The following is a 57,671-nucleotide window of genomic DNA, read 5'->3' as shown; positions in this document are numbered from 1 at the left end:
CGGCATCTATTACAGATTGTCCTTTTGCAAGCTCTGCCGTTATCGCTGAAGAATAGGTACAGCCCGCTCCATGAATATATGTTGAATCGATTAGTTCAGCTTCAAGGAATGTAAACTCTTTTCCATCATAAAGGAGGTCAATCGCCTTTTCGTGCTTCAGCTTGCTGCCGCCTTTAATTAAGACATATTTTGGACCAAGGGCATGAATTTTAACTGCAGCTTCCTTCATATCCTCAATCGTTTTAATGGGCTTTGTCTGTGCTAATTGTGATGCTTCAAATAGATTGGGTGTCACAACAGTTGCAAGTGGTACGAGCACTTCTCTTAATGCATCAGCTGTTTCAGGGTGAAGCACTTCATCTTCACCTTTGCAAACCATAACAGGATCGATAACTGCTTGTTTGATCTGGCTTTCTTTAATTGTCCTAGCAGCTGTTTCGATGATTTCTACAGAACCAAGCATGCCCGTTTTCATTGCATCTACTCCAACAGAAAGGATGGTCTCGATCTGTGCCTCGAGGGTATTAATTGCAATTGGGAAAACATTATGGTGCCAATTATTTTTTGGATCCATGGTTACAATCGTAGTTAAAGCTGACATCCCATATACACCAAGCTCTTGAAATGTTTTAAGATCAGCTTGAATTCCTGCTCCGCCGCTCGTATCTGATCCGGCGATTGTTAAGACTTTTTTCATAGTCATCTGTCGTTTCCTCCCTGGAGTGATAGATTGAAGATAGGCTTATCTTCATCATTATAACAATAATCTTTCAAATGTATATGGTTGAGTATAAAGGTACAAAAAGCCATTTCCTATTAATATAAAAGGCAACCTTAAATTTTATTAATAATCGGGTTATTTTTATCTATGCGCTCGTAAAACATGATACCGTTTAAATGATCGATCTCATGCTGCATCAATATCGATCCATATCCTTTAAAAGAGAGAATGATCTGTTCTCCTTCTTCATTATAAGCCTTCACTTTTATTTTTTCATATCGCGGCACTTGACCAAATATCTCTCGATTGACAGACAAGCAGCCTTCTCCTTCAGGCAGACAAATAATATTTGTTGAATGACTGTAGATTTTAGGGTTAATGAGCTTATATTCATATACTTCCCCCTTTTCATCTTCATACCGTGCGGCAAACATTCGTTTTGCTATGCCAATTTGGTTGGCTGACAGTCCTGTACCTGCTCGAAGTTTATATTTTCGGGCAATCTCTGGATCCTGGCTATTGCGCAAATACGCCATCATGCATTCTAAATCAATTTGATCCTGCTCAGTAAAAGGCAATGTCATATCGTCTAACTTAGTATGCAAAATCTCATGGTTTTCTGGAACGAAATCTTTCATCGTTACAATATAGTCTTTCTGAAAATTATTCATAGATAAAAACCTCTTCTATATTTTTATTTAAAACTTTTGAAATTTTAAATGCAAGCGCCAATGTTGGGTCATACTTATCGTTTTCAATACAGTTGATTGTTTGACGGGCAACACCACAAAGTTCTGCAAGTTTATTTTGAGTTAAATTTAGCTGTTTTCGTATCTGCTTTATATGATTTTGCAAAGGAATGTCCTCCTATGTCAAAAATATTGGACATGATTAATCTAGCAAAAACAGTTCCATATGTCCAATTATTTGGACATGCTAATCGCTGGAAATAGTTGATAAACAATAGAAAAAACGATTTAATAGAAGAATATCAGTCAAGAAACAGGTGAAATGGAGTTATGAAAGCAACAAGCATTATCCTTGCTGGCGGAAAGTCAAGCAGAATGGGTACGAATAAAGCATTGTTGACCATTGACGGTGAAACAGTCATTGAAAAAATTGCAAAAGCATTAAAATCAATCACCACGGAAATGATCGTTGTGACTAATTCTCCTGCGCAATTTCGGTTTTTAGAAGAAGAGTTAGTTACAGACCGTTTTAAAGAAAGCGGGCCACTCGCAGGCATTGAAGCGGGTTTAAATGCATCATCAACAGAAAAGAATTTAATCGTAGCCTGTGATATGCCATTTATTTCTCCGCGTTTAGGAGAATGCTTACTTAAACAGCTGGATTCATACGATGCCGCTGTACCAAAAATCGATGATCATTTGCATCCATTGTTTGCTGCTTATCGAAGAGAAATACGGGAAGAGGCAGAGTTGGCACTCCGAGCAAATGAGCTGAAAATAAAATGGTTTCTTGAGAAAATAAATACGAGAATCTTAAACGAAAATGAACTGCAGCAATTAGGCTTCTCTAATGAAGACTTCGCTTTATACAATATGAATCATCCTCATGAGTTTGCAAAGGCGCGAGAATTATCCTCACAAAAAGACGATGGAAGAGGATAGGATGATAAAATAGAACAACAATTTCGGGGTGATGGAATGAAATTTGAAATCGCAAAAGAACCAATTAATATACAAAGTGTCATAGATCAAGTCATTCAACGTGAAGCGGGAGCGATTACAACGTTTATTGGAACGGTTCGTGAATTAACACATGGCAAGAAAACTTTATATCTTGTTTACGAAGCGTATGAAAGCATGGCAGTAAAGAAACTTGAACAAATCGGAACAGAGATTCAGGAGCGCTGGAGCGGTGCGGATGTGGCAATTACCCACCGGGTAGGGAAACTAGATATAACAGATGTTGCTGTTGTGATTGCTGTATCCACACCACATCGTGCGGATGCGTATGAGGCGAATCGATATGCAATTGAAAGAATTAAAGAAATCGTTCCCATTTGGAAAAAGGAACAATGGGAAGATGGTCAGGAATGGATTGGCAACCAGCTCGAAACGGTAGCTTATCCAAAGGGAGAACCGGAGGCGAAGGATCTAGATGAATAAACTATTATTTTTTGCACATTTGAAGGATGAAGCAGGTAAAGAATCGATCACAATCGATGCGGCAGGAAAAAACGTCGCTGAGTTAAAAGCATTCGTAGCTGAACAGCATGGCATGACAAAGCTCGACAGCGCGATGACGGCCATTAATGAAGAATTTGCTGAAGACAGTGACATCATTCAAGAGGGAGACACCATTGCCTTTATTCCACCAGTAAGCGGAGGATGAATGATTACTAGGTGAACGGAGGTGTGATGATGACAGAAAGATATTCCAGACAAACTTTATTTCCTCCTATTGGTCAAGCAGGCCAGGAAAAAATCGGCATGAAGCATGTGCTGATGATTGGTGCCGGCGCATTAGGATCTGGGAACGCAGAGGTGATGGTAAGAGCAGGAGTGGGCAAGCTAACCATCGTGGATCGTGATTATATAGAGGAAAGCAATCTGCAAAGACAGCAGCTTTATACCGAAGAAGATGTATATGAAAAGCTTCCAAAGGCAGCTGCGGCTGAAAAAAGATTGCGGGCTATTAATTCTAATGTAACCATTAGAGCGGTCATTGCTGATGCCACACCGGATCTATTAGATGAACTTGTTCAAGATGTGGATTTAATCCTCGATTCGACCGACAATTTTGAAACTAGAATGGCAATTAATGATATATCACAAAAGCATCATATCCCTTGGATCTATGGCGCCTGTGTCGGTAGCTTTGGAATGAGCTTAACCATTATTCCAGGCAAAACACCCTGTCTTCACTGCTTGTTAAAAAAGATACCGATTCAGGGTATGACCTGTGATACTGGTGGAATCATTGCACCCGCTGTTCAAATGGTAATCGCGCATCAAGCAGCGGAAGCTTTGAAAATATTAGTCGAGGATTGGGATGCAGTCCGCACCACATTTACTAGTTTTGATTTATGGAGAAATCAATATACTAATATAAAGATAACTAAGGCGAAGGATGAGGGCTGCTTATCTTGTGGCGAGGCACGCACGTACCCATTCCTCCAAAATGAAAATTTAATGAAAACAACTGTTTTATGTGGAAGGGATACCGTTCAGGTTAGACCGCCAACCAAGCAAAACTTGGATTTATCTCATTTATCTAAGCAGATGCAGTTGTTAGGGTATCCAATGAAAGGAAATCCATATTTATTATCTGTCGATATGGAGTCCCAGCGCATTGTTATTTTCAATGACGGCAGAGCGCTTATTCATGGCACAAAGGACTTGGCACAGGCAAAAGCAATCTATAATCGGTTGCTGGGATAAACCAATAAGTAGGCAGTCACCGCGATATGAGCAGTGGCTGTCTATTTTTTTAGGAAAGTAAAGCACTTTTTTAGTTGATTGGTCAAAATAAAAGAACAAATCTACAGAATGATTGTTTTTGTCTACGAATACGACCATAGTGGAAAAATTTCAGATTATTTTATATCATTCTGAAATGAATTCCCATATAATACACTTAATTGTTGTAAGGAAAGGTGAATACCTATGGATGTAGTGGACAAAAAGATTTTGGACCTATTGACGACTAATGGAAGGCTCTCTTATGTTGATATTGGCAAGGAACTGGGCTTATCCCGTGTAGCTGTGCGAGAGAGGGTTGCTAGATTAGTTGAAGATGGTGTGATTGAACAGTTTACTGTTGTCATCAATAGCAGTAAAGCAGGCAAGGAAGTATCGGCATTCTTTGAAATTGACTGTGAACCAAGCTCATTAGTAAAGGTTGCAGAGGGATTGGCGGAAAATCCAAGTGTAGCCAGTTGTTATCAAATGACAGGCCCCTCTACACTCCATACGCATGTGCTAGTAGATAACTTTGAAGCATTGGAAAGGTTTATCAATGAGGAGCTGCATGCTTTTGATGGGATTACTCGTGTCGAAAGCCATATCCTTCTGCGTCGATTTAAAAGCAGACGCGGACTGAAATTATAAGTAGAAAAAGGTTGATCTAAGACTGACGCCAAGACAGTAGAAATATTTTACTGTCTCGACGTCAGTCTTTTTATTTTTGGAAAAAGTGGGATTTTTACCTAATTATTCGTATTTCGAATTGGTATGAAAGCGTTTTAAACACGAATAAACAAAAAATAACAATTACTCCTTAAAAGATTTACAAATTGATATGATTTTACTGATTTAGTAAACAAAAGGAAACTTAAAATAAATAATCTTTAAAAAAGTGAAAATAAATGTAGTATTTTGTTTTTTTATGTTCTATAATCATTTTTAAACAATTTGAAACATTTTGTAATCAAAACAACATAATTGATTAACAAATGATTAAGAGGGAGGTAGTTAGAATGATAGGTATGATTGTCAGAAGATTTTTTCAGTTGATATTCCTTCTATTTGGAATTTCCTTTCTTGTCTTTTCATCGATGTATATGGCGCCTGGTGATCCTGCATCCATGATTGGCGGACCAACTGCATCTGAATCAGATATAGAAGCAATCAAAGAGAATCTAGGACTTAATGATCCATTTTTGACACAGTATGCTAGATATGTGGGCGGTGTCGTATAAGGTGATTTAGGATACTCCTATCAAACGCGTCAATCTGTGTCTGAAGCGATTGCCGTTCGGCTCCCCAATACAATGAAGCTTGCGATTGCGAGTATGATTATCGCCATCGTGATTGGGATACTGGCAGGACTCATTTCAGCACTTAAGCACAATACTTGGCTGGACGTTGGTTCAACGACCATTGCATTAGCTGGTATATCCATTCCGAACTTTTGGCTTGGCGCAGTGCTCATCTTAGTTTTTGCTGTTAATCTCCAATGGCTGCCGGTAAGTGGTCTTGACGCCCCATGGTATACAATCGATGGCATGAAAGAATTGGTTCTGCCAGCGATAACATTAGGAACTGGATCAGCTGCAATGATAGCCAGGATGACAAGGTCATCCATGTTAGAGGTTGTAAGAGCAGATTATGTTCGGACAGCGAGAGCGAAGGGTGTAAAGGAAAGCAGCGTCATTTGGATTCACACATTAAAAAATGCCATGATTCCGGTTTTAACAGTTATCGGAGTGAACTTCGGGGCTTTACTGGGCGGAACCATCATTACTGAAAAGGTATTTGCGATTAATGGTGTAGGCAGATTAATGATCGATGCGATTGCGGCACGTGATTTTCCAATGGTACAAGGATCAGTTTTACTTGTAGCCACACTGTTTGTGCTCGTCAATTTAATTGTTGATATTGTTTATACCTATGTAGATCCAAGGATTAAATACCAATAGGAGAGGAGGAATATGGATGGCGGAGACAGTGCCTTTAGTAAGCAGTCAAATGCCGAAAAAGAAGAAGAAACAGCATGAATTTATCATAACGGCGAAAAAGCTTCTTAAGAATAAGTTAGCGGTCATCGGGTTAATAATTATCATCATTCAAATTGGAATGGCCCTGTTTGCACCGATGATTACTGTTCATGATCCGGTGAAGCAAAATTTAGCTTCAAGCGAACTCCCAGTATTGAGTGAAGGCCACTGGCTGGGAACAGATAATTATGGCAGAGATGTTTGGAGCAGAATCGTACATGGTTCACGAATTTCACTCATTGTAGGTATAGTCGCTGTCAGCTTAGGATTAATAGGAGGCGTTACACTGGGGCTCCTTGGCGGATATTATAAGAAACTTGATGGCATCATCATGAGGATAGTAGATCTATTGTTCTCTTTCCCAGGAATATTACTAGCTATGCTGATTATCGCAGTACTTGGAACAAGCTTGATCAATGTAGCTATAGCAATCAGTATATGGTCGATTCCGTCTTGTGCCAGGATTGTTCGAGGCTCCGTTCTTTCTATTAAAGAAAAGGAGTACATCATGGCGATGAAATCGCTTGGCGCATCTGATTTTAGGATTATGGTCAAGCATATCTTGCCAAACTGCTTTGCACCCATCATCGTGTTTGCAACGATGAGAATGGCAACAGCCATCCTTTCTACTGCTTCATTAAGCTATCTCGGGCTAGGCGCACAGCCGCCAACACCTGAATGGGGCGCAATGATTTCTCAAGGACAAGCGTTTATGTGGAGCTCTCCGCATTTAACTATTATTCCAGGAATTGCGATTATGCTAACTGTATTTGCCTTTAATGTGGTTGGTGATGGGCTAAGAGACGCCATTGATCCAAATATGGATATCTAATAATCAAGGGGCAAACTTTTATAAAAAAATTTAGGGGGAACAAACATGAAAAAGAAATTACTTGTATTCATATCGATTATTGCCTTTTTATTTCTGGCTGCCTGTTCCAATGATTCTGCTTCAGGCGGGGAAAGTACAGACAATAAGGAAGGGATCGATAGCTTCACATATGCATCCCTTACAGATGCAGTTGGTCTATCACCAATCTTGACTAATGATAGTGCTTCAGCGAATGTAACAGACCATGTGTATGAAAAATTATTTGAAAGAAATGCAGAAACAATGGAAATTGAACCTAAATTAGCCGAGTCATATGAGAACCCGGAGGAAAACACTTGGGTAATTAAACTAAAAGAAGGCATCAAGTTCCATGATGGTACAGATTTTAATGCAGAAGCAGTAAAATACACATTTGATAAATTGCGTGATCCAGCTACAGCTGCCCCACGTGCGTCTTTAATGGAACCCGTTGATACAATTACTGTCATCGACGATTACACAGTCGAAATTAAGACGAAATATCCGTATGGACCATTCCTTGCTTCTTTATCTCACTCAAACGCGGCAATTGTTAGCCCTGAGGCTGATAAAGCTGGTGATATCAACAAAGAACCTGTTGGTACAGGTCCATTTAAATTTGTCAGTTGGGTACCTGGTGACCAAGTCGTATTAGAATCCAACTCTGACTATCATGATGGTGAGCCTGAGATTAAAAAGATGATTTTTAAAGTAGTACCAGAAATTTCAACTGCGATCTCGATGCTCCAAGCAGGAGAAGTACAATTTATCGATAAGCTGCCAACAGAACAATTAAGCAGGGTGGAAAGCTTGAAAAATGTGGCGGTAGAGAAAGTGGATGGCACACCGCAATACTACTTCACAGTCAACCACAGCAAAGAAGAATTGCAAGATCCTGAATTAAAAGAAGCGCTTGCCAGCGCAATTGATAGAGATGCATTTATTTCAAAAATGAACGGTTTAGGTATTAGAAGCGATAGTGTTATTGGACCAAAGGTATTTGGTTATGATGAGTCTGCGGACAAGGCAGGAACACCGTTTGATGTAGAAAGAGCCAAAGAATTAGTGAAGAAAAATGGGTATGATAAACAACCGCTTACGCTATTAACACCAAATAGAAACAACTATATATTGATGGCTGAGGTTGTTCAAGCCCAGTTAACAGATGCTGGATTTAACGTGAAAATTGAATCAATGGAATGGGCGTCATTCTTAGATACAGCCAGAGATGGAAACTATGATATTACCTTCTTAAGCTGGTCCAATCTGACTGCAGATGGCTCTGAGCTATTCTATCCCAACTTCCACAGCGATAATGTTGGATCATCTAACCGTGCACAATACAGCAATCCTGAGTTTGATAAATTAGTAGAAGAATCCAGAACAACAACAGACCAAGAGAAACGCTTGGAAATTCTTGACCAAGCTAACAAATTAATGATGGATGATAACGCGGTTGTTGTGATGTACCATGATGTCGTAACGGCTGCACTTGAAAGCTCATATGAAGGGTTAATATTAGAGCCGACAGGCAAATGGAATGTATCAAAAGTAACAAGAAAGTAGGGTGAATTATGGGAGAGACATTACTGGAGGTCAAAAACATAGTGACTGAATTTCGGACAGCAGACGGGCAATTGCCTGCTGTCCGTGATGTCTCCTTTTCATTAAAGAAAGGGGAAACATTATGTATCGTTGGTGAATCAGGCTGTGGTAAAAGTATTACTTCTCTCTCAGTTATTGGCCTATTACCTAGCAACGGGAAAATTGCGAGCGGAGAAGTACGCTATCAAGGTGAACCTATTCATCAATACTCACCAGAACAAATGAGGAAAATCAGAGGGAATAAAATATCAATGATTTTTCAAGAGCCCATGACTGCCTTGAACCCGGTGCTAACCATTGGATTCCAGTTGCGGGAACCCCTTATGCTTCATCTAAAGCTTTCGAAGAATGAAGCAACGAAAAAGGGAATTGAACTTTTGAAACAAGTAGGTATACCATATCCTGAGAAAAGAATGAATCAATACCCTCATGAATTAAGCGGAGGGATGAGACAGCGGGTAATGATTGCTATTGCACTCTCATGCAACCCTGGTTTACTTATTGCTGACGAACCAACAACCGCACTCGATGTAACCATTCAAGCACAAATACTGGATTTGATTAATGATCTAAAGCATGATTTTCATATGGGTGTTATAATGGTCACTCATGATATGGGCGTTGTTGCAGAGGTAGCGGACAGGGTAATGGTTATGTACGCTGGTAAAAAGGTGGAAGAAGGAACGGTGGAGGAGATTTTTAATCATCCCAAGCACCCTTATACGATTGGTCTCTTGAACTCAGTGCCAAATGTAGATGATCCAGACTTTGTACTAGAAGCGATACCGGGCTCATTACCAAGCTTACACGCAAAAATAATCGGTTGTAGATTCCAAGATAGATGTCAGTTTGCTAGCGAAAAGTGCAGAAGTCAAGAACCACCTGAGTTTCACATATCTAATACCCATACAGCGAGCTGTTGGTTAGAAAGTGAGGGGGATTCCAATGGCAGCAGCCTTAACTTCTAAAAAGATAAATCAAGGGAAGATCCTTCTCGAACTTAATGGTATAAAAAAATATTATCCTATAAGAGGCGGCGTTCTTCAAAGAGTGCAGGGGAATGTCAAAGCCGTGGAGAATGTTTCCTTACAGTTATATGAGGGAGAAAGTTTAGGTGTCGTTGGTGAATCTGGCTGTGGCAAATCAACATTAGGAAAAGCCATATTAGGCTTGGAAGAATTAACTGATGGTAAAATCACCTTTAAAGATACAGAAATCCAAAGCTTAAAAAGAAGAGAAAAACTTAAATTTGTGAAAGAAATGCAAATGATTTTCCAAGATCCATTTGCTTCACTTAATCCAAGGCAACGAATTGGACATGCGTTGGAAGAAGTGTTCACCATGCACACTAATATGTCTTCGAGTGAGAAAAAGAAGGCAGTTATTGATTTATTGGAAGAGGTTGGATTGAAGGAAGAACACTTTGAGCGCTATCCCCATGAATTCAGTGGAGGGCAAAGGCAGAGGATTGGAATTGCCCGAGCAATTGCGCTAAACCCTTCATTTATCATCTGTGATGAAGCAGTATCGGCTTTAGATGTGTCTGTTCAGGCACAAGTATTAAAACTTTTAAAAACCATCCAGGAGAAATATCAATTATCTTACCTTTTTATTTCTCATGATTTAGGTGTGGTTCGTTATTTCTGCGATCGCGTGTTAGTTATGTATTTAGGACATACAGTGGAGCTTGGAAGCGTTGAAGATTTATTCAATCAGCCATTGCATCCTTATACGCAAGCGTTATTATCTGCTATTCCGCGTCCAACCGTCCAAAAGAACCGGAAGCGAATTCGTTTGCAAGGAGACTTACCAAACCCTGCAGATCCTCCAAGTGGATGTCCTTTTCATACTAGATGTCCCATTGCCCAAGATATTTGCAAACAAGATAAGCCAGCTTGGAAAGAGCATGAATCCAATCATTTTGCTGCTTGTCACTTTGCGGGCCAATCAATTATATGATTTCCTGGAACCCTCCTACAATGTAGGGGGAGTCTTGTTTTTTTAAAATGTGAACGCGTTCTTTTCTATTAATCTAGTTTTTGGAGCCTGCTTGTTTGAGAGCATTTAAAGCGTTTTATACATGTCGCTCTTGACCAAGCCACCTTCACATTTTATTTAGTCTAGTTGCGGTGGTTAGGAGCTCGAGGTCTTATGCTTGTCGCTCCTGAGCAAGCCACCTTCACATTTCAATTAATCTAGTTCCAGAGCCTAGCCCCTCGAGGTCATAAGCCACAATGGAATTGAAGGAAAAACCACCTTCATTTCCATTGCGTCTAATGCTTGTCGGGGCTGACCAAGGCTCTTCCACTTTTTAATTAAATCTAGTTGCGGTGGCTAGGAGCTCGAGGTCTTAAGCCAAGGCCTCCCAAAAAGGTAAAAATCGACCTTTCTGTGAGCCTCGTCTTAAGCTTGTCGCTCCTGAGCAAGCCACCTTCACATTTCAATTAATCTAGTTCCAGAGCCTAGCCCCTCGAGGTCATAAGGCACAATGGAATTGAAGGAAAAACCACCTTCATTTCCATTGCGTCTTATGCTTGTCGGGGCTGACCAAGGCTCTTCCACTTTTTAATTAGGAGGAATTTTTTTGGATTTTTTAAATCACCCTTTTCAATCAAAGAGACATACGGTATTTGCTAAGAAAGGTATGGTAGCGACGTCACAGCCGCTTGCTGCACAGGCTGGGCTTGAAATTTTGCAAAAAGGCGGAAACGCTATTGATGCGGCGATTGCGACTGCAGCCGCTTTGACGGTAGTTGAACCAACTTCTAATGGAATTGGCGGCGATGCCTTTGCACTAGTGTGGGTGAAGGATCAGCTTCATGGTCTAAATGCCTCAGGACCAGCACCGGAATCCATTTCTGCACAGGCAGTCAAGGACTTAGGATTTGAGAAAATGCCTGTACACGGCACGATTCCAGTTACCGTCCCAGGTGTCCCATCTGCATGGGCAGCACTATCTGAAAGATTCGGACGTTTATCCCTAGCTGAAGCATTAAAGCCTGCCATTCGTTATGCGGAGGAAGGATATCCACTTACACCAATTCTGGGCAAGTTCTGGAAGAAGGCGTATGAAAAATTTAAACAGGACTTTACCACTGAAGAGTATCAGGCATGGTTTGATACCTTTGCTCCAGATGGGAGAGCCCCTGAAATCGGAGAGGTATGGAAGTCCCCGGGCCACGCCAGCACGCTAAAATCGATCGGGGAAACGAATGCTCGTTCTTTCTATGAAGGTGAGTTAGCAGATCAGATTGATAGCTTTATGAAGAAACATAAAGGTTATTTAACGAAGAATGATTTAAGTAAATATCAGCCGGAATGGGTGACGCCGATTTCCACTAATTATAAAGGGTATGATGTATGGGAAATCCCGCCTAATGGTCAAGGTATGGTAGCGCTTATGGCATTGAATGTTTTTGAAAAAATGTCTAAGCCAGCATGGCAATCAGCAGAAACGCTCCATGAACAAATCGAATCTATGAAACTAGCATTTACAGATGGCCAAGCGTTTATCACAGAGCCGGATGAGATGCCAATTTCAGCTGAAGAATTGCTTTCTGAAGCATATGCGGCTAAGCGAAGCGGGGTCATCACTGATATGGCATCAGATCCGCAGCCATATGAATTGCCTAAAGGCGGAACCGTGTATTTAGCTGCAGCAGATGAGGAAGGAAATATGATTTCCTATATTCAAAGTAATTATATGGGCTTTGGTTCTGGTATCGTTATTCCTGGGACAGGCATTGGTCTACAAAACAGGGGTCATGATTTTTCGCTGGATGAGTCACATCCCAATGTCCTTAAACCAGGAAAAAGAACATACCATACGATTATCCCAGGCTTTTTAACAAAGGATGGTCAAGCGGTAGGACCATTTGGAGTAATGGGCGGCTATATGCAGCCGCAAGGTCATTTTCAAGTGGTTACGAATACAGTCGATTATTTACTGAATCCTCAAGCCGCACTAGATATGCCAAGGTGGCAGTGGATGAAGGGGAAATCCGTTCATGTGGAACCTGAATTCCCGAATTATTTAGTGCAGGCACTCGTACGCAAAGGACATGATATTCATGTAACAGCGGATGGAGGAAGCTTCGGGCGTGGGCAAATTATATGGAGGAATCCAGACAGCGGTGTATTAATCGGCGGAACTGAATCCCGTACTGATGGAGCGATTGCTGCTTGGTAGATTCATCGGCAAAGGAAAAGCAAAAAGAATCTTCGAGCCCAAGTCCACGCCCGGGCTTACGAATACAGATAGATCTTATGTTTGCTTTTTTCAGAGTGGGCATGCTTGGGTTTGGCGGAGGACCATCTGCCATCCCCCTTTTCCAACAAGAAGCAGTGAAAAAGTATAAATGGATGACCGAGGAAGAATTTGCTGATACGTTAGCTTTAGCCAATACAATGCCAGGTCCAATCGCGACAAAGATGGCAGGGTATATCGGTTATCGCGTAGGTGGTATCATGGGTTGCTTGAATGCGTTAATTTCTTCTGTGGTACCCACTGCGTTATTAATGATTTTCTTATTGCAGATTCTTCAAGCATATAAAGATATTCCATGGGTTCAGCATATGTCAGCTTCAGTTGTACCTGTTGTTGCGGTCATGCTTGCAACAATGACATGGGAGTTTTTCAAAAAGTCCGGAGATACACTCGGATGGAAAAAAGCAATCTACCTCATTCTGGCATTATACTTATTAACCGAATGGGTAAATGTACATCCAGGTATTCTGATATTTGTTCTCATTGTTTTTGTTTTCCTTCCATTTAAGAAAAAGAAGGAGGCAAAGCAATGATTTATTGGCAGATATTTCTAGCGTTCTTTATCCCTGGAATTCTCGGATATGGCGGGGGGCCGTCATCTATTCCGCTAATTGAAAATGAAGTGGTAGGCACTTATGGCTGGATGACTACGCAGGAATTCAGTGAAGTGCTCGCAGCCGGAAATTCATTGCCTGGTCCGATTGCAACGAAGTTGGCTGCTTATATTGGCTTTGTAGAAGGTGGGGTTCTAGGCGGTTTTATCGCTTTATTTGCTACAATAGCTCCATCTATTATATTAATGCTATTGTTAATGGCCATTTTGCTTAAGCATAAGGATAAGCCACAAGTAAAGAATATTTCAAAAATTGTTAGACCGGTTATTGCCGTACTATTAGCCGTTATGACATATCAATTTGCCAAAGACTCTATTATTTCACTAGGAACAATATACACGATTCTCATGATTATTGGCAGTTATATCTTATTAGAGAAGGTGAAGCTTCACCCTGCTTTTGTTATTGTCATTGCTTTAGCGGTCGGAGCGATTACGGGTCTTTATATTTATTGAAAAAAAGCAGGTAGCCGCTAAGCTACCTGCTTCAGAGTGTCGACAAAAGTAAAAATAAGCACACTTCAGTGGATTTGGAGAAGCGTCCGCTCGACGATCGCCCTGTGGAAAGCTTCGGAATATCCCCTACCACTCTTTATTGAACATTTAAATCAGCTTGTCTACAAGCAAAAAGCAGGTAGCCGTTAAGCTACCTGCTTTTTAATATAAATGGAGAAGCAATTGTCCTCCTATTATGGATTAGACCAATTATCTTGCGCTAGATCCCACGATGACTAATTTACCTAGGTCAAGCACTTCTTCGTATTTCTCAGCTTCCAAGTCAGTCAATCCGAGAGATGCCATTTTTGTACGGAGTTCATCTCCGCGAGATTTGAACACATTGCCAATACTATCAAAAATACCTTGTTCTTTTACACCTACATCATTTGTATCTGTTGCGTCAGTTAAGTTTTCAGAGCGATCTTTATCATGAGCGAATAAATAGATATCATTTTTAGCAAATCCTTGATTTTCGAGAGAGTTGATTGTGCTGATAGCTTGTACTCCATTTTCAACGACTTCTATTTTATACATAATTAACATCCTCCTCTTTTATGAAGATGACAACGTTTGATGTTGTCTTCTTGCTTGCTTAATATATATCCTCCTCACAATTTTTTAAACATAGGCTGAAAAAAATAGATTGATTCATAGAGTCCTTGCTTTATGAAACGGGATTACTTATCATTAAGTAAATATTTAGAATTTTCATTAGGAAAAGGAGGGGAAGTCATTTTAAAGTACTTCACTCTTATCTGGATGGTTTATGCTTGTTCTTTTCTATTTGTTTCTACTACTTTTGCCGAAGTGAATGTATATAAAGTTGCTGGGGAATTGGCCTTTCCTCCATTTTCTTATATGAATCAAGAAGAAGAATTAACAGGTATCAGCATTGAATTAATGGAACGGATTGCCGAGGAGACAGGTATGGAGTTCGAATTTATCCCAATGGACCTTCGTGATGCAGAAGAGGCATTAAAACGAGGAGAGATTGATGCGATAGCGGGTATGACTTATAGCGTGGATAAGGACCGGGACTTTGACTTTTCTACCCCCTATTTTACTATGTCAGACTCGTTAGTTATTCCAAAGGACCAAGCCAGGAAAATCGGCGGTATAGAAGATTTAAGGGGTTCACATATCGTCTTGCAGGATCAGACGACTGGATTGAATACATTAATGAATTTAAGAAATACGAATTTTACGTTAGTAGCGAACCAATATAACGGACTTTTAATGCTTTTAAATAAGCGAGCAGATGTATTTGTTGGGAATAAATGGACATCTGCTTTTTTCTTGAATAAATATCATCTTGAAAATCAGTATGTCATTCATGATATTGTATTGGACCCTGCAGATTATGCCATTGCTGTGAAGGAAGGTAATGAATCTTTAAGAAGTATTCTAGATAAAACGATAACAGATTTGAAAGCGAAAGGTGAAATCACTCATTTAATTGAAAAAAGAGTGAAGCCGGGAAATGAAGCAGAAATTGCTCGGCTCGAACATTTCATTACGCTGCTCTTTATTTTTTTATGCATAGGAGCCTTCGTCTTAATCATTATTTATTTGTGGAATAAACGATTAAAGGCAGCAGTTGATGAACAAACAAAGGATCTGATTCTGTTAAATGCGGATCTGAGACAGCAGCGGCAAAGAACAGCAGATAGTAATGCATTTAAAGATCAAATCTTAAATAATATAGATACTGGCATTGTGACTTTTGATTTGCACTTCTCAATTACAAGCTGTAATAGCCGGGCATTAAATATTCTCGAATTATCTTCCGTTTCTGCCTACAATCTTCAGCAATCACCAATATTTATGAAGATCGTTCAAGATGACAACTTTAAATCGGACGAAGAGGATATCTTTCGTTTCTTAGATATTACTCATCAAGGAAAACGAAAGATTATCTATTATTCTCTTAATAAAATGTATAATTCTCTGGAAAACCAAGCTGGTTATCTGCTAACGATGAATGACGAAACAGAAAAAAAGAAATTGGAGCAAAAGCTGATTACGCAAGAAAAGCTCCGTGCGCTAGGTCAGCTAGTTGCTGGAGTCGCACATGAAATTAGGAACCCGTTAACATCCATTAAGACTTTTGTTGATCTCATTCCAAGAAAGTATAATCAGCCGGCATTCCAAGAAATGCTTATGAAGCATTTACCAGCTGAAGTGGACAGGCTAGGTGGGATTGTCACGGATTTGATCGATTATGCACGTCCAGGTCAACCTAATATACAGCCTTGCAGCGCAGAAGAATTAACATCCTTGCTTACCTTTCTTCAAGTAACCATGAATGAGAATAATATTAATTTTGAAGAAGAATTGGGAGAGAATCTCGTTTTTTACATCGACCCTCAGCAGTTAAGACAAGTATTACTAAATCTCTTATTCAATGCCATTCATGCAGTGGAACAAGAGGAAGATAAAAAGATTAGAATGGTGATGGAAAAGGAAAGTGATTGCTCCGCAAAAATTCAGATCATAGATAACGGGCAAGGCATGAATCAAGAGGAGCTAAACCATATTTTTGATCCATTTTATACAACGAAGGATAAAGGTGTCGGATTAGGATTAACGCTTTCATATAATCTAGTCAAAGAAAATGGCGGGGATATATTTGTAAGCAGCATACCTCTAAAGGGAACGACATTTACAATTGTGCTGCCTATCTATCAAGAGGAGGAAACGCGGAATGAAATCCAAAATTCTAGTCATTGATGATGAAGAAGCGATTTGCGCATCGATCAGCTTTGCCTTTGAAGACGAGTATAAGATGTTTACAACAACGGATCCAAATAGGGGTCTAGAGATCATCAAGGAAAAGAAAATTGATATTATTCTCCTTGACCTTAGGATTGGACGGAAGAATGGACTAGACGTGTTACAGGCGATAAAGGAGAGGGATCCATCGATAACGGTCATCATTATGACAGCTTATGCCTCGATAGAAACATCCATTGAAGCGATTAAGAAGGGAGCTTACTATTATATAGAAAAACCAATTAATATCGAGAAGCTTTCACTGCTTTTATTAAGGGCCACTCAATTTAAGCAGATGTCAAGCAAGCTTGAAAAGCTAGAGAATAACCAGCAGCATAATCGTAATTTTTTAGGTAATAGCAAAGCAATGATGACAGTATTTACGATGATTGATCGGATTAAAAACATTGATTCCAGCATCCTTATTACGGGTGAAAGTGGGACAGGCAAAGAGCTTGTAGCAAAACAAATTCATTTTACAGGCAAGCGAAAGGACGGACCATTAGAAATCGTAAATTGTGCGGCTATCCCTGAGACGTTGCTTGAGTCCGAATTATTTGGTTATGAAAAAGGTGCTTTCACAGGAGCCACTCAAGCAAAGGAGGGCAAATGTGTAGCTGCAAATGGAGGAACCTTATTTCTTGATGAAATCAGCGAGATGCCTCTTCCCCTTCAGGCGAAGTTATTGCGCGTAATTCAGGAGCGCGAAGTGACGCCTCTAGGATCTAATAAGAAAAAAACACTAGATATTCGCATCATCAGTGCCGCTAATAAAAATATCGAAAAAATGGTTCAGCAAGGGAAATTTCGTGAAGATTTATATTTTCGGTTAAACGTCATCCCCATAAAAATGCCGCCCTTACGAGATCGGAAAGAAGATTTACCTCTGCTAATCGATTATTTCATGAAAAAATATTGCAAAGAAATGGATAGAAAGAAGAAATCAATATCTTCAAGTGCAAGGAATATTTTACTAGACTATGATTATCCGGGAAATGTTCGGGAATTAGGTAATATGATTGAATATGCAGTAGCCCTTTCCATTGACGAAGTAATAGATGATAAAGACTTACCGCAATTTGTCCAAGATCCTATTCGCAGTAAAGCTAGGGGAGAAGATGAGGAAACCATTCATTTGCCAGTTGGTCTATCTATGAAGGAAGTCGAAAAAAGAGTGATCGCTGAAACTTTAAAATATTGTAATGAGCATCGGCAAAAAACAGCGCAAACGTTAAAAATATCAGAGAGAAGTCTTCGAGATAAGATAAAAATGTATGAGATTTAGATTGAAAAACCGGCAAATTTTGCTGATAGATTCGGCAAAAATTTCCGGTTTTTAATTTATATTAATACAAATAAAATGAAAGCGTATACAAGATTAAATAATCTGAATAATTGGCACGGAAATTGCAAGTTTAATAGATAGGAAGGGAGGTCTGTATTTGAAAGCGGGAACAGTTTTTAGTATTTGGTTCCTTTTCATCCTGTTATTGGCCGGCTGTGAGAACGACAATGTGAAACTAGGCTCCTCTAATGAGGCTAATACTGCACCTTCATTAGCGATGTCGATTGAGAAGCCTACATTGATGGTTGCAACAGGGGATATGTCAGGAGTTTATTTCCCACTTGGTCAGGCACTCGCGGGGATTTTAGAAAAATATAACGGTATAGCGACAGGCACCCGCGTAACAAATGCGTCCATTCAAAATGCCCATTTAGTAAGTGCAAAACAGGCTGAATTAGGCATATGTACGGTAGATGTTCTCTCATTACCCGAAATAAAAAAGGACAACTTAAGGGCATTAACCGGACTTTATTCTAATTATATTCAAATCGTAACAACTGACAGTAGCATTCAATCGATAGAAGACCTGAGCGGGAAGCGAGTGAGCCTTGGAACAGAGGGAAGCGGTACAAAGCTAACTGCTGAAAGAATCGTGCAAGCGGCAAACCTGACGAAAGATGAAATGGATATTTCTTATTTGTCCTTTACACAGTCAGCCGCTGGTTTACGAAATGGCACCATTGATGCGGCCTTCTTTTCATCGGGGTTACCAAATCCTGTGATCGAGGACATGATGAAAGACATGAATGTGACGCTCGTTGCGATACCGGAAAAAATTGTCGGCCAAATGCAGACTGAATATGGAGTCTATCAGTCAGAGGAAATAAGCGCAGAGACATATGACACTTTGGAAGAAAGGATTCCGACATTATCAGTAAAGAATGTTCTGCTTACACATGCAGATATACCTGACAGTGAAGCATACAATATGCTTCAAACGATTTATCAACATTTAGGAGAATGGCAAGAGGTGCATCCAGCTGCACGTTTCATTTCTCAAGGTGAAGCGATGGAAGGTGTCCCAATTGAATTTCATTCCGGTGCAAAAAAATACTTTAAAGAGGTTGGGGGAAAGTAAAATGAAAAAAGCAATAACAGTTATTTCTATTATGTTGTTATTAATGTTAACCGCATGTGGTGCGCCTACACCGCAAAAGGCGGGGGAAACTGCAAGTACAGATAAAAAGGAAGATGTAAAAACACTTACGGTTGCAGGAAATGGCGGGGTAATTGAGAGAACCATTCGCGACGTGATTGCGCCAAAATATAAAGAAAAAACAGGAGTAACCATCAACTATGTACCAGGGCTATCTGGTGAAATACTCTCTAAAGTGGAGTTGCAGAAAAGTGCACCGCAAATTGATGTTGCTTTCTTTGTACCCACAGATGTATTTAGAGCAGCAGATAAGGAATTAACAGAAACAGTTGATGAATCCAATGTACCTAACATGAAAAGTGTAAAAACTGATTTTATCGCTGTTGAAGGTGCTGGAGCTCCTGTATTTGGGCTTGCAATTGCGCCTGCTTATAATACAGAAGCATTTGAAAAGAATGGCTGGGCGATCAAATCATGGAATGACCTTGTCTCTGAAAAGTATAACGGCAGAACAGCTTTCGTTGATATCACAAATGATTGGGGCTTTAATACTTTAAATGCACTTGCAATGGCTAATGGCGGCGGAACAGATAATGTTGACCCAGGTATGGAAAAGGCGAAGGAACTCGCTGGTTATTCCACTACGTTTTATAAAAACTCAACTCAAGTCATGCCAGCTATCCAACAAGGTGCGGCAGATATAACGGTTATGGGAAGCTATGTTATTGGAGAGCTTGCACTTTCAGGCATTCCGATTAAAATGGCTGTACCAGAAGAAGGGATTCCATTGCAGTCGTTCAGTGCCACTCTTGTGAAAAATACACCTAAGGAAGAAGCAGCATTGGAGTTTATTGATTATTTAATCAGTGATGAAGCACAGGAATTAGTAGCAGAGCAAGGATTTTATCCGGTTGCTGAAGGGCTTGAACTGCCTGAGAAATATCAGGAGTCAATTGGATTAAAAGAATCTGATGCGACATTCAAGCCAGATGTTCCAAAATTTGCAGAAGTTCGTGCAGAATGGTCTGATCGCTGGAATAAAGAGGTTGTACCTGAAATCGGAAAATTACTTAAATAAAGGGAGGACATACAGCTATGAATACAATGGTCAGTGATGTTGAGATTAAAGGTGCAACGAAGCAATTCGGCGGGAACATTGTCCTCGATGGCATAGATTTAGAAGTAAGACAAGGTGAGCTATTAACATTGCTTGGACCTTCAGGCTGCGGTAAATCCACTACTCTAAATTTAATTGCCGGCTTTCTTGAAGCGGATCAAGGAGATGTGTTTATTAAAGGGAAAAAGGTAACAAAGGTACCGCCATATAAACGAGATTTAGGAATGGTTTTTCAAACGTATTCTTTATTTCCCCATATGACAGTCTATGAAAATCTCAATTTTGGACTGAAGTTAAGAAAAATACCGAAAGCTGAACAAAAAAAGAAAATTGACCGTGTGTTAGCACTTGTAAAATTGTCTGGTCTTGAGCATCGTTATCCGCGGGAATTATCAGGAGGCCAGCGTCAGCGTGTTGCGATTGCACGTGCGCTGGTTGTGGAACCGGAATTACTGCTTTTAGATGAACCGCTTTCCAATCTAGATGCGAAGCTGCGTCATGAACTAAGATTGGAAATTAAGAGGCTGCAAAAGGAAATTGGCGTTACGACCATTTTTGTGACACATGATCAGGAAGAGGCGCTTTCACTCTCAGATCGTGTCGTTGTTATGAATGCAGGTAAAATTGAACAAATCAGTACACCAACCTCCATTTATAAGCACCCTAACACAGAATTTGTTTTTCAGTTTATTGGAAAATCCAATTCTTTTGAAGGGGTAGTAGCTGATATTGGTCAACAAAAGGTTTCTGTACAAGCTGGAGAAGAAATGATTGCGGTTGATGTTGCTAATATCATTGGTGAAGATAAGAACCTAGCCATTGGGGATGAAGTAAAGCTCTATATTCGTCCAGAGAACATCCATATTTCTTCTACAAAGGAGACGTCAACTTCGTTAGAGCTTCACCCGGCGAAGATTACACAAATGAATTACCTTGGTACTTCATGGGAAATTGATGTGTCAATCATTGGGAAGTCGGTGCAAGTGCTAACGAATGCATATGACTCATCATGGCAATATGGAAGTGAGGTGTTTGTAGGATGGAGCCCGTCAGATCTCATGCTGATCAAGAAACAAGTCCAAAGATAACGACTGAACCACCTAAAAAGCAGAAAAAAATGAAAAAAAGAAGAAGTTGGGTTCCAGGCCTGCTTCTTCTTGTTCCCATTTTATTATTTCTCTTTGGCTTTTTCGTCGTTCCTATGCTCTATATCTTATATTTAAGCTTTATATCCACGGAAAACTTAAGTGGCGCAGATGCAGTCTACAGTCTGCAAAACTATATTACTTTATTTACTGATAGCTATTATTTAAACTCGCTATGGATCACAGTAAAAATTAGTATTTATTCAGTTATTGTTGCTCTATTACTAGGCTATCCGATTGCATTAACGATGGCAAAAAGCTCTGCGCGTGTTCGAGCCATCATCACTTTATTAATTGCCTCACCCCTTTTAGTCAGCATCGTTGTCCGTAACTTTGGCTGGTATTTATTGCTATTGCCGAACGGAACAATTAATAGCTTTCTATTGAATATAGGCATAATAAATAAACCATTGAATCTGCTATTTTCAGAGCTTGGTGTTGTCATTGGTTTATCGAATGCATACTTGCCGTTTATGGTTTTAGCAATTGTGACTAGTCTTTATAATATTGATCCATCTTTAGAAAAGGCTTCAGCGATTCTCGGAGCAAGTCCGATGCGCAGCTTTTTCTCGATTACGCTTCCGCTCAGCTTGCCGGGAATTATCTCAGGAAGCGTACTGGTGTTTAGCTTATCGATGAGCGCATATGTTACACCTGCCTTAATGGGTGGCGCCAATGTACCGGTAATGCCGGTTGTCGTTTATGATCAAATCAATAATTTGCTTCATTGGACATTTGGTTCTGCATTATCCTATGTACTTTTAGCAACGACCTTGCTATCTGTCTTTATCTTTACGAGAGTGTTTGAAAAGAGTAAGTTCAAGGAGGTGTTCCGTTAATGAATACAATTGGAAAATTACGGGGCGCCATCGCGATTATTGGGATTATCTATATCCTCATCCCACTTGTGGTTGTCATACCGGCTTCATTTACAAGTGCAAGTTATCCGAGCTTTCCGCCGGAAGGATTTTCATTTCAATGGTATACGAAAATTCTTGAACGTCCCGAATTTATTGAGGCCTTCTTCAATAGTTTGAAATTTGCTGTAATGGCTGCATTTTTTGCTGTATTGTTTGGAACCTTAGGTGCCCTTGCTATTGCAAAATATGAGATACCAGGAAAATCCGCTATCACATCATTTTTAACCGCACCGCTAAGTGTTCCACAGCTCGTGCTTGGGATTGCCTTATTAATTTACTTTACACCGATGATGCTTGCTGGGACATCAACTGGCTTTTTAATTGCTCATATTATTATTTGTATACCCTATGTCATTCGCTTAGTGTTAACAGGTTTAAGCGGCTTTGATTATAACTTGGAAAAAGCGGGCGCGATTCTAGGGGCGAATCCTTTAACAGTATTTTGGCGCATCACATTGCCGCTTATTCGTCCGGCGATCATTTCAGGAGGGCTATTTGCTTTCCTTACCTCCTTTGATAACGTAACCGTGTCGCTATTTATGATCTCTCCAGAAATGCGGACATTGCCGATTGAAATCTTCTCGACGATGCAGGACGCGTATAATCCAATCGTCGCATCCGTATCGAGCGTGGTTATTTTTATCTCCGTGGCCTTAATTGTTATTCTTGAAAAGATTCATGGGGTAGGAAAAGTGTTTGGTGGAGGACACCATTAAATTTATATGTAAGCCGTCTAGCTTTTGAAGCAGACGGCTTTTTTATGCTGGCTGAATTGAACGAGCTGCTTTCATTTTTATTTTTGCAAAATATACTGGAAGCATCTTAATGCTGTTGCTTCAGGTGCAATGAGAAGAGGAGAGGTGGTTTGCACTTGTTCTGCGACATGCGCCATGCTGTACTGTGAAAGGACGATTACATCGACTTTTCCATCCATTGCTTCAATCATTTCTCTCACGCGTTCATCATGCTCACTTTGCTTTCCTTCAAACAGCAGGTGAATGATGCCTGGATCAACAACGGATTCAATCGTACAATCTGGTTGTTTCTCTTGTAAGTAATCGATCAAGGCTGCGGGGGTTTCTTTTACGGTTGATATCAGTCCAATTCGTTCAAAAAGGAGTGCTTCATCAAGCATCGCTTCATCAGAACGAAACATTTTCACTCCATAGAGTGGTTGAAGAATGGCTGTAAGAGGGTTAAAGGCGGAACAGGTTAATTGAATACAATCAGGCTTTGCTTCAGCGGCAAGCGTGACGAGTTTCGAAAAGCGCCGGGCAATCTCAGGTGTTAGAGAGCCGCTCTTTTCCAACATACTAAGCAAATACGTGTCCATAAAATGGAGCAATTCAATCTCTGGAGCTACCTTTCGAAACGCTTCCTCAATGGGCTTCAAAGCGGTCGTTGTCGCATGAATTAAGGCTACCTTCATATTTTTCATCACCCTTCATGATATTTGTTTTATTATATCTATTTTTCAATTGAAATAGTATACAATGATGATAGATTACGAAGAAGGAGAGAGCGAAATGAAACATGATTGGCAACAGCTGCTCACCTCAGAATGGGAAAAAAGCTATTTTCTTCAGTTAAAGGACTTTCTGGATTCTGAATATGAAGACGAAGTGGTTTGCCCTCTAAAAGATGAGATATTCAATGCGTTTAAATATACTGGATTTGCTGAAACGAAGGTTGTTATTCTTGGTCAAGATCCTTATCACGGATTAGGCCAAGCGCATGGATTAAGTTTCTCTGTTCAACCAGATGTGAAAATTCCGCCTTCACTTAAAAACATCTATAAAGAGCTGGAAGCAGACGTAGGCTGCACAATACCCAATAATGGCTATCTATTAAAATGGGCAAAGCAAGGCGTATTGCTATTAAATACGGTTTTAACAGTAAGAAAAGGAGCGGCACATTCTCATCGCAAGAAGGGGTGGGAACCATTCACGAATGAAGTAATTAGGCTTTTGAATGAAAGAGAAGATCCGGTCATTTTTGTGCTTTGGGGGAAGCCTGCACAAGAGAAACTGACACTTATAGATACAGAGCGTCATCCAATAATTAAATCACCCCACCCAAGTCCTTTTTCAGCGAGGACAGGCTTTTTTGGAAGCAAACCTTTTTCCGAAATCAATCGACTTTTAAGATCAAATGGAAACGAGCCAATTGATTGGCAGATTGACAATAAGTGAGTGCATTCGTCATGTTTCACATGAAACAGACATATTTTTTGATTGAAGTTTCTTTTATTTACCCGAAAAAGCTAGAGTCCTCCAGTGGGAAAATGGGAAATGCACACGCTTATCTTATGATGTTTAAGTATCCGAGTTGATTTAGGTCGATGAAAAAGGGGTGTTGGAAAATGAAACAGGAGAGAATTGATTGCTTTAAATGCAAGTTTTTCTATATAACATGGGACCAGCATCATCCGAGAGGCTGCAAGTCATTCGGATTTAAAACCAAAAAGCTGCCTTCATTAGAAGTATCTGCTGCTTCTGGCCACCCATGTTTGCGTTATGAAAAGAAAAACTGATAGAATTTACGTACAGATTGAGATAATCTAAGAAGGTGAAAACGTGAGTATTTCTGTGCAAACGATGCTGCAAAAAATTGAAAAAGAACTACATGAAGCTAAAGGACAAGGAGACCAAGCTAGAGTGAGGGAAAGGGTACACGCGATTAAAACGCTATGCGAGTTAATCTTGGACCAGCCGCAAAATTCGAGTGTTGCATCTACCTATAGAAAACAGGCAATAGAGCCGCCATCCATTCAACTGCAACCATCTATGCAGGCACCAAATATGGGACAAACAAAACCGATGAAGATGGATGATACTGCAAATGGGGACTCTTTATTTGATTTTTAATGCAAAAAAGAAGGGATGACAACGATGAAATTATTTATTATTATCGGTGCAATCAATGCATTTCTATCTGTAGCATTTGGCGCTTTTGGAGCTCATGGGCTTGAAGGAAGAGTTGAGCCGAAATATTTAGAAACCTGGCAAACTGCCGTCCAATATCAAATGTTCCATGCTGTTGGATTACTTATTATTGGAGTCTTACTATCGAAAATACCGGATTCATCATTGCTTACTTGGTCAGGCTGGTTAATGTTATTTGGCATTATCCTTTTCTCTGGAAGCTTGTATGTACTATCAGTAACAGGCATTTCTGTCCTTGGAGCGATTACACCAATTGGCGGCGTCGGCTTTTTAGTTGCTTGGGTGTTAATGATCATTTATGCAGTGAAACATTTATAAACATAAGAGGGGCGGTCTAAAAGGTATTTAAAAACCATTAGATGTCCAAATAAAAGAACCAAGAATGCAGTTAAATCAACATTCTTGGTTTTTTTATTTACTCCCGAATTCCCCCCGGGACAGAACAATGTGACAGAAAAAGGAGGAATTATTTGATTAAACTAGTGCCAGGCTAACCCAGTAGAATAATTACATAAATAATCTAGTATTAAAATTAAGTAAAGGTTCGGTAAAGGAGCGTAGTTGAGCGGTTTGATGTGATATAATTCGCAAATGCTATAAGAATGAGGTGGTAGTATGTTTAAAGAGATTATAAGATTAATCAAGCGAATGATGGGGAGTAAGGGACATCGACGCTACAGCAGCAGCGGGCGCAGAGGTTATAGAAGCTACAGCCACAGTTCAGGCAGAAGAAAGAAACACAATCAATATGGCGGCAGTCATCACTATAAACGCCGTAGTCGCAGCAGTAGCTAGTCATATATTGAATCAATAAAAAAATCTTGTTCCTGTGCATTGGAACAAGATTTTTATTTGTCATTAATTGAGTCAATAGCTTTAGCCAAGTCTACTCTCATTCGTTGTGTGTCTTGATAGACTTCATTAATACCCAATAATCTTTTAAGTAATCCTTCAGTCTCCTTGTTTAAAGATAACTCTTCCAACCAGCTACGATGCTTATTCTTTTTGCCTTTATAATTTGAATAGAGAAGGAATAATAGGCATTCTCCCATATCAAAAAAATCATCCTGCCGTCTATCCTCTAATTCAGTGATTTCTTCAGAAGACACTTTTTTTGCAAGTCCAAAATCAATTAAGTAAATTTCACCTTCCATTACTATAATGTTGGGTGGCCTTATATCACTATGAAAAATGTGGTGATCATGTAAGTACTCTATAATATTTAACAGCTTACTAAAAAGCTTTAAGGATTCCAACTCCGATAATGTCTGTTGTTGAGCGAATAACAAGTCTTCTATATTCAAGCCCTTAATCTGTTTCATCACATAATATTCCTGGTCATCTATTGTGAAGGAATCTACTAGCTCCGGGATATGTTGATGGTTGAAGCTCTTCATCAAATCAACTTCTTTATGAAAACGGAGTGTTTCTTTGTTACTCCTTGTCTTGCTTGGGCGCAGCTGCTTTAAAACATAAGATTTTTGAGTGTGGATATCTGTACATTGATAGATGATGCCATACCCACCCATGCCAAGACACTTTTCAATTTTGTAAGAATCCTTGAGAAAAACTCCATGCCCTAGGGGTATATCATAAAGCCATTTAGTGAATTTCCTCCAATACATAATCCACATCCTTACTCTGTCATCCATTCCTTTATTTTAGCAAAATCATGCAAAGTCTGACATGTTAAGCTTGCGAACTTAAAGATGATTTAATAATGAAAAAATTCGAACAATGCTATGAAACAAAAGATCTACATTCAGTCGACTTAATCTTCTTACCTATTTTGAATTGAAACCATGCATTTTTCAGCACCATCGAAAGTCAGCCGATTATGCTGAGCAGTTGCTTCGAGAAGGACTAGGAGGCCTTTGATTGAAGGTATAAACTTTTGTAAATTAGCAATAGAGGTTTACAAGGTGATGAATTTGAAGTTGATTACACAACTAATCAACCTATCAACCTATCAACCTTAGGCTGAAAGGAGACGTAAGTGAAGTCTTTATTTGATGATTCTAAACCAATTTTTCAGCAAATAGCTGATACGATTGCTGATGATATAGTGGAAGGCCAGCTGCAAGAAGGGGACCAAATTCCATCAACGACAGAGCTTTCTCAGTTTTATCGCATTAACCGTGCAACCGCTCAGAAGGCAAAGGAGTTAGCCCTCCCTGAAAAGCTACCGGTCATGATATTTTCGAAGGAAGAAAAGGAATCAAATACTGAGGGGAAAACCAATATCACCTTTTATGAAGCGCAATTGAGCAACCTCTCCTTGCACAATCTCGTTATTTTAAAAGGCCATCATTATTTGCATTGGACTCAATACAAGGAAATGAGCAGCTTCGTTCATGAATTTACGAAAGAAATGGATGAACTAAACAAGAAGTTCAGCAAGAAATGATTTATAGCGGATTTTTTCTAAAGGATCAAATAGTCCTCCTCTAGTATGAACATTTATGATACACTACGATTAAATGAATATACAACGTACGGAATAGGTGCTAGGCCTACTAGCAAAAAGGGAATTCGGTGAAAAACCGAAGCTGTTTCCGCAACTGTAAGTGCTGATGAAATAAGAAAATGCCACTGTTTGAGTGATCAAATGGGAAGGTTCTTAAAGTAAATCGAAGCACAAGCCAGGATACCTGCCTGTTCTGCGAACGTATTATGCTCTTCGGAAGTTAAGAGGATTGTACGGTAACACTTCTATGAATTTATGCTTCATTTATGCATGATTTAGGATGATATACCGGCCAATTTTGGCCGGTTTTTTGTTTGTATGATGGATGTACCTACCTATCTTTTACTTTCATAATTTCATTAACATCCTTGCATAATCTTGCCAACGTATCTTCAGATTGATTACCCGTCCATTCTTCGCCTATTTTTTTCCTTTATATAAAAAACAGGTCATCTAAAAGAGCCATTTTACGTCAGGTGTTTCATCAAAAAAGTCGAAAAGGGGGATACCTGTGAAAAAGGATTTACGATTCTTATGCTATCCATATATGCGGGAATCTGTATCAACGGTTGATTTTGAAATCAGAACGGATTCTTTAACAACAAGAATTGGACATGCGGCGGCCCTAACCAAGGACATGGAGGGAGTTCAGGCGGATTTACAGTACCTGCAGCCGATGGCCTATCATTTAAATGGATCGGTCAGAGGGAAGCTTGCCATCAGTGAAGAGGACCTCGGGCAGTTAAGTGAGATGTACGATTTTTACTGTGAAAAGGTCCATGATAAAATTCAAAGCTTTGTGCTCCCTCAAGGTTCAGAAGCAGCTTGTGTGCTGCATGTTTGTCGGAGTGAAGCAAAGAAATCCGTTCGCGCGCTGCACAAGGTGAGTTTAGAACGGGAAGTTCCCCAAATTTTATTTGATTATAGCCATTTACTTGCAAACGTTTTATTTGTGATGGCTGTATATGTGAATGATCAGGCAGGTGTGGAAGAAATCCCATTTGTCAGCAAGTCATATCCCGAAAGAAAAAGGAGAAAAAACGCATGAAGTGGACAAAATCGATTTCCGTTTTTATTTTATTTTTCGTATTAGCAGGATGTCAGGCAAATGAAACACAGGAACAGGGTAAAGAGGAAGGAAGCTATACCGTTGTGGATGATGCAGGTAAAGAAGTCACATTTGAAAAAGTTCCAGAGAAGGTTATTTCCTTGCAGCCAAGTAACACAGAAATCTTATTCGCATTAGGAGAAGGCGAGAAGGTCGTTGGTGCGACAGATTTTGATAACTATCCGGAAGAGGCTCAGGACATTGCGAGAGTATCAGACTCTATGAATGTAAACGCTGAGAAAATCATCGACTTAAAGCCTGATGTCGTGTTTGCCTATACAATCGGTCAAGAGGAAGCTTTAAAACCATTAGAGGATTCAGGTATTACGATTTTTGTTATTGAGTCTGCTTTATCCTTTGAAGATGTCTATGGTGATATTGAGCAAATTGCTGCTGTAATGGGTGTAGAGAAAAAAGGCGATGAAGTAAATGCTGAAATTCAAGAGAAGGTAAAAGCAGTTAAAGAAAAAGTAGCATCAGTGGATGAAAAGAGAAAAGTCTACTTTGAAATCAGCCCTGCACCAGATATCTATACGACAGGTAAAAATACTTTCCAGCAAGAAATCATGAATAAAGCCGGTGTAGAAAATGTGTTTGCTGAGTTGGAAGGCTGGATCAAATTATCTGAAGAAGAAATCATCGGAAAAAATCCTGATTTGATTACAACAACTGTGGGCTATGCTGAAAATCCTGTAGAGGAGATTCTTTCACGTAATGGCTGGAATCAAATGAATGCAATAAAAAATAAAGAAGTTAAGTTGCTGGACAGTGATATTATGTCTCGTCCAGGACCTCGTATTGGGGAGGCAGTGGAGCTTTTGGCTGAAGCGGCATACCCGGAATTATTTAAATGAAAATAAGCAATTAAAAAATTGAGTTTTGAATAATAAGACCTTATAGCATAGAAATGTACTCTATGCTATAAGGTCTTATTTAACTCAAAAAATAAAAAGTAGCCAAAAATGACTACTAAAAGGGTTGGTGACTATCGTGGCGTATATTGTGTCATGCCTTGACCGCCATAATGCGGGTAATCATACTCGATCTCTTCATTAAAAGTTACGTAGTCAAGGTAAATCATAGGAATTAAGTATCTGAGGCCTGTTTCAGGGTCACTTAGAATGAGATGGTCTCTTCCTGCTGCTTCAATGATGCCTTTAAATACCTTTGCATTCCATTGAGTATTGTTTTCAAATGTCGTATAAACAGTTGCAAGCTTTCCTTTGTTCAGGCGTAAAATGTTTTCAATATACGATTGTTGGATTGGGAGCATGCCAGGAACATCCGGCCCAAGTGTCGGTGATCCTGCAGTTGGTATGTTCATTCCTGATGGTACGGTTGGGTAGGATGCCTGAGGTTGCGGAGTATAGCCTTGCTGCTGAAAATTTTGTACATTTGGATTGTATTGTTGCTGTTGCCGCTGCTGATATCCGTTATAAGGATAATTTTGTTGAGTCATCAATCTTACCTCCTGATAATAAAATGACAGAACTAATAAACTGTTGGACAATCTGCCTGAGTTGGAATATAGAAGCAGTGCTCCTTATATCGTCCAGAATTCCATTGGTCATACCATTGTGCAGGGCAATCCCCTCCTGGACGGAAAAACCATAAAGCGTTGCTTGCAGGGTGTTGCCTTTCTCCTTTAAGCGTTCTTCTTGCCAGATCCAATTCATTTTGCCGGGCAGGCTGATAAAAATAGCCTTTTTGGGTTGCTTCGAATCCTCCTGGGCTTTGATAGACCATATTTCTAATGGACCGGATATCCCTAAAGTCAAGACAATCCCCGCGGACCCTATTAACACCAACATTTCCTACCATCATCATGCCGAGGTTACCCTCACCCTCAGCCTCTGCACGCATCAATCTTGCTAAAAGCTTTACATCTTCTTCGGTATAAGCGATAACACCCATATATTCACCTCTCTTGTGCTTTTCCTGTTGTGTACGGTGAATGATCAAAATTCATATAAACTCACTATCTATAAGTATGTATGGGCCTTTTTTTTTATGACTCCTGCTAGAATAAAAAAGCTCTCTCCCAAAAAAGGGAGAGAGCTGGAATGCATTAGTTTACATATAAAAATTTAGCCACACGCTCTTCTTCAAGAAGATTACCTACATAGAATGCACCGAATTCACCGTAGCGTGCACTTACTTCGTCAAAGCGCATTTCATATACAAGCTTTTTGAATTGAAGAACATCATCGGCGAAAAGAGTTACGCCCCATTCGAAATCATCAAAGCCGACAGAGCCGGAAATGATTTGTTTAACCTTGCCAGCGTATGTGCGGCCGATCATTCCATGGCTGCGCATTAAATCGCGACGCTCATCCATCGGAAGCATATACCAGTTGTCATTGCCTTGGCGACGCTTGTCCATTGGATAGAAGCAAACATGGCTTGATTTAGGCAGAATTGGATAAAGACGTGCTTTGACATGCGGATTCTCGTATGGATCTTCATCTGAATCAGCTGCCATATAGTTGCTCAATTCAACGACAGATACATAAGAATAAGTGGGAACAGTGAATTCCGCTAATTTTGTTTTATTGAATTCGTTTTCGATTTCATTTAATTCTTCCATTGTCGGTCTTAAGATCATCATCATGAAATCTGCTTTTTGACCAACGATTGTATAAAGGGCATGACTGCCTTTATTTTCTGATTGAGTGGTATTCCATTTGTCTACTAATGATAAAAACTCATGAATAGCTGCTTGACGCTCATCACTTGAAATCATTTTCCAAGTAGTCCAGTCAATCGCACGGAAATCATGCAAACAATACCAGCCATCAAGGGTTTTAGCTGCTTCGCTCATTATAATCGCTCCTCGTTTATGTACTATAATCAACACCATAACTATAACATAGTTTAGCCATAGAACATGTGAATAAAACTAGAACATCTTCAATCTTCTGGTTTAGGTTCTCGTTTGATTGGATAATTTAAAAAAGACTCTTTTCTAAAAGATTGTTATTTTCTCATAGGTTTTGATAAGACAAACCGTTGATAAAAAAGTTATTTGAAGCGGACAATGAGGCTCACCGCCCGCCCCCCGGAAAGCGGGCACCTGGAGAGGAAATCAACTACTATTGTGAAAAGCAGCAAAGCATACAAAAATAGCCTTTAAAAAAACTGCAGAGAATTGAAAGAATTAAAAGACATTTGTGTTGCCCTTGAAATTTTGGACCAGTCGTATTGTAATGGAGAAGGACAAGACTTAGTTTATAAAAGATAAGAAAGTGTGAATTTTTCAAGTTAGAAAAGTTATACAGCTCCTATGCCTATCAAACTTCAGAACTTGTGATAAGGCTCCAGTTTGCAGGGAGATGAGCAAGGAGCTTACGACTTTCTAATGAAATGCAGTTGTTTACATATAGATAGATGGAGGAGATTGAATGAGCGAGTTATTTACTGCCATAAAAAATAAAGTTTCAGAGAAAAATTTAAAAATTGTTTTCCCCGAAGGTCTGGATGAGAGGATTTTGCGTGCGGCAGGGCGCCTTGCTGAAGAAAAAGTCATCACACCGATTCTAATTGGCAATAAGACCGAGATTGAAAAGACAGCGAATGAATTAGGTGTATCTCTTCATTCCTCTATCATATATGATCCGTCTAATTATGAGTTGATTGATGAGATGGTTCAAGCTTTTATCGAAAGAAGACGAGGCAAAGTAACAGACGAAGCGGCCCGCACAATATTACTTGATGAGAATTATTTTGGCACAATGCTTGTTTATATTAACAAGGCGGATGGACTTGTCAGTGGAGCAGCGCATTCAACTGCAGACACAGTGCGGCCGGCATTGCAGATTATTAAAACAAAAGAGGGAGTGAAAAGAACTTCTGGTGTATTTATAATGGTTCGGGAAGATGAAAAGTATGTTTTTGCTGATTGCGCAATTAATATTTCACCAGATAGTCAGGACTTGGCTGAAATCGCGATTGAAAGTGCAAAAACTGCGAGTATGTTTGATATAGAGCCACGTGTGGCAATGCTTAGCTTTTCGACGATGGGTTCGGCTAAATCAGCAGAAACAGAGAAGGTCGTTGCTGCAGTGAAAGAAGCACAAACAAGAGACCCTCAACTGCTGTTGGACGGAGAGCTGCAATTTGACGCTGCTTTTGTCCCTTCTGTAGCGGAAAAGAAAGCGCCAAACTCTCCGCTAGAAGGGAAAGCGAATGTTTTTATTTTCCCAAGCCTAGAAGCAGGAAACATTGGTTATAAAATTGCACAGCGGTTAGGGAATTTTGAGGCAGTCGGTCCGATATTACAAGGGTTGAATCGTCCAGTAAATGACCTATCCCGCGGCTGTAACGAAGAAGATGTATATAAATTAGCCCTAATTACAGCAGCTCAAGCTTTAGATCAAGCATAAATAAAGAAGGTGACCGGATTGCAGCAATCAATCCGGTTTTTCTTTTCGTTAGTAAAGTATTATCAATTTCCTATTTTTATCGTCTCTTGCTATAATGATTTTGGTCTTATTACGATTTTAAAAAGCGAGTTGAGTATAGAAATGGAAGAGGCATTGGATTTATTAAAGCAGGATGAGTGGAGGATTATCGACCAGTCTGTTTCAGCTCTTTATATAAGCGCATTGCAATCTTTCGGCATGGATGACACACTTTGTGCTTCAGTTGGATCGAGGATGGCACCGCCGACTGCAAGAAGCTGGGTGCATGATCAAACGATTGTGTTGGGCATACAAGATACAAAGCTTCCCTACTTACAGGATGGGATCGATTTTTTAAGTGAGCAAGGCTACCATGTGATTGTGAGAAACTCGGGCGGGCTGGCAGTTGTCCTTGATGAAGGTGTATTAAATATTACGCTCGTTTTTCCGGAAAATGAAAAAGGCATTGATATTAACCGCGGTTATGATGCAATGTGGATGCTTATAAAAGAAATGTTCTCTGAGTTTCCTTTGGATATTGAGGCAAAAGAAATTGTCAGGTCATATTGTCCAGGCAGCTATGATTTAAGTATAAATGATCAAAAATTTGCAGGTATATCACAAAGGCGGTTGCGAAAGGGTGTCGCTGTTCAAATCTATCTTTGCGTTAACGGCAGTGGAAGCGATCGCGCGGCCCTCATCGAAAAATTTTATCACCTTGCTAGAAAACAGGAGGAGACAAGGTTTTCTTATCCTAGTATTGACCCTGGTGTGATGGCCTCATTGGCAGAACTATTAGACATCGAGCTGTCGGTTCAGGATGTGATGCTGCGATTTTTAAAGGCTTTGAAGAACCAGAGCGGGAGAATCTTTGCAGGTCAGTTAACTGCTGAGGAGATTCCTATGTTTGAAAGCTATTATATGCGCGTGGCTGAACGGAATGAAAAGATCATTGGTGATTTGAAATAAATAAGAAAAGCGTAGGCGTCGAAGCTAGACATTAAAGCCGCGGTTAGGAACTAACCGCGGCTTGCTTAATCGACGAAACTGTTGCCTATTCCCGTCTCTCCTATTAGGAAAGAGCTGAGGGTGCTCTTCCATTTTTTGTTTCATGAATAAAAGCTTATTCTGCAACCTTTTCTAAATTTCCGTTTCGGTCCATTTTGAATTTTGTTGCAGGGCGTTCTTCCTCATCAAGGATTGCCAGTTTACGAGCACGGTTCATAATATTCATGAGCGTCTCGTAATCTTCTTGAATGGTTACGCTATTTTGCTCTAGTTTACCGATTTTTTCTTCTAAATCTTGATTTCTGCGTTTAATATCTGCATTTTCCCGCTTCAGTCTTTCATTCTCATTTTTCAATATATCAAGCTTGATACTCGAATGATTTAAACTTTCTAGATAAGTGATGATCTTGTCCAAGCTCATCGTATTGGATGAAGGAGTTTCTTTATAAGTATAAGAAGGCTCCATAGATACTTGTTCTGCTACTGGCGCTTCTATATAGTCATCCTCAATTTCAACAGGTTCCGTAAATAGTAAATCGTTTACAGGCTCTGTTGCAGTCTCCACTTCCTGCATCGTTGGTACTGGCGGTGAATATAATAGCTTTTTCTTTCCGCTTTGATCTTTCCCAAGTATTCTTTGTCTTTGCTTCCGCTGTTTTTTTGCCAGCTGCAGTGCTTTTTCATACCGATGGCGGACGACTGCATTCCAGCGGAACCCGCACGCAGCAGACGTGCGATTAAGCTTATCTCCAACCTCTTCAAATGCATTCAATTGTGTACTGCCTTCTCGTACATGGCGTAAAACCGTTTCTGCTAACAATAGATCATTTTCATCCGTCCATGCATCTTGACGTACTTTCATATCCTCAACTCCCAAAATTGATTTTTAATTTGCTTTAGAAAAAGGATGGTCAATAATGCCATGTTTTATACATTTTATGATTAAAAGGATAGTAGATTTTTTTTCAATAGATAAGTATGGTTTTTTATGCTAATTCATACAATTCCATCCATTTGCATTGAGACAGGAGAGAATGTAAAATACTTTGGCATGATGAACGGTAGTTAGGAGCGGACTAGGGGTCATATTAGAAGAGAGAGCAGTGTGAAATTTTTAAGGTTTTCCTATTCTTAAAAGTGTTCAAAAGTCGAAAGATATTTTCCCACTCCTTAACGCCTAATCCATAGCGATTCTTGCCGATTCCTAGCGAAAAGGTCAAAAATTTGGGATGAAACTGATCGGCAGGAAAGTTATAATATAGAAAGCGCAGCCTTGTCAAAAAGACGAAGGTGAGGATACAAAGCAGGTTTAAAAATGGACCCAGTGGTTTATATACAACATATGTTTTTACATAGAATGTAAAGCAATAAAGATTTCAACAGAGGCGGAGGTAAAGGATGGCTTATTCGTCTGAGAAGCTAAGTGAGGAAAAAGTATTTAAAGATCCGGTCCACCGCTATATTCATGTGCAGGACAGGATTATCTGGGATTTAATAGGGACAAAGGAATTTCAACGGCTTCGAAGGATTAAGCAGCTTGGGACGACTTACTTAACCTTCCACGGCGCAGAGCATAGCCGTTTTAACCATTCGCTTGGGGTTTATGAGATTGTGAGAAGGATTTCTGACGATGTATTTAAGGGACGCCAGGAATGGAACGATGACAATCGTTTATTAGCCTTATGTGCGGCTTTGCTCCATGATTTAGGGCATGGTCCATTTTCCCATTCCTTTGAAAAGGTATTTAATTTAGATCATGAAGATTTCACAAAAAAAATCATTCTTGGAGATACTGAGGTCAATCAAGTACTGCAGCGAGTGGATGCCGGTTTTCCTCGGAAAGTAGAAGAAGTGATTGCAAAAACGTCAAAAAACAAACTCGTTGTCAGCCTCATTTCCAGTCAAATAGATGCCGATCGCATGGATTATTTGCAGCGTGATGCCTATTTTACAGGGGTGAGCTACGGTCATTTCGATATGGAAAGAATCCTTAGAGTGATGAGACCGAGGGAAGATCAAGTGGTTATTAAACAGAGTGGAATGCATGCTGTCGAGGATTATATTATGAGCCGCTATCAAATGTATTGGCAAGTTTATTTTCATCCGGTGACAAGGAGTGCAGAGGTCATATTGACGAAGATACTCCATCGTGTCAAACACTTATTCGAAAAGAGCTATCAATTTAAATATGACCCTATTCATTTCTATACTTTATTTAAAGGTGAAATGACAGTAAGTGATTATTTGAAACTAGACGAATCCATTATTCTTTATTACTTTCAAATGTGGCAGGAGGAAGATGACGATATCCTTCGCAACCTGGCTTGCCGTTTTCTTGATAGAAATCTCTTTAAATATACAGAGTTCGATCCTGCAAAGGAATATAAAAAGCTATCAGAGCTATCCTTGTTGTTTGAAAAAGCGGGCATTGATCCCGAATACTACTTAGTAGTGGACTCATCATCAGATCTTCCATATGATTTTTATCGTCCAGGAGAAGAAGAGGAGCGTTTGCCGATCCATCTTCTTTTAAAGAATGGAGAAATTCGTGAGCTTTCCAGAGAATCAGCGATTGTAGATGCGATTTCAGGAAAGAGGCGAACCGATCATAAGCTTTACTATCCCTCTGATTTCATTCATGATAATCGAATAAAACCGCAAATCAAAAAGCAAATCAGAAGGCTGCTTGAATTAGATGAGGGTCAAAGTCGATCTGACATAAGTAAGCAGTGGAATACACGTCCTAACAGGGAATAAGGAATAAATGAACTAGGAGATGAATCGCCTTGCTGAAAGATCATGCTAAAATCATGCACGCCATTGCAGCGTCTAGTGAAATTACAGGCCGGAAAAAGCTGCAGAAAATGGTATATATAGCGAAGAAAATAGATTTTCCTTTCCATGAAAAATTTGCTTTTCACTTTTATGGTCCTTATTCTGAGGAGCTGACATTAAGGATTGAAGAGCTTTGTAATATGGGCTTTCTAAATGAGGTCAAGGAAAAGAAGGGCGGCTATTATCAATACCGTTATTCTTTGACAGAAACCGGAACGGAATTCTTAAGTTTGAATGAGGTGGAAATGGCACACCTTGAAGATTGCCTTCGGGATATGAACGGGCAATCAGCGAGATTTCTTGAACTCGTATCAACGGTCCTTTACTTTGAAGGCTTACCGAAGGAAGAAGTACAGGAGAAAATTTTCACTTTAAAAAGTAAACAGCGCTATACAGAGGAAGAAGTAGACAGGGCCTATGAATATATTACTGATCTAAAAGGAAAAGCCAGAATCCATTAAGGATCCTGGCTATTTTTAAAAGATAAGAAAGTATAAACCTTTCAAAAAGAAAGATGGCTAGCGCAAGCGTCCTACCCCTTCGTCATATGCTATGCCTGAGGGTGAGCAAGGCGCCCCGCCCGCCCCGCGGAAAGCGAGTACCCTGGAGAGGAAATCAACCACTTTTGTAAAAAGCAACACAGTATACGAAAAACAGCTTTTTTAAGAACGAAAGAAAAATCGTAGAAATATTAAAAAATAGTTGATAAGTGGTTATAGCCCTCTCTTTTGGTTAAACGTACTTGTTCCGCTGTTCATTTTACTGATCGCTTAATCTTTTACCGCCTACAGCATAATGGTTTTTGCTCATTTCCTCGATGAATACAACAATCTTCTCTTTAGGGGCACCAGTTGTTTCGTTTACAGCAGCTGTTACTTTATCAACGAGTGCAGTCTTTTGCTCTTCTGTGCGTCCTTCAAGCATTTTTACAGTTACGTATGGCATGAAAATGCCCTCCTTTATAATCTGTATATAGCCGTCAATAACGGCAATTGTTTATAGTTTTTCACATTTTATTTAAATATACAAGACTAAAAAAATACCCTATTTCTTATTTTCACATTAATCTTGAATCATGTATACTTTATAATGAAATACTCTAGCTTGGTTTTACATATGGATATATATAGAAATGAAATGAATGAATAAGCTGATTTATAAAAAAGGGGACTTGAGGCATTGGAACAATTTTTAGCATATCCTATAAAGGATATTCCTTATGTAGCTATCACATTGATGATTGCTTTTACGGTGCATGAGCTTGCCCATGCATTTGTCGCTTATAAATTTGGTGATCCAACTGCTAAAAATCAGGGAAGGTTAACGTTAAATCCGCTGCAGCATTTAGATCCTATTGGGACGATACTTATTTTTATTGCTGGTTTCGGATGGGCGAGACCTGTACCGGTGAATCGCTTTTTCTTTAAAAGACCAAAGCTTGCTGGAGTATGTGTGTCACTAGCTGGCCCTGTCAGCAACTTAATTCTAGCAATCATTGCTCTGTTCTTTTGGTACGCGATGCTTGGATTCGGCTATGCAAACGCCTTGCCAGGATTTATACCAGAATTTTTGAGTATATTTATCTGGTTGAATCTCGTTCTATTTGTTTTTAATTTATTGCCATTACCGCCTCTTGATGGATATAGAATCATAGAGGATCTTGCACCAGCTCAAATAAGGGCGAAAATGACACAATTCGAAGTGTATGGCTCAGTCATTTTTCTAATCCTAGTCATTACACCTCTAAGCCATTACACGATTAGCCCTATTTTTAATACAATATTGCCACTTTTAAGCGGCGGGTTGAATGAGTTCTTTTACCAGCTCTTTATCGCCCAATGATGGTGGAAGTACAAGGAAAACTAAAGGAGGACATCTTTTCATGACTGAAAAAAAGAAAAAGCTAGAATTTAACATTATTAAAAACGATCCTACAGAAGGCCATGGAGGGTTCGGGGTAGGCGCCTTGAGCTTAGATAATGTCTCTCCTGTCATTATAGATGTAGAAGAAGGAGAGGCATCCATTGAAATCGGTGCCATGCATGCAAGAAGTGCTGTGGAAAGAGGCATTAAGTTTCTAAAAACGAAAGAGGAAGTACCAAATGGCAAGCCTTATTGGCTTGTATGGGTGACCATTGACCGCAAGCAGGAAGGAACGTATTACGCAGGGGTCACTTCCTGTGAAATGATCGTTGATCGTTCCATTCGCCGCGGTTTTAAATCACTTCCTGAGCATGTAAATCGGATGGACAAATCCATTAAACGACATATTATTGTCGATCATATGGATAATCCTTCGAAAAAGATTTTGGTTGAATTTTTGCAAAAACATGATGCTGGAATGTGGGAACGTTCCTCTAAACAATTAAAGGAAGATTTGCAAGTATAAAAGGGAATAAGCGCCATAATTGTGGCGTATTTGTGACAGTTTGTTGAAGTGCTTTTAGAACCTCTTGCGGGGAGCTAATAAAAAAAGTAAACTAATTATCAGTGCTAAAGCACTTTATAGAGCTAGGACACGAAAAACCTCGGCGATTTCGCCGAGGTATTTCATTTTGAGCAATCCCTGTCATTTTTGTGTTGGAATTATGAAGTCCAAGGGAATATTTTCTTATACCATGGTGTTTTTTCTTTAGGCAGCTTTGCTGGTTCTTTTGTTCCTCCATGATCTGGGAGATGCTCTGTACAATATTCTGTAGGCTCGGTTCCCGCTGCAAAATAGGTGAGTCGTTTCACTGGGCAATCCTCTGTCGCCAACTTCCCGCTGTTGGGCTCAACATAGACGCCAACTGTTTCTTTTGGCGGCTGGAATGACTTTACTGCCATTCCTTGCTGAGCTTCCTCCATAAAGTGACTCCAAATGTTTTTAGCATAAGACTTTTCCTCAACATTTTCGATTTTTTTGCCATGATCATACCCGGTCCAAACAGCCGCAACGAGTTGAGGAGAAAAGCCAGCCATCCAGCTGTCAGTTTCCGTTGATCCGGACTTCGCGGCATAAGGGCGTGTTAATTGATCAATGACGGTAGCCCCAGTTACACTGGCGTAACCGTTCAATTTCGTATCAAATACGCCTGTCATCATATGCGTGACGACAAAAGCCAATTCAGGCTTGAGTACTTGCGCGTGTTTTTCCTGTGCATCAAATATGACATCACCTTTGTAATCCTCGACCTTAGTGATAAAAACCGGAGACGTTTCTTTCCCGCCATTTGCCAGCATACTATAGGCATTTGCGAGCTCAGTGACGCGCAGACCGGATGTCCCTAATGCAAGAGAAGGCACCTTGTCCATCTTGGTGGTGATACCGAAGTCCTTTACTGTATTAACAAGCGCATCTTCTCCAAGAAATAGATGCGTTTTGACAGCATAAATATTATCAGATAATGCAAGGGCCTGTGCCATAGTTATTTCACCATTGGCATATTTGCTATTATAGTTTCGAGGAGAATATTCCGCCCTCCCATCATCAAAGCGGAAGGTGGTTGGCTCGCTTCGTATCGTTGTTGAAGGAGTGAAGCCTTGTTCAAGCGCAGCGTAATATAGCAAAGGCTTGATGGTGGAACCTGGCTGACGAATCGCTTGTAAAGCACGATTGAAAGGGCTCTCGGTATAATCCTTCCCGCCAACCATCGCTTCAATATAGCCATTTTTAGGGTTCATCGCTACGAATCCAACTTGGATCTCCGAATCCTCTGCCATCATTTCCCCAATTGTTTTTTCAGCAACAGCTTGTTTGTTCATATCCAGTGTGGTAAAAACTCTTAGGCCACCCATTTCAATGGTCCGGTCATCAAGGTTAAGTTGTGATTTTAAAGCAGCTCGTACTGCATCCTGGAAATAAGGTGCGGTCTTTGTAATCGTATGCTGATGTTTCCCGACAAGCTTTAATTGTTCACTCAATGCCTCATTTGCATCCTTTTTTGTCACAAACCCATTTTCTTGCATGACTGCTAAAATCCTTTTTTGCCGTGCCTCCGCTTTTTCCGGAGATGCAAGCGGAGAATATGAGCTTGGACCTTTAGGGATGCCAGCTAACATAGCAGCTTCACCTAAAGAGAGTTCGCTTGCATCCTTCCCGAAGTAGTATTGACTGGCAGCTTGTGCACCATAAGCTCCGTTTCCATAGTAAATGGTATTTAAGTAGCCTTCTAAAATTTGTTCCTTAGAATAGCTCATCTCTAAACGAATGGTATAGAAAGCTTCAAGCAGTTTTCGCTTCCATGTTTTCTCATGCTCAAGGAATAGGTTGCGGGCATATTGCTGACTAATTGTGCTTGCGCCCTGTACTTTTGCCATCGCTTTTAAGTCTGCAAGTACTGCCCCGCCAATCCGTTTATAATCGAAGCCATGATGCTCATAGAATCCTTTATCTTCAATTGCAATCGTTGCATCGGTTAAGTGAGGGCTAATATCCGTAATATCTGCCCAATATCGCTTTTCTCCATTATTGCTTTCCCCGATAACCGTTCCATCATTGGAAAGGTACAGTGTGGACTGCGGTACAGCGAGTGGAGGCGGTCCTAGTATTTTTGCATAAATGAAAATGCCGATGATAAGGAGTATCGTTAAGGCTAAACCTATTAAGCTAATAATTATGAAAGCCCGCAAATACTTACCTGTTTTTCTGAATCGATGATCTGTCATAATTTCCATATAAATACCACCCCCTATTTGTTTCAAAAAAAGCTATAAGCATAGTATTGAAAATTAACAGTAGTTTTAAACATTTTTCTCTAACATTTCATAAAAAAGAGGGAAGAAGTTTGACAAATAGTGACCTGCTTTATACCGGGGAAAATTTCTCTTGCAATTTTGCTAGAATCCACTATACTGATTCTCATGTTTGTCATTTAACTATTAGGGAACGATAAAGGTTAAACAAGATGATTTGAACGCATTTTTTAGAGAAAAGTATAAAATTTTTCAAATTAGAAAATGTCTAGCTCCAGCGCCTATCCCTTTATGGTCTAAGCCTGGGGGTGAGCAAGGCGCTTGCACTTTTCATAGAAGGGATGATAGATCAATGAGCATTTGGTTTACTGAGAAACAAACAGAAAACTTCGGAATCACAATGAAGGTGAATCGGACTTTACATACAGAGCAAACGGATTTTCAAAAGCTTGATATGGTAGAAACAGAAGAGTGGGGCAATATGTTATTGCTTGACGACATGGTTATGACCTCAGTGAAGGATGAATTTGTCTACCATGAGATGGTTGCGCATGTACCTTTATTTACACACCCGAATCCTGAAAATATCCTTGTTGTTGGCGGTGGAGACGGTGGCGTAATCCGCGAAGTTCTTAAACACCCAAGTGTCAAAAAAGCGACTTTAGTAGATATTGATGGCAAAGTCATTGAATACTCGAAGAAATACTTGCCAGAAATTGCAGGAAAGCTTGATGATCCACGTGTCGAAGTAAAAGTAGGTGACGGATTCATGCACATAGCAGAAAGTGAAAATGAGTATGATGTCATTATGGTTGACTCTACTGAGCCAGTAGGACCTGCTGTAAATCTATTTACAAAAGGCTTTTATGCTGGAATTTCTAAGGCATTAAAGGAGGATGGCCTATTCGTTGCCCAATCAGACAACCCTTGGTTCAAAGCGGACTTAATCCGCGACGTGCAAAGTGATGTTAAGGAAATTTTCCCAATTACACGTCTATATGTTGCCAACATCCCAACGTATCCAAGCGGATTATGGGCATTTACAATCGGCTCTAAAAGGCATGATCCATTAGAAGTGAGCGAAGAGCGCTTCCATGAGATTGAAACAAAATATTACACAAAGGAATTGCATAATGCTGCCTTTGTTCTGCCTAAATTTGTTCAAGATTTAGTGAAATAACTGATAACGGAGGAAATAAATATGCGTTTTGATGAAGCATATTCCGGTAATGTCTTTATAAAAAGCCATCCGAATTATGATGAAAGTGCAGCCGTGATTTACGGCATGCCGATGGACTGGACAGTCAGCTACCGTCCAGGTTCCCGCTTTGGCCCTACGCGTATTCGCGAAGTATCGATTGGTCTAGAAGAATACAGTGCGTATCTTGACCGCGAATTAGAAGAAGTAAAATACTTTGATGCAGGAGATATTCCATTGCCATTCGGAAATCCGCAAAGAAGCATTGATATGATTGAAGAGTATATTGATGGCCTGCTTGCCGACAATAAATTCCCGTTAGGTATGGGTGGGGAGCATCTCGTATCATGGCCGGTCATTAAGGCGATGTATAAAAAATACCCAGATCTCGCTATTATTCATATGGATGCACACACAGACTTGCGCGAGGATTATGAAGGCGAGCCTTTATCGCACTCCACGCCAATCCGTAAAGCAGCCGAATTAATCGGTCCTACAAATGTTTATTCTTTCGGCATTCGTTCAGGAATGAAGGAAGAATTTGTGTGGGCAAAAGAAGTTGGAATGCACATTTCTAAATTCGAAGTACTCGAGCCATTAAAGGAAATCTTGCCGAAGCTGGCAGGACGTCCAGTTTATGTCACTATCGACATTGATGTACTCGATCCAGCGCATGCACCTGGCACTGGCACAGTAGACGCCGGCGGTATCACTTCGAAAGAATTGCTGGCATCCATTCACGCTATTGCTCATTCCGATGTGAATGTAGTTGGAGCAGACCTTGTTGAAGTCGCGCCAATCTACGACCCGTCAGAGCAAACAGCGAATACAGCCAGCAAGCTGATTCGTGAGATGATTCTTGGGTGGATTAAATAATCTTTATCAAACACTAGGGAGGGGTTCCCTAGTGTTTTTTTAAAAAGAATAAATTTTATTAGTTAGAAAAGTGTCTAGCTCCAGCGCCTACCCCCTTGATGGTCTAGGAGAGCCTCCCAGAAAGGTAAAGAACACCTTTCCGTGAGGCTCGTCTTATGAAATGCCTGAGGATGAGCAAGGCGCCCCGTGTTTTTCTTGTAGGTTTTGATAAGACAAAACCATTGAAAAAAAGTTGATTGGAGCAGAAGGGTGCGAGACTCCAGGGACGAGGAGGCTCACCGCTCGCCCCGCGGAAAGCGAGCCCCCTGGAGAGGAAATCAACCACTACCTGCGAAAAGCAACAAAGTATACGAAAACAGCCTTGCGATCTCCTACACCGGACAACTCCCCACCCAAACAGCAGAAGACAGGGAAGAAACAGGCGTTTACAGAACCCCCATGCAAAATCACAAAAGCAAGGGCAGTAACTACCATTACCTAAATAAATATTGGGAATACACCAACATATGATTACTCTACAATTTAAATATTGCACAATCTGCTTCAAGCCTCCTAAATAAAAGTGGGAAAATGTCGTTTTCCAATAGAGAAGTAATAATCTAGGGTCGCTTCTAATTCCCGACTGGAAGCAAACCTCATTTTGTTTTATAATAATAAGGTTATAGAAAATTTGCTGATACTAAAGGCAAATAAAAAGGATGTGCGGCCGTTGTCTATTGGTCCAGTTGAACATGTATCTGTAAAGATTAAAGTAAAAACGGACATACGCAATGGAAAAGATAAAGAGACTTTTGAATTGACTGCGTTTGGACGATACTATAAAAAAGACACCTCCCGTTTTCTTCAGTATGAGGAAGCAATGGAAGATGGGAAGATTAAAACGATAATAAAGATGTCTGATAATGAAGCGCTTATTTTGCGCAGTGGCCATATTAAAATGAGGCTTCCATTAAAGATGAATAAAAAGCTGAGAGGGAGCTATGAAACTCCCTATGGCGTTTTTGAGATGGTTACACTAGCGAAAAGAATGGTCCACATCTTTGAAGAAGAGTCTCGCGCGGGGTCAATTGATCTAATGTATGAGATGAAGATGCAAGGGTCACAAACTGGTACGTATCATTTGGCAATCACGTTTGAGGAGGAAACAAAGTGAACATAGTTGAACAAGTACAAAGCAATTTAAAGCAAGAAATTAAAGATGCAGTTGTAAAAGCCGGGTTGGCTACAGCAGAGCAAATCCCTGATGTCATTTTAGAAATACCGAAAGAAAAGGCACATGGCGATTACTCCACAAATATGGCTATGCAGCTTGCACGTGTTGCAAAAAAAGCGCCTCGTATGATTGCTGAAGCGTTAATAGCAAACTTTGATAGCTCTAAAGCTTCTATTGAAAAAATCGAGATTGCCGGACCAGGATTTATTAATTTTTATATGGATAACAGCTACTTAACGAAATTGATTCCAGCTGTTCTGGAAGCTGACGATAAGTATGGGGAAACAGCAATTGGCGGGGGACGTAAACTTCAGGTTGAGTTTGTATCTGCTAATCCGACCGGCGACCTTCATCTTGGTCATGCCCGCGGAGCAGCGGTTGGAGATTCCTTATCAAATATATTGGCGAAAGCTGGATATGATGTAACGCGTGAATATTATATCAATGATGCAGGTAATCAAATTAATAACCTGGCACTTTCTGTTGAAGCGAGATATTTCCAAGCACTGGGCAAGGAAAAAGAGATGCCAGCAGATGGATACCAAGGAGAAGACATCATCAACATCGGTAAAAACCTGGCTGCAGAATTTGGCGATAAGTATGTCAACGTGGACGAGAAGGAACGTTTCGACTTCTTCCGTGAATACGGCCTAAAATACGAAATGGAAAAGCTTAAAAACGATTTGGAAGATTTCCGCGTGCCATACGATGTTTGGTATTCAGAAACTTCGCTTTATCATAATGGGAAAATTGATGCTGCACTTGAGACTTTAAACAAGAATGGTCATATTTTTGAAGAAGGTGGTGCTACTTGGTTCCGCTCGACAACATTTGGTGACGACAAAGACCGTGTCATGATTAAAAACGACGGTTCTTACACATATTTAACACCGGATGTAGCTTATCACAAGGATAAGCTGGAGCGCGGATTTGAAAAAATCATCAATGTTTGGGGTGCAGACCATCACGGATACATTCCGCGTATGAGTGCAGCAATTCAAGCACTTGGTTATGAAAAGGATGCACTTGAAGTTGAAATTATTCAGCTTGTACACCTTTATAAAGACGGGGAAAAAATGAAAATGAGCAAGCGGACAGGTAAAGCTGTAACTATGCGTGACCTTGTTGAGGAAGTTGGGCTAGATGCCACTCGCTATTTCTTTGCGATGAGAAGTGCAGATACACATTTGGACTTTGACCTTGATTTGGCTGTATCACAATCAAATGAAAACCCAGTTTACTATGCACAATATGCACATGCGCGTATTTCCAGTATTTTACGACAAGGGGAAGAGCAAGGATTTGTGGTAGATCAACAAGCAGATATTTCCTTGATTGGTGCAGAGAAGGAACTGGATGTTTTGAAGAAAATAGGTGAGTTCCCTCAAGCTGTAGGTGAAGCGGCAGAAAAACGTATGCCTCACAGAATCACAAACTATATCTATGACTTAGCATCTGCTTTCCACAGCTTCTACAATGCGGAGAAAGTACTGGACGGAGAAAATCCTGAAAGAACAAAAGCGAGACTTGCTTTGATCAAAGCAGTGCAAACAACTTTGAAAAATGCACTATCTTTAATCGGTGTGTCTGCTCCAGATAAAATGTAATTTCATAGAGAAGGCCAGTGCCTACAAAGGCACTGGCCTTCTTTATTTTAGCTCTTTAACCGAGATTACACTATACACCTTGCCTACCGCCATTCCACAGCCCCGCCGCTGATACGTTTAATTCCGCGAATGGAACTAATATCCTCCACGAGCTTTAGCATTGCTTGATCCTTTGCTTTTGCCTCAATCATAAAATCAACATCTGTATTTATTTTCGTTAGCGCACTTAGAAGAGGTTTGATAAAATCCAATTCTATGAAATCCGCATGTGAACGAAAGGCTTTTTCAGATTTTGGTGAAGAAATATGAATTTTTGGCAATAAGCCGGTATGCTTCCATGTTGCAAAAACGCTAGGCAATAAATCCTCAAGTGAAAGTGTACCAAGGTTAGCCATATGGTGGTGATAATCGAATATCATCGGGATCTTTTCTTTTTCACAAACGGCTAAGGTTTCGTCAGCATGGTATGTCTTATCATCATTTTCAAGTGTCATTTGCTGCTTAATACGGCATGGGAGAGTTTGAAGATTTTCGTGAAACCTCTCAATCGCTGCTTGCTTATCTCCATAAGCTCCCCCAATGTGAATATTAATAATGGCTTTGTCTTCAAGCTCCATCGCTTCAAGCATTCCAAAATGGTAGCTCATATCGGTGACGGCATTGGCTGTTACTTCTCCACGGGGGGAAGTAAATAGCGTGAATTGATTCGGATGAAAGCTGACGCGTAAACGCTGCTTCTTTACGAGAGAACCGATTTCCTGCCAGGTTTCACGAAAGGGAGTGGTGAAATCCCACATAACCTCCGGATGCGTAGCGAGTGGAACAATAGAGCTTGAGAACCGATAGAGCTCGATTTCATGAGCGATATTATAGTGCAGCATTCTGAGCGTATGGTCCAAATTTAACGAAGTAATTTCCTTTAGCTTATCCAAACGTTCTTCTTCTTTCAATTGTTGATAGCGAGCGAAAGTAAGTGTTTTTGAAGGGGAAGCATCCCACAAGGTTATGGCTTGGGACACATAACCGAATCTTATTCTCAAGGAAAGGCACCATCCAGTCTATAAAAATAAGGATAAGGAACGCGCCGCAAGTTCTTTACCTTTTCTAATTGGTCTAAAACCAGTAATATCTTGTAAAGAGATCAAGGTTGCTTTGCTGACATCCTTTTTATAAATTTCATTCAATTGGGCATGAAAGCTTTCATCGTAAATGTAGCAGTTGATTTCATAGTTTAGAAAAAAGCTTCTTTTATCAAAATTGGCTGTGCCAATTACGGCCACATTGTCAACTATCATTGTTTTTGCATGATAAAATCCATATTTATATTCGTATACTTCTGCACCTGCTTGAATTAATTTTCGCAGATAAGGATACGAAGCCTCTTTCACAAGAATATGATCGCTTGTATAAGGAATTAAAATCGTTACTTTTACGCCGCGGCCAATTGCTGAGAGTAAATTATTTAATAGCTTTTTCCCTGGAATAAAGTAGGGTGTACCAATGTCGATCGTTTGGCTGGCATCTTTGATCAACTGGGAATAATGCTCTTCCAAAAAAGCTGCATCTGTCGGAATTATCCTATGCTTAATCATTCCTTTTTCAGCATGAGGAAAATAGCTAACGTCATGCAATAAATCAATCTTTGCTGCCTTTTTCCAGTCAGACAAAAATACTTTTTGTAAATCGATCGCTCCCTCACCGGATAATTTTAAATGATAATCCCTCCATGGAGAGAGCTTTGGATCCAAATTTATGTACTCGCCACCTACATTAAACCCGCCGATATATCCGAATTTTCCGTCGATAACTGAGATTTTCCTATGATTTCTTGCTTGGACATTGTAAAATAGAAAGGGAAACGTTGGTGAATTGGCAAAAGCAAGCTCGATTCCATGACTTTTTAAATCTTTTTTAAGCTTCTTATTCAGAATAATCGGTAAACTACCTGCCCAATCAAGCAGGAGCCGGACTTCCACACCTTCACTCGCTTTTTCTTTTAAAATGGTTAAAAAGTCTTGGCCTATTCCATCATCTTTTACAATATAAAATAAGACATGGATATGGCTTTTCGCTTGTTTCAGTTCAGCAAAAAGCTCAGTAAATAACGAAGGTCCGTCCGCAAATATCGTCATATTACTTTCAGAAGAGGAGGGGGTCGCTCGCCTGACGGATTTTAAGTGGCTTTTACGGCCCAAAATATAGTCAATATACAAAGCAATAGCAAAAAGGATTGCCAGCAAGATGACCGCAATCATTATTCGAATTACCAACTTGATCATCTCCCTAAGTGTTTCTTAGTAGTATTTCCACAGATGCTTTTTCTATTATCGCTTAAAACATCCAAAGAAAATAAGCATAAATAAATAAAAACTAGTTGACTGAATGCTCATTCATTATATAATGGTACTAAGATTTAAATTCAGAAAATTTTATCGTGTTGAAATTTTCTCGGAAATGAAAAGGCTTTCAGCTACCGACTTTTATACCAGGAAGGAGTACTGACAACATGAACGTTTTATTATGGATTAACTTAATTGCAACGATTCTTGTAATCGCTTACGCTATTAGTCTGTTTGTGTACCTTTTAAGGTCAAGAATGGCTTATATCAAGCTTGGCAAAAAGACTGATTTTGTTAACAATGTCAAAGAGCGTTTGAACAAAGTCTGGGTAAATGTATTTGGTCAGAAAAAATTATTGAAGGATAAGAAAAGCGGCGCCATTCACGTTATGTTCTTTTATGGGTTTATTCTAGTCCAATTTGGTGCGATTGACTTTATTATTAAAGGAATCAGCCCAGGTGCCCATCTGCCGCTTGGACCATTATATCCAGCATTTACGTTTTTCCAAGAGATCGTTACATTAACGATATTAGTTGCTGTTGTTTGGGCTTTTTATCGCCGATATATTGAAAAGCTCGTTCGTTTGAAAAGAGGATTTAAATCAGGACTTGTCTTGATATTCATTGGAGGCTTAATGCTTTCTGTGCTATTAGGAAATGGGATGAGCATGATTTGGCATGGACATGATCCAGTTTGGACAGAGCCGGTTGCATCAGTGTTTGCATTGGCACTTACTTGGATTGGTGAAACGGCATCTATCGCAGTATTCTATGTAGCATGGTGGATTCACTTACTATTCCTATTAGCATTCCTTGTTTACATCCCGCAATCCAAGCATGCGCATTTAATTGCAGGACCGGTCAATGTTTACTTCAATCGTCTTGACAATCCTGGGAAATTAAAAGCAATCGATTTTGAAGATGAGACTCAAGAGTCCTTCGGGGTTGGGAAAATCGACGACTTCACTCAGCTGCAGATGATTGATCTCTATGCATGTGTAGAATGTGGTCGTTGTACAAATATGTGTCCAGCAACAGGAACAGGTAAAATGCTATCACCAATGGATTTAATAATAAAATTGCGTGATCATTTAACGAACCATGGGGCAGCAGTAACAAGAAAACAGCCTTGGGTTCCAACGTTCGCCTTTTCAAATACAAAAGGCAATCAATTGGCTTTAGCCACCGGTGGACAAGGTGCAGAGGAAGCAGCTGCAGGTCTTCAATACAGCCCTAGCTTAATTGGTGAAGTAATAACAGAAGAAGAAATTTGGGCATGTACAACTTGCCGTAACTGTGAAGATCAATGCCCGGTTATGAATGAGCATGTTGACAAAATCATGGACCTTCGTCGCTATCTTGTATTGACAGAAGGAAAAATGGATGCAGATGCACAGCGCGCAATGACCAATATTGAACGTCAAGGTAATCCTTGGGGATTAAACCGTAAAGAACGTGAAGATTGGAGAGACGCACGCGAGGATGTTCAAGTGCCAACGATTAAAGAAATGAAAAAATCTGGTGAAGAATTTGAATACTTATTCTGGGTAGGATCAATGGGCTCTTACGATAACCGGAGCCAGAAAATTGCGTTATCTTTCGCTAGATTGTTAAATGAAGCAGGCGTGAAATTTGCGATACTCGGCAACAAAGAGAAGAACTCTGGTGATACACCGAGACGCTTAGGAAACGAATTCTTATTCCAAGAGCTTGCAACGAAAAATATAGAAGAGTTTGAAAAAAATGAAGTGAAGAAAATCGTCACAATTGATCCGCATGCCTATAATATTTTCAAAAATGAGTATCCTGACTTCGGCTTAGAAGCAGAGGTTTATCATCATACGGAGTTGCTGGCGAAGCTTGTGGAAGAAGGCAAACTGAAGCCGCAATATGAGGTCAATGAAACGATTACGTTCCATGATTCTTGTTACTTAGGGCGCTACAATGAAGTGTATGATCCACCGCGTGAAATCCTAAGGGCTATTTCCGGCGTGAAACTTGTTGAGATGGAAAGAAATCGCGAAACAGGCATGTGCTGTGGAGCTGGCGGCGGCTTAATGTGGATGGAAGAAGAAACAGGAAATCGTGTCAATGTTTCCCGTACAGAGCAAGCATTGGCAGTTAACCCTTCAGTGATCAGTTCTGGATGTCCGTATTGCTTAACAATGCTGTCAGATGGAACAAAAGCGAAGGAAGTAGAAGAGTCAGTACAAACGTATGATGTTGCTGAGATTCTTGAAAAAGCTGTTATCGGAGAACAAACACTCGCTTCATAAGATGAACCGCAAGCAAGGCCATGGTCAATGAATGAATGAATGAATGAATGCAGACTAAGAGCTGCATGTCCTCTCAAAAGCTAACACTTTTGGTTGTGAGATGCGAATGCTATCGAAGAATTCCTAATCCTGTGGCAACGTCTGCATGACCCACATCCTGTCGGCCAGAGGACGCAGATGGGCTTGTTCTTTCGATAAAGGAAACACGGTGAGCGATAGGATCTGAGCTAGACATTGTTCTAAAATAAAAACTTATACTTTCTTGCTTCATAAAATTTAGGAGGAGTTGGGACATTTATAAAAATTCAAAAAAATAATTTTTATGAATTTTTAGCAAATTGTTTCAATTCCTCTTCTTTTTAATGTAAAATAGAAATAAATAAAGCGCTTTCACAAATAGGAAAGGAGAATTTATCTCCTTTTTGTTTGCATAGATCTTGAGCGAGCGTTCAGTCAGTCAGTCAGTTGCTATAAGAAACTGTTTAAAGAGATAAAATATATATCGATTTTAAATTCCGATAATTAAAAATTGAAAGTTTATGAGGAGAGGGTACTATTGGGTAAAACGGTTATTTTGGCTGGGGCAAGAACTGCGTTTGGAAAATTTGCAGGAGGGCTTAGCACGCTAACTGCATCAGATCTAGGTGGGATTGCGGTAAAAGAGGCGCTTAGCCGCGCAGATGTAAACCCGGATGATGTCGGTGAAGTTATATTAGGCTCCGTATTGCAAGGCGGTCAAGGACAAATCCCATCACGTCAAGCAGCGAGGAAGGCTGGGCTGTCTTGGGAAGTCAAAACAGAAACGATCAATAAAGTATGTGCCTCTGGAATGCGGAGTGTCACACTAGGAGACCAAATCATTCGTACGGGTGATGAAGAGGTGATTGTTGCAGGCGGAATGGAGTCTATGAGCAACGCGCCATATATTTTGCCTAAAGCACGCTGGGGCCTAAGAATGGGTGACAGCAAGGTACAGGATTTAATGACACTAGATGGTTTGAGCTGCAGTTTTACCGGCGTTCACATGGGCACTTATGGGAATGAAACAGCTGAAGCTTTTGATATTAGCAGAGAAGAACAGGATAAATGGGCTTTAAGAAGTCATGAGCTTGCTATTCAAGCAACTGTATCTGGCAAACTAGCAGAAGAAATTGTACCAGTAGAAATCCCGCAAAGAAAAGGAGATCCAGTCATTGTATCTGTGGACGAATCACCGCGTAAAGATACTTCTCTAGAAAGACTTGCAAAGCTGGGCTCGGCATTTGGAGAAGGGGGTACGATCACAGCTGGGAATGCACCGGGTGTGAATGACGGTGCAGCGGCCCTCGTACTAATGAGTGAGGAACGTGCGGCGAAGGAAGGTAAAAAAATCGGTGCAATTATTTTAGGACATATAGCAGTTGCAGTGGAGGCGAAGGATTTTCCACAAACACCTGGGATTGTTATTAATGAATTGTTGAAGAAGACGGGTAAAGCCTTAGAAGACATCAATCTTTTTGAAATTAATGAGGCCTTTGCGGCAGTTGCACTGACAAGCGGAAAAATTGCTAACCTAGATAGTGAAAAAGTGAATGTAAATGGTGGAGCGGTTGCTTTGGGTCATCCAATTGGCGCAAGTGGGGCGAGAATTATTTTAACATTAATGCATGAACTTACACGTCGTGGGGGCGGAATAGGGATTGCTGCGATTTGCTCTGGTGGAGGCCAGGGAGATGCCATCATGATTGAAGTGCCAAAGCATTAATTAAAGATAGAAGTGGAGGACATCAAAATGGAAATTAATAAAATAATGGTTATCGGTGCAGGACAAATGGGCTCCGGGATTGCTCAAGTATGTGCGCAAGCAGGATACAATGTGTATTTAAATGATTTGAAGCAGGATTTTGTAGAGCGCGGCTTAGGTGTAATTAATAAGAATCTTTCACGTCAAGTAGACAAAGAAAGGATGACAGCAGGGGAGATGGACGAGGTCCTTTCCCGACTTACACCTTCTACAACATTGCAAGATGCAAAAGCAGTTGATCTAGTTATTGAAGCGGCTGTTGAGAATATGGAAATCAAAACGAAAATATTCAGTGACTTAGATGCGATCGCTCCAGAACACGCCATTCTTGCAAGTAACACTTCATCGCTGCCAATTACGGAAATAGCAGCGGCAACTAAGCGTCCTGAGCAAGTCATTGGCATGCATTTTATGAATCCAGTGCCAGTCATGAAGCTTGTTGAGATTATCAGAGGACTTGCAACAGCAGATGAGGTATACGAAGCCATCGAAACAATGACCAATAATCTTAAAAAAGTTCCTGTAGAAGTGAATGACTTCCCAGGGTTCGTTTCTAACCGCATATTAATGCCAATGATTAATGAAGCCGTTTACACACTTTATGAAGGTGTAGCGACTAAAGAAGCGATTGATGAAGTCATGAAGCTTGGCATGAATCATCCAATGGGGCCATTAACATTGGCCGACTTTATTGGCCTGGATACTTGTCTTTACATCATGGAAACATTGCATGAGGGCTTTGGTGATGATAAATATCGCCCATGTCCGCTATTAAGAAAATATGTGAAAGCTGGCTGGCTCGGTAAGAAATCAGGCAGAGGCTTCTACGTTTACGAATAAGAGCAAAAGCGCGGGGCATATTGGTTACCCTCAGGCATAGCATAAGACGAGACTCGCGGAAAGGTGTTCCTTACCTTTCTGGGAGGATTTCCCTAGACCATCGAGGGGGTAGGGGCTGTAGCTGGATGTAGACCAAAAACTAAAAAAGCTATTCACAACTTTTTATTCTATAATTTCTTAAATAATCAATGCGACCATACGACATCGGAGGTTTTTAACATGAATCTAAGATTTACAGAAGAGCAGGAAATGATGAGAAAAATGGTGCGGGATTTCGCACAGACGGAGATTGCCCCTTTTGTTGAGAGAATGGAGGCTGGCGAGTTTCCCCGTGAGATTTTGAAGAAGATGGGTGAGCTCGGTTTAATGGGCATTCCTATCCCTGAACAATATGGTGGTTCTGAAATGGATTTGACCTCCTACATCATCGCAATTAACGAAATTTCAAAAGTAAGTGCGACTGTAGGTGTAATCCTATCTGTTCATACATCAGTTGGAACGAACCCAATCGTATACTTTGGAACTGAAGATCAGAAACAGAAGTATGTGCCAAAGCTTGCTTCAGGCGAATATCTGGGTGCTTTTTGCTTAACTGAGCCAAGTGCAGGGTCAGATGCCGGCAGCTTAAAGTCAAAAGCAGTTAAAAGCGGTGATCACTACATCATCAACGGCTCGAAGGTATTCATTACGAATGGTGGAGAAGCAGATGTTTACATCGTATTTGCTACAACTAATTCTGAGCTTGGAAGTAAAGGCATCTCAGCATTCATCGTTGAAAAAGATACTCCGGGGCTTGTCATCGGAAAAGATGAGCATAAAATGGGACTGCATGGTTCAAGAACGCTGCAATTAAGTTTTGAAGATATGAAAGTACCTGCTGAGAACTTACTCGGACAAGAGGGAGAAGGCTTTAAAATTGCTATGTCCAACCTTGATGTCGGCCGCATTGGTATAGCTTCTCAAGCACTGGGCATTGCAGAAGCGGCACTTGAAGCAGCAACAGCGTATGCGAAGGAACGGGTTCAATTTGGCAAGCCTATCGCTGTCCAGCAAGGCATCGGCTTTAAGCTTGCAGACATGGCTACAGCAGTTGAAGGAGCAAAACTATTAATCTATCGTGCGGCTAATCTGCGCCAAAACGGTATGAAATGTGGTAAAGAAGCATCAATGGCTAAGCTATTTGCATCAAAAACAGCAGTAGAAGTAACAACTGAGGCGATTCAAGTGTTTGGCGGCTATGGCTATACAGAGGATTATCCAGTCGAAAGATACTTCCGTGACGCAAAAATTACGGAAATCTATGAAGGTACAAGTGAGATTCAAAGATTGGTAATCAGCAAACAACTATAATAATCAAAATGATGGGCGATGGAGGATGAATCATGAATTTTCAACTGACTGAAGAACATGAAATGATTAGAAAAATGGTGCGTGATTTCGCAACAAATGAAGTAGCTCCTACTGCAGCTGAAAGAGATGAAGAAGAGCGCTTCGACCGTGAAATCTTTGATAAAATGGCTGAACTTGGATTAACAGGTATTCCTTGGCCAGAAGAGTATGGTGGAATTGGCAGTGACTATTTAGCATACTGTATCGCAGTAGAAGAATTATCCAGAGTATGTGCTTCTACAGGTGTGACACTCTCTGCTCATACATCACTGGCAGGCTGGCCAATCTATAAATTTGGTAATGAAGAGCAAAAACAAAAATACTTAAGACCAATGGCGCAGGGTGAAAAAATCGGCGGTTATGGCTTAACAGAACCAGGAAGCGGATCTGACGCTGGCGGAATGAAAACGACAGCTCGCCTAGAAGGTGACCATTACGTATTAAATGGTTCGAAGATCTTTATTACAAATGGCGGAGTAGCAGATATCTATGTTGTATTTGCTTTAACTGACCCTTCTAACAAGCATAAAGGAACAACCGCTTTTATTGTGGAAGCAGACTTCGAAGGCTTCTCAGTTGGGAAAAAAGAAAAGAAATTAGGGATTCGTTCCTCACCAACAACAGAAATCATATTTGAAGAATGTAAAGTACCTGTTGAAAATGTGTTAGGTGAAGTCGGAGAAGGTTTCAAAATTGCGATGATGACCCTTGATGGCGGACGTAATGGGATAGCTGCTCAAGCGGTCGGTATCGCTCAAGGAGCACTTGATGCTTCTGTAGGCTATGCAAAAGAGCGCGTTCAATTTGGCAAGCCAATTGCCGCTCAACAAGGCATCGGCTTTAAATTGGCTGATATGGCAACAAGTGTCGAAGCAGCAAGACTATTAACGTATCAAGCGGCTTGGCTTGAGTCAGAAGGCCTCCCTTATGGAAAAGAATCAGCTATGTCGAAACTGTTTGCTGGAGATGCAGCAATGAAGGTTACTACTGACGCTGTGCAAGTATTTGGCGGCTATGGTTATACAAAGGATTATCCAGTAGAGCGCTATATGCGTGATGCAAAAATTACGCAAATTTATGAAGGAACACAAGAAATCCAACGATTAGTTATTTCTAGAATGATTACAAAATAAAAGGGCAATGGTGATTACTTGCTTCACTGTAGAGGCGAGTAATCATCAGTGTTTTTTTAGAATCGGCACTAGATTGAATTTTAGTCGACTCAAATTCGTGATATTACGATATCTTGGGCGGTAAGGCCAATTTTGCAATTTCCTGTTGTTCATTTGAACATTACAAATAATGGATAAGGGATAAATAAAGGCGGTAGGAGAAAATGAAAAAACGTGAAGTGCAGGCCTCAGTTAAAGATGAGCGTTTAGTGAAAAAAAGACGTGATCAAATGATAAAGGGTGCCGTCAGCCTTTTTATCGAAAAAGGGTTTCATCGGACAACAACAAGAGAAATCGCAAAGGCATCAGGTTTTAGTATCGGCACATTATACGAGTATATTGGTACAAAAGAAGATGTGCTATATCTAGTCTGTGACAGTATTTATGATAAGGTGCGTGAACGTCTGCAGAAAGGTCTTGATAAAAATCAAGGCACCATCTTGAGCTTAAAACAAGGAATTGCTGATTACTTCAAAGTGGTAGATGGTATGCAGGATGAAGTGCTTGTCATGTATCAGGAGGTTAAATCCTTATCAAAGGACGCCTTACCTTATGTGCTGAAAAAAGAAATTGAAATGGTTGCGATGTTTGAGCATGTCATTCAATTTTGTATTGAAAACGGAGAATTGGATTTGCCTGAAGACAAGGTGAAGATGATTGCTCATAATATTTTTGTGCAAGGACAAATGTGGGCATTTCGCCGCTGGTCCCTGCAAAAAATGTACACCATTGATGATTATATTAATCTTCAGACAGATTTATTGTTTCAAGGCATTCAGCCAGCAGTAAAAGCTGAGTAAAAACTCCGCGCTTTATTAACTGAATATTAGTAAGTTTTTGTGAATAACACATCAGTTGAGACAAATTTTGACTAACCAACATCATGAGAACGTCTACCTATGTTAAGTAGAGCCACTTACGCATTCTGATAGTCCAGCTGCAGTGGCTAGCCCCTCGAGGTCTTAAGTCACAAATGAATTGAAGGGAAAGGCACCTTCATTTCATTCGCGCCTTAAGCTTGTCGGGGCTGGTCGAGCCACTTACGCATTCTGATAGTCCAGCTGCAGTGGCTAGCCCCTCGAGGTCTTAAGTCACAAATGAATTGAAGGGAAAGGCACCTTCATTTCA

At 40.2% G+C, this 57,671-nt stretch carries 57 protein-coding genes, 1 pseudogene and 1 riboswitch (1 of these 59 running past the window's edge); of the genes and pseudogenes, 43 read left to right on the top strand and 15 right to left on the bottom strand.

Features of this window, described 5'->3' with window-relative positions:
• The 3 genes from pdxK to J2S17_RS17850 form a co-directional block, all read right to left on the bottom strand.
• On the bottom strand, nt 1-703 hold the 5' portion of the coding sequence (gene pdxK, locus J2S17_RS17860; protein WP_307477130.1) for a pyridoxine/pyridoxal/pyridoxamine kinase. Its footprint begins 128 nt before the window's first position; the window shows 703 of its 831 coding nt (coding positions 1-703); the start codon lies at nt 701-703; its stop codon lies off the left edge, out of view.
• Between the two features lie 131 nt (nt 704-834).
• Nucleotides 835-1,392, bottom strand: a complete 558-nt coding sequence (gene def, locus J2S17_RS17855; protein ID WP_307477129.1) for a peptide deformylase — start codon at nt 1,390-1,392, stop codon at nt 835-837.
• A complete protein-coding gene (locus J2S17_RS17850) occupies nt 1,385-1,576 on the bottom strand; it encodes a helix-turn-helix transcriptional regulator (RefSeq protein WP_307477128.1) in 192 nt (63 codons plus the stop codon). The genes def and J2S17_RS17850 overlap by 8 nt, the downstream gene beginning before the upstream one ends.
• 164 nt (nt 1,577-1,740) lie before the next feature.
• Here J2S17_RS17850 and mobA point away from each other — a divergent pair, with 164 nt between their 5' ends.
• From mobA to J2S17_RS17785, 13 genes and pseudogenes are all read left to right on the top strand, one after another.
• Complete coding sequence (gene mobA / locus J2S17_RS17845) at nt 1,741-2,352, top strand: molybdenum cofactor guanylyltransferase (protein WP_307477127.1); 612 nt, start codon at nt 1,741-1,743, stop codon at nt 2,350-2,352.
• 36 nt (nt 2,353-2,388) lie between these two features.
• Nucleotides 2,389-2,853, top strand: coding sequence for a molybdenum cofactor biosynthesis protein MoaE (locus J2S17_RS17840; RefSeq protein WP_307477126.1), 465 nt, complete (start codon nt 2,389-2,391; stop codon nt 2,851-2,853).
• Nucleotides 2,846-3,079, top strand: coding sequence for a molybdopterin converting factor subunit 1 (gene moaD, locus J2S17_RS17835; protein ID WP_307477125.1), 234 nt, complete (start codon nt 2,846-2,848; stop codon nt 3,077-3,079). The genes J2S17_RS17840 and moaD overlap by 8 nt, the downstream gene beginning before the upstream one ends.
• Nucleotides 3,080-3,108: 29 nt before the next feature.
• Entirely contained in the window at nt 3,109-4,128 is a 1,020-nt protein-coding gene (locus tag J2S17_RS17830; protein WP_307477124.1) for a thiazole biosynthesis adenylyltransferase ThiF, read from the top strand.
• A 225-nt stretch (nt 4,129-4,353) separates the two neighbouring features.
• Complete coding sequence (locus J2S17_RS17825; RefSeq protein WP_370875061.1) at nt 4,354-4,797, top strand: Lrp/AsnC family transcriptional regulator; 444 nt, start codon at nt 4,354-4,356, stop codon at nt 4,795-4,797.
• Between the two features lie 368 nt (nt 4,798-5,165).
• Nucleotides 5,166-6,107 (top strand): annotated as a pseudogene (nikB, locus tag J2S17_RS17820) (nickel ABC transporter permease).
• Nucleotides 6,108-6,156: 49 nt separating this feature from the next.
• Nucleotides 6,157-7,017 carry an ABC transporter permease gene (locus tag J2S17_RS17815; protein WP_370875065.1) on the top strand — a complete coding sequence of 287 codons (861 nt, stop codon included), beginning with the start codon at nt 6,157-6,159 and terminating at the stop codon, nt 7,015-7,017.
• 45 nt (nt 7,018-7,062) lie between these two features.
• Complete coding sequence (locus J2S17_RS17810; protein ID WP_307477122.1) at nt 7,063-8,601, top strand: ABC transporter substrate-binding protein; 1,539 nt, start codon at nt 7,063-7,065, stop codon at nt 8,599-8,601.
• Between the two features lie 8 nt (nt 8,602-8,609).
• Entirely contained in the window at nt 8,610-9,608 is a 999-nt protein-coding gene (locus tag J2S17_RS17805) for an ABC transporter ATP-binding protein (RefSeq protein WP_307477121.1), read from the top strand.
• Nucleotides 9,586-10,599 (top strand): ABC transporter ATP-binding protein, encoded by a 1,014-nt coding sequence (locus J2S17_RS17800; protein WP_307477120.1) that lies wholly within the window; start codon nt 9,586-9,588, stop codon nt 10,597-10,599. Before J2S17_RS17805 ends, J2S17_RS17800 begins: the two co-directional genes overlap by 23 nt.
• Nucleotides 10,600-11,224: 625 nt before the next feature.
• Complete coding sequence (locus J2S17_RS17795) at nt 11,225-12,829, top strand: gamma-glutamyltransferase family protein (protein WP_307477119.1); 1,605 nt, start codon at nt 11,225-11,227, stop codon at nt 12,827-12,829.
• Nucleotides 12,830-12,906: 77 nt separating this feature from the next.
• The gene (locus J2S17_RS17790) at nt 12,907-13,440 is read left to right on the top strand and encodes a chromate transporter (RefSeq protein WP_307477194.1); all 534 of its coding nucleotides are present in this window, start codon (nt 12,907-12,909) and stop codon (nt 13,438-13,440) included.
• Nucleotides 13,437-13,976: a chromate transporter gene (locus J2S17_RS17785; protein WP_307477118.1), complete on the top strand. Its 540-nt coding sequence runs from the start codon at nt 13,437-13,439 to the stop codon at nt 13,974-13,976. Before J2S17_RS17790 ends, J2S17_RS17785 begins: the two co-directional genes overlap by 4 nt.
• A 249-nt stretch (nt 13,977-14,225) precedes the next feature.
• Here the strand turns inward: J2S17_RS17785 and J2S17_RS17780 are convergent, their stop codons facing one another.
• Nucleotides 14,226-14,552, bottom strand: coding sequence for a YflT domain-containing protein (locus tag J2S17_RS17780; protein WP_307477117.1), 327 nt, complete (start codon nt 14,550-14,552; stop codon nt 14,226-14,228).
• A 132-nt stretch (nt 14,553-14,684) separates the two neighbouring features.
• On the opposite strand from J2S17_RS17780, the gene J2S17_RS17775 reads away from it, so the two are divergent.
• The 7 genes from J2S17_RS17775 (at nt 14,685) to J2S17_RS17745 (ending at nt 23,129) form a co-directional block, all read left to right on the top strand.
• Nucleotides 14,685-16,748: a transporter substrate-binding domain-containing protein gene (locus J2S17_RS17775; protein WP_307477116.1), complete on the top strand. Its 2,064-nt coding sequence runs from the start codon at nt 14,685-14,687 to the stop codon at nt 16,746-16,748.
• On the top strand, nt 16,723-18,075 hold the full coding sequence (locus J2S17_RS17770; protein WP_307477115.1) for a sigma-54-dependent transcriptional regulator: 1,353 nt from the start codon (nt 16,723-16,725) through the stop codon (nt 18,073-18,075). Before J2S17_RS17775 ends, J2S17_RS17770 begins: the two co-directional genes overlap by 26 nt.
• 157 nt (nt 18,076-18,232) lie before the next feature.
• The gene (locus J2S17_RS17765; RefSeq protein ID WP_307477114.1) at nt 18,233-19,213 is read left to right on the top strand and encodes a TAXI family TRAP transporter solute-binding subunit; all 981 of its coding nucleotides are present in this window, start codon (nt 18,233-18,235) and stop codon (nt 19,211-19,213) included.
• A 1-nt stretch (nt 19,214) separates the two neighbouring features.
• The gene (locus tag J2S17_RS17760; protein ID WP_307477113.1) at nt 19,215-20,309 is read left to right on the top strand and encodes an ABC transporter substrate-binding protein; all 1,095 of its coding nucleotides are present in this window, start codon (nt 19,215-19,217) and stop codon (nt 20,307-20,309) included.
• Between the two features lie 17 nt (nt 20,310-20,326).
• A complete protein-coding gene (locus J2S17_RS17755) occupies nt 20,327-21,436 on the top strand; it encodes an ABC transporter ATP-binding protein (protein ID WP_307477112.1) in 1,110 nt (369 codons plus the stop codon).
• A gap of 29 nt (nt 21,437-21,465) precedes the next feature.
• Complete coding sequence (locus tag J2S17_RS17750; RefSeq protein ID WP_370875064.1) at nt 21,466-22,332, top strand: ABC transporter permease; 867 nt, start codon at nt 21,466-21,468, stop codon at nt 22,330-22,332.
• Nucleotides 22,332-23,129 carry an ABC transporter permease gene (locus J2S17_RS17745; RefSeq protein WP_307477110.1) on the top strand — a complete coding sequence of 266 codons (798 nt, stop codon included), beginning with the start codon at nt 22,332-22,334 and terminating at the stop codon, nt 23,127-23,129. The genes J2S17_RS17750 and J2S17_RS17745 overlap by 1 nt, the downstream gene beginning before the upstream one ends.
• A gap of 77 nt (nt 23,130-23,206) precedes the next feature.
• Here the strand turns inward: J2S17_RS17745 and J2S17_RS17740 are convergent, their stop codons facing one another.
• Nucleotides 23,207-23,842 carry an aspartate/glutamate racemase family protein gene (locus J2S17_RS17740; protein WP_307477109.1) on the bottom strand — a complete coding sequence of 212 codons (636 nt, stop codon included), beginning with the start codon at nt 23,840-23,842 and terminating at the stop codon, nt 23,207-23,209.
• Nucleotides 23,843-23,939: 97 nt separating this feature from the next.
• On the opposite strand from J2S17_RS17740, the gene J2S17_RS17735 reads away from it, so the two are divergent.
• The 4 genes from J2S17_RS17735 (at nt 23,940) to J2S17_RS17720 (ending at nt 25,676) form a co-directional block, all read left to right on the top strand.
• On the top strand, nt 23,940-24,605 hold the full coding sequence (locus tag J2S17_RS17735; RefSeq protein WP_307477108.1) for a uracil-DNA glycosylase: 666 nt from the start codon (nt 23,940-23,942) through the stop codon (nt 24,603-24,605).
• Nucleotides 24,606-24,775: 170 nt separating this feature from the next.
• Nucleotides 24,776-24,946 (top strand): uracil-DNA glycosylase, encoded by a 171-nt coding sequence (locus J2S17_RS17730; RefSeq protein WP_307477107.1) that lies wholly within the window; start codon nt 24,776-24,778, stop codon nt 24,944-24,946.
• Between the two features lie 43 nt (nt 24,947-24,989).
• Complete coding sequence (locus tag J2S17_RS17725) at nt 24,990-25,280, top strand: YwdI family protein (RefSeq protein WP_307477106.1); 291 nt, start codon at nt 24,990-24,992, stop codon at nt 25,278-25,280.
• A gap of 24 nt (nt 25,281-25,304) precedes the next feature.
• Complete coding sequence (locus J2S17_RS17720; protein WP_307477105.1) at nt 25,305-25,676, top strand: DUF423 domain-containing protein; 372 nt, start codon at nt 25,305-25,307, stop codon at nt 25,674-25,676.
• Nucleotides 25,677-26,206: 530 nt separating this feature from the next.
• Here the strand turns inward: J2S17_RS17720 and J2S17_RS17715 are convergent.
• Complete coding sequence (locus J2S17_RS17715; protein ID WP_307477104.1) at nt 26,207-26,983, bottom strand: serine/threonine protein kinase; 777 nt, start codon at nt 26,981-26,983, stop codon at nt 26,207-26,209.
• Nucleotides 26,984-27,354: 371 nt separating this feature from the next.
• Here J2S17_RS17715 and J2S17_RS17710 point away from each other — a divergent pair, with 371 nt between their 5' ends.
• The 3 genes from J2S17_RS17710 to J2S17_RS17700 all read left to right on the top strand — a co-directional run bounded on the left by J2S17_RS17710 (nt 27,355) and on the right by J2S17_RS17700 (nt 29,787).
• The gene (locus J2S17_RS17710) at nt 27,355-27,765 is read left to right on the top strand and encodes a GntR family transcriptional regulator (RefSeq protein WP_307477103.1); all 411 of its coding nucleotides are present in this window, start codon (nt 27,355-27,357) and stop codon (nt 27,763-27,765) included.
• Nucleotides 27,766-27,843: 78 nt separating this feature from the next.
• Nucleotides 27,844-28,031, top strand: a riboswitch (cobalamin riboswitch).
• Nucleotides 28,032-28,336: 305 nt separating this feature from the next.
• Nucleotides 28,337-28,873: a cobalamin adenosyltransferase family protein gene (locus tag J2S17_RS17705; RefSeq protein ID WP_307477102.1), complete on the top strand. Its 537-nt coding sequence runs from the start codon at nt 28,337-28,339 to the stop codon at nt 28,871-28,873.
• Nucleotides 28,870-29,787 (top strand): ABC transporter substrate-binding protein, encoded by a 918-nt coding sequence (locus J2S17_RS17700; RefSeq protein WP_307477101.1) that lies wholly within the window; start codon nt 28,870-28,872, stop codon nt 29,785-29,787. The genes J2S17_RS17705 and J2S17_RS17700 overlap by 4 nt, the downstream gene beginning before the upstream one ends.
• 131 nt (nt 29,788-29,918) lie before the next feature.
• Here J2S17_RS17700 and gerQ read toward each other — a convergent pair whose 3' ends face one another.
• From gerQ to hemQ, 3 genes are all read right to left on the bottom strand, one after another.
• Complete coding sequence (gerQ, locus tag J2S17_RS17695; protein ID WP_307477100.1) at nt 29,919-30,392, bottom strand: spore coat protein GerQ; 474 nt, start codon at nt 30,390-30,392, stop codon at nt 29,919-29,921.
• Between the two features lie 32 nt (nt 30,393-30,424).
• Nucleotides 30,425-30,847 (bottom strand): cell wall hydrolase, encoded by a 423-nt coding sequence (locus tag J2S17_RS17690; protein WP_307477099.1) that lies wholly within the window; start codon nt 30,845-30,847, stop codon nt 30,425-30,427.
• A gap of 154 nt (nt 30,848-31,001) precedes the next feature.
• On the bottom strand, nt 31,002-31,754 hold the full coding sequence (gene hemQ / locus J2S17_RS17685; RefSeq protein ID WP_307477098.1) for a hydrogen peroxide-dependent heme synthase: 753 nt from the start codon (nt 31,752-31,754) through the stop codon (nt 31,002-31,004).
• 580 nt (nt 31,755-32,334) lie between these two features.
• Here hemQ and pta point away from each other — a divergent pair.
• Together pta and lipL are read left to right on the top strand one after the other, a co-directional pair.
• Nucleotides 32,335-33,315 carry a phosphate acetyltransferase gene (gene pta, locus J2S17_RS17680; RefSeq protein ID WP_307477097.1) on the top strand — a complete coding sequence of 327 codons (981 nt, stop codon included), beginning with the start codon at nt 32,335-32,337 and terminating at the stop codon, nt 33,313-33,315.
• A gap of 141 nt (nt 33,316-33,456) precedes the next feature.
• Complete coding sequence (gene lipL, locus J2S17_RS17675; protein ID WP_307477193.1) at nt 33,457-34,302, top strand: octanoyl-[GcvH]:protein N-octanoyltransferase; 846 nt, start codon at nt 33,457-33,459, stop codon at nt 34,300-34,302.
• A gap of 154 nt (nt 34,303-34,456) precedes the next feature.
• Here lipL and J2S17_RS17670 read toward each other — a convergent pair whose 3' ends face one another.
• Nucleotides 34,457-35,203 carry an RsfA family transcriptional regulator gene (locus tag J2S17_RS17670; protein WP_307477096.1) on the bottom strand — a complete coding sequence of 249 codons (747 nt, stop codon included), beginning with the start codon at nt 35,201-35,203 and terminating at the stop codon, nt 34,457-34,459.
• Between the two features lie 536 nt (nt 35,204-35,739).
• Between J2S17_RS17670 and J2S17_RS17665 the strand changes: the two genes are divergently transcribed.
• Together J2S17_RS17665 and J2S17_RS17660 are read left to right on the top strand one after the other, a co-directional pair.
• Nucleotides 35,740-37,098 carry an HD domain-containing protein gene (locus J2S17_RS17665; protein ID WP_307477095.1) on the top strand — a complete coding sequence of 453 codons (1,359 nt, stop codon included), beginning with the start codon at nt 35,740-35,742 and terminating at the stop codon, nt 37,096-37,098.
• Nucleotides 37,099-37,127: 29 nt separating this feature from the next.
• A complete protein-coding gene (locus J2S17_RS17660) occupies nt 37,128-37,637 on the top strand; it encodes a YwgA family protein (protein ID WP_307477094.1) in 510 nt (169 codons plus the stop codon).
• A 298-nt stretch (nt 37,638-37,935) separates the two neighbouring features.
• Here J2S17_RS17660 and thmT read toward each other — a convergent pair whose 3' ends face one another.
• A complete protein-coding gene (thmT, locus tag J2S17_RS17655; RefSeq protein ID WP_307477093.1) occupies nt 37,936-38,121 on the bottom strand; it encodes a 2-hydroxymuconate tautomerase in 186 nt (61 codons plus the stop codon).
• Between the two features lie 234 nt (nt 38,122-38,355).
• Here thmT and J2S17_RS17650 point away from each other — a divergent pair, with 234 nt between their 5' ends.
• Nucleotides 38,356-39,018: a site-2 protease family protein gene (locus J2S17_RS17650; protein ID WP_307477092.1), complete on the top strand. Its 663-nt coding sequence runs from the start codon at nt 38,356-38,358 to the stop codon at nt 39,016-39,018.
• A 40-nt stretch (nt 39,019-39,058) separates the two neighbouring features.
• Complete coding sequence (locus J2S17_RS17645; RefSeq protein WP_307477091.1) at nt 39,059-39,565, top strand: YwhD family protein; 507 nt, start codon at nt 39,059-39,061, stop codon at nt 39,563-39,565.
• A 197-nt stretch (nt 39,566-39,762) separates the two neighbouring features.
• Here the strand turns inward: J2S17_RS17645 and J2S17_RS17640 are convergent, their stop codons facing one another.
• Nucleotides 39,763-41,832: a transglycosylase domain-containing protein gene (locus tag J2S17_RS17640; protein WP_307477090.1), complete on the bottom strand. Its 2,070-nt coding sequence runs from the start codon at nt 41,830-41,832 to the stop codon at nt 39,763-39,765.
• 370 nt (nt 41,833-42,202) lie between these two features.
• Here J2S17_RS17640 and speE point away from each other — a divergent pair, with 370 nt between their 5' ends.
• From speE to argS, 4 genes are all read left to right on the top strand, one after another.
• Nucleotides 42,203-43,030 carry a polyamine aminopropyltransferase gene (gene speE / locus J2S17_RS17635; protein WP_307477089.1) on the top strand — a complete coding sequence of 276 codons (828 nt, stop codon included), beginning with the start codon at nt 42,203-42,205 and terminating at the stop codon, nt 43,028-43,030.
• A gap of 21 nt (nt 43,031-43,051) precedes the next feature.
• The gene (gene speB / locus J2S17_RS17630) at nt 43,052-43,924 is read left to right on the top strand and encodes an agmatinase (protein ID WP_307477088.1); all 873 of its coding nucleotides are present in this window, start codon (nt 43,052-43,054) and stop codon (nt 43,922-43,924) included.
• 709 nt (nt 43,925-44,633) lie between these two features.
• The gene (locus tag J2S17_RS17625) at nt 44,634-45,077 is read left to right on the top strand and encodes a YwiB family protein (RefSeq protein WP_307477087.1); all 444 of its coding nucleotides are present in this window, start codon (nt 44,634-44,636) and stop codon (nt 45,075-45,077) included.
• Entirely contained in the window at nt 45,074-46,744 is a 1,671-nt protein-coding gene (gene argS / locus J2S17_RS17620) for an arginine--tRNA ligase (RefSeq protein WP_307477086.1), read from the top strand. Before J2S17_RS17625 ends, argS begins: the two co-directional genes overlap by 4 nt.
• 83 nt (nt 46,745-46,827) lie before the next feature.
• Here the strand turns inward: argS and uvsE are convergent, their stop codons facing one another.
• Both uvsE and cls read right to left on the bottom strand, forming a co-directional pair.
• Nucleotides 46,828-47,784: a UV DNA damage repair endonuclease UvsE gene (gene uvsE / locus J2S17_RS17615; RefSeq protein WP_307477085.1), complete on the bottom strand. Its 957-nt coding sequence runs from the start codon at nt 47,782-47,784 to the stop codon at nt 46,828-46,830.
• An 18-nt stretch (nt 47,785-47,802) separates the two neighbouring features.
• Complete coding sequence (cls, locus tag J2S17_RS17610; RefSeq protein WP_307477084.1) at nt 47,803-49,014, bottom strand: cardiolipin synthase; 1,212 nt, start codon at nt 49,012-49,014, stop codon at nt 47,803-47,805.
• Between the two features lie 236 nt (nt 49,015-49,250).
• Here cls and J2S17_RS17605 point away from each other — a divergent pair, with 236 nt between their 5' ends.
• Complete coding sequence (locus J2S17_RS17605; protein WP_307477083.1) at nt 49,251-51,359, top strand: (Fe-S)-binding protein; 2,109 nt, start codon at nt 49,251-49,253, stop codon at nt 51,357-51,359.
• 109 nt (nt 51,360-51,468) lie between these two features.
• Here the strand turns inward: J2S17_RS17605 and J2S17_RS17600 are convergent, their stop codons facing one another.
• Nucleotides 51,469-51,630, bottom strand: coding sequence for a hypothetical protein (locus J2S17_RS17600; RefSeq protein WP_307477082.1), 162 nt, complete (start codon nt 51,628-51,630; stop codon nt 51,469-51,471).
• A 285-nt stretch (nt 51,631-51,915) separates the two neighbouring features.
• On the opposite strand from J2S17_RS17600, the gene J2S17_RS17595 reads away from it, so the two are divergent.
• The 5 genes from J2S17_RS17595 to J2S17_RS17575 all read left to right on the top strand — a co-directional run bounded on the left by J2S17_RS17595 (nt 51,916) and on the right by J2S17_RS17575 (nt 57,343).
• Nucleotides 51,916-53,103: an acetyl-CoA C-acetyltransferase gene (locus tag J2S17_RS17595; protein ID WP_307477081.1), complete on the top strand. Its 1,188-nt coding sequence runs from the start codon at nt 51,916-51,918 to the stop codon at nt 53,101-53,103.
• Nucleotides 53,104-53,130: 27 nt separating this feature from the next.
• A complete protein-coding gene (locus J2S17_RS17590; RefSeq protein ID WP_307477080.1) occupies nt 53,131-53,982 on the top strand; it encodes a 3-hydroxybutyryl-CoA dehydrogenase in 852 nt (283 codons plus the stop codon).
• A 219-nt stretch (nt 53,983-54,201) separates the two neighbouring features.
• Nucleotides 54,202-55,332: an acyl-CoA dehydrogenase gene (locus J2S17_RS17585; protein WP_307477079.1), complete on the top strand. Its 1,131-nt coding sequence runs from the start codon at nt 54,202-54,204 to the stop codon at nt 55,330-55,332.
• 32 nt (nt 55,333-55,364) lie between these two features.
• Entirely contained in the window at nt 55,365-56,504 is a 1,140-nt protein-coding gene (locus J2S17_RS17580) for an acyl-CoA dehydrogenase (protein WP_307477078.1), read from the top strand.
• Nucleotides 56,505-56,707: 203 nt separating this feature from the next.
• Nucleotides 56,708-57,343 (top strand): TetR/AcrR family transcriptional regulator, encoded by a 636-nt coding sequence (locus tag J2S17_RS17575; protein WP_307477077.1) that lies wholly within the window; start codon nt 56,708-56,710, stop codon nt 57,341-57,343.
• Nucleotides 57,344-57,671: the final 328 nt, after the last annotated feature.

This window comes from Cytobacillus purgationiresistens, from assembly GCF_030813235.1.
Lineage (GTDB): Bacteria > Bacillota > Bacilli > Bacillales > Cytobacillaceae > Cytobacillus > Cytobacillus purgationiresistens.
This window is presented reverse-complemented; position numbering and strand designations above follow the sequence as displayed.

Bases quoted from the DNA above. Each gene is read 5' to 3' on its own strand.
- J2S17_RS17740 (WP_307477109.1), bottom strand. From the start codon at position 23,842: ATGAAGGTAGCCTTAATTCATGCGACAACGACCGCTTTGAAGCCCATT.
- J2S17_RS17745 (WP_307477110.1), top strand. From the start codon at position 22,332: ATGAATACAATTGGAAAATTACGGGGCGCCATCGCGATTATTGGGATT.
- J2S17_RS17840 (WP_307477126.1), top strand. From the start codon at position 2,389: ATGAAATTTGAAATCGCAAAAGAACCAATTAATATACAAAGTGTCATA.
- hemQ (WP_307477098.1), bottom strand. From the start codon at position 31,754: ATGAGCGAAGCAGCTAAAACCCTTGATGGCTGGTATTGTTTGCATGAT.
- J2S17_RS17790 (WP_307477194.1), top strand. From the start codon at position 12,907: ATGTTTGCTTTTTTCAGAGTGGGCATGCTTGGGTTTGGCGGAGGACCA.
- J2S17_RS17735 (WP_307477108.1), top strand. From the start codon at position 23,940: ATGAAACATGATTGGCAACAGCTGCTCACCTCAGAATGGGAAAAAAGC.
- J2S17_RS17830 (WP_307477124.1), top strand. From the start codon at position 3,109: ATGACAGAAAGATATTCCAGACAAACTTTATTTCCTCCTATTGGTCAA.
- J2S17_RS17755 (WP_307477112.1), top strand. From the start codon at position 20,327: ATGAATACAATGGTCAGTGATGTTGAGATTAAAGGTGCAACGAAGCAA.
- speB (WP_307477088.1), top strand. From the start codon at position 43,052: ATGCGTTTTGATGAAGCATATTCCGGTAATGTCTTTATAAAAAGCCAT.
- J2S17_RS17775 (WP_307477116.1), top strand. From the start codon at position 14,685: ATGAAACGGGATTACTTATCATTAAGTAAATATTTAGAATTTTCATTA.
- J2S17_RS17605 (WP_307477083.1), top strand. From the start codon at position 49,251: ATGAACGTTTTATTATGGATTAACTTAATTGCAACGATTCTTGTAATC.
- J2S17_RS17720 (WP_307477105.1), top strand. From the start codon at position 25,305: ATGAAATTATTTATTATTATCGGTGCAATCAATGCATTTCTATCTGTA.
- J2S17_RS17715 (WP_307477104.1), bottom strand. From the start codon at position 26,983: ATGTATTGGAGGAAATTCACTAAATGGCTTTATGATATACCCCTAGGG.
- J2S17_RS17600 (WP_307477082.1), bottom strand. From the start codon at position 51,630: ATGAAGCAAGAAAGTATAAGTTTTTATTTTAGAACAATGTCTAGCTCA.
- J2S17_RS17585 (WP_307477079.1), top strand. From the start codon at position 54,202: ATGAATCTAAGATTTACAGAAGAGCAGGAAATGATGAGAAAAATGGTG.
- gerQ (WP_307477100.1), bottom strand. From the start codon at position 30,392: ATGACTCAACAAAATTATCCTTATAACGGATATCAGCAGCGGCAACAG.
- J2S17_RS17810 (WP_307477122.1), top strand. From the start codon at position 7,063: ATGAAAAAGAAATTACTTGTATTCATATCGATTATTGCCTTTTTATTT.
- mobA (WP_307477127.1), top strand. From the start codon at position 1,741: ATGAAAGCAACAAGCATTATCCTTGCTGGCGGAAAGTCAAGCAGAATG.
- J2S17_RS17760 (WP_307477113.1), top strand. From the start codon at position 19,215: ATGAAAAAAGCAATAACAGTTATTTCTATTATGTTGTTATTAATGTTA.
- J2S17_RS17805 (WP_307477121.1), top strand. From the start codon at position 8,610: ATGGGAGAGACATTACTGGAGGTCAAAAACATAGTGACTGAATTTCGG.
- moaD (WP_307477125.1), top strand. From the start codon at position 2,846: ATGAATAAACTATTATTTTTTGCACATTTGAAGGATGAAGCAGGTAAA.
- lipL (WP_307477193.1), top strand. From the start codon at position 33,457: ATGGAAGAGGCATTGGATTTATTAAAGCAGGATGAGTGGAGGATTATC.
- J2S17_RS17750 (WP_370875064.1), top strand. From the start codon at position 21,466: ATGAAAAAAAGAAGAAGTTGGGTTCCAGGCCTGCTTCTTCTTGTTCCC.
- thmT (WP_307477093.1), bottom strand. From the start codon at position 38,121: ATGCCATACGTAACTGTAAAAATGCTTGAAGGACGCACAGAAGAGCAA.
- J2S17_RS17815 (WP_370875065.1), top strand. From the start codon at position 6,157: ATGCCGAAAAAGAAGAAGAAACAGCATGAATTTATCATAACGGCGAAA.
- J2S17_RS17800 (WP_307477120.1), top strand. From the start codon at position 9,586: ATGGCAGCAGCCTTAACTTCTAAAAAGATAAATCAAGGGAAGATCCTT.
- J2S17_RS17665 (WP_307477095.1), top strand. From the start codon at position 35,740: ATGGCTTATTCGTCTGAGAAGCTAAGTGAGGAAAAAGTATTTAAAGAT.
- J2S17_RS17730 (WP_307477107.1), top strand. From the start codon at position 24,776: ATGAAACAGGAGAGAATTGATTGCTTTAAATGCAAGTTTTTCTATATA.
- J2S17_RS17645 (WP_307477091.1), top strand. From the start codon at position 39,059: ATGACTGAAAAAAAGAAAAAGCTAGAATTTAACATTATTAAAAACGAT.
- J2S17_RS17690 (WP_307477099.1), bottom strand. From the start codon at position 30,847: ATGGGTGTTATCGCTTATACCGAAGAAGATGTAAAGCTTTTAGCAAGA.
- J2S17_RS17785 (WP_307477118.1), top strand. From the start codon at position 13,437: ATGATTTATTGGCAGATATTTCTAGCGTTCTTTATCCCTGGAATTCTC.
- J2S17_RS17580 (WP_307477078.1), top strand. From the start codon at position 55,365: ATGAATTTTCAACTGACTGAAGAACATGAAATGATTAGAAAAATGGTG.
- J2S17_RS17575 (WP_307477077.1), top strand. From the start codon at position 56,708: ATGAAAAAACGTGAAGTGCAGGCCTCAGTTAAAGATGAGCGTTTAGTG.
- J2S17_RS17590 (WP_307477080.1), top strand. From the start codon at position 53,131: ATGGAAATTAATAAAATAATGGTTATCGGTGCAGGACAAATGGGCTCC.
- J2S17_RS17770 (WP_307477115.1), top strand. From the start codon at position 16,723: ATGAAATCCAAAATTCTAGTCATTGATGATGAAGAAGCGATTTGCGCA.
- speE (WP_307477089.1), top strand. From the start codon at position 42,203: ATGAGCATTTGGTTTACTGAGAAACAAACAGAAAACTTCGGAATCACA.
- J2S17_RS17670 (WP_307477096.1), bottom strand. From the start codon at position 35,203: ATGAAAGTACGTCAAGATGCATGGACGGATGAAAATGATCTATTGTTA.
- J2S17_RS17825 (WP_370875061.1), top strand. From the start codon at position 4,354: ATGGATGTAGTGGACAAAAAGATTTTGGACCTATTGACGACTAATGGA.
- J2S17_RS17700 (WP_307477101.1), top strand. From the start codon at position 28,870: ATGAAGTGGACAAAATCGATTTCCGTTTTTATTTTATTTTTCGTATTA.
- pta (WP_307477097.1), top strand. From the start codon at position 32,335: ATGAGCGAGTTATTTACTGCCATAAAAAATAAAGTTTCAGAGAAAAAT.
- J2S17_RS17780 (WP_307477117.1), bottom strand. From the start codon at position 14,552: ATGTATAAAATAGAAGTCGTTGAAAATGGAGTACAAGCTATCAGCACA.
- def (WP_307477129.1), bottom strand. From the start codon at position 1,392: ATGAATAATTTTCAGAAAGACTATATTGTAACGATGAAAGATTTCGTT.
- J2S17_RS17640 (WP_307477090.1), bottom strand. From the start codon at position 41,832: ATGGAAATTATGACAGATCATCGATTCAGAAAAACAGGTAAGTATTTG.